At 55.0% G+C, this 56124-nt stretch carries 58 protein-coding genes (2 of these 58 running past the window's edge); 42 read left to right on the top strand and 16 right to left on the bottom strand.

Going from position 1 to position 56124, the window contains the following annotated elements; genetic code table 11:
* From PEH01S_RS05985 to PEH01S_RS05970, 4 genes are all read left to right on the top strand, one after another.
* Positions 1-93, top strand: partial view of an urease accessory protein UreD gene (locus tag PEH01S_RS05985; protein WP_246062802.1) — the final stretch only. The gene continues 780 nt to the left of window position 1, outside the view; the window shows 93 of its 873 coding nt (coding positions 781-873); its start codon lies beyond the left edge, outside the window; the stop codon is at positions 91-93.
* A 379-nt stretch (positions 94-472) separates the two neighbouring features.
* Complete coding sequence (gene cyoE / locus PEH01S_RS05980; RefSeq protein ID WP_127484249.1) at positions 473-1411, top strand: heme o synthase; 939 nt, start codon at positions 473-475, stop codon at positions 1409-1411.
* A 92-nt stretch (positions 1412-1503) separates the two neighbouring features.
* Entirely contained in the window at positions 1504-2112 is a 609-nt protein-coding gene (locus PEH01S_RS05975; protein WP_025850060.1) for an SCO family protein, read from the top strand.
* Between the two features lie 26 nt (positions 2113-2138).
* Complete coding sequence (locus PEH01S_RS05970; protein ID WP_127484248.1) at positions 2139-3065, top strand: AEC family transporter; 927 nt, start codon at positions 2139-2141, stop codon at positions 3063-3065.
* Here PEH01S_RS05970 and PEH01S_RS05965 read toward each other — a convergent pair.
* The 3 genes from PEH01S_RS05965 to PEH01S_RS05955 all read right to left on the bottom strand — a co-directional run bounded on the left by PEH01S_RS05965 (position 3062) and on the right by PEH01S_RS05955 (position 6835).
* Positions 3062-3421: a toprim domain-containing protein gene (locus PEH01S_RS05965; RefSeq protein WP_127484247.1), complete on the bottom strand. Its 360-nt coding sequence runs from the start codon at positions 3419-3421 to the stop codon at positions 3062-3064. The two genes, PEH01S_RS05970 and PEH01S_RS05965, sit on opposite strands and share 4 nt — an antisense overlap.
* A 211-nt stretch (positions 3422-3632) precedes the next feature.
* Positions 3633-5249 carry an S-layer homology domain-containing protein gene (locus PEH01S_RS05960; RefSeq protein WP_127484246.1) on the bottom strand — a complete coding sequence of 539 codons (1617 nt, stop codon included), beginning with the start codon at positions 5247-5249 and terminating at the stop codon, positions 3633-3635.
* Positions 5250-5671: 422 nt separating this feature from the next.
* Positions 5672-6835: an MFS transporter gene (locus PEH01S_RS05955; RefSeq protein ID WP_025850064.1), complete on the bottom strand. Its 1164-nt coding sequence runs from the start codon at positions 6833-6835 to the stop codon at positions 5672-5674.
* Between the two features lie 155 nt (positions 6836-6990).
* Between PEH01S_RS05955 and PEH01S_RS34470 the strand changes: the two genes are divergently transcribed.
* The 9 genes from PEH01S_RS34470 (at position 6991) to PEH01S_RS05915 (ending at position 15605) form a co-directional block, all read left to right on the top strand.
* Complete coding sequence (locus tag PEH01S_RS34470; RefSeq protein ID WP_164827691.1) at positions 6991-7146, top strand: hypothetical protein; 156 nt, start codon at positions 6991-6993, stop codon at positions 7144-7146.
* Between the two features lie 84 nt (positions 7147-7230).
* Positions 7231-7671, top strand: coding sequence for a hypothetical protein (locus tag PEH01S_RS05950; RefSeq protein ID WP_127484245.1), 441 nt, complete (start codon positions 7231-7233; stop codon positions 7669-7671).
* A 60-nt stretch (positions 7672-7731) separates the two neighbouring features.
* Positions 7732-8871, top strand: a complete 1140-nt coding sequence (locus PEH01S_RS05945) for a transglutaminase domain-containing protein (RefSeq protein ID WP_036714178.1) — start codon at positions 7732-7734, stop codon at positions 8869-8871.
* Positions 8872-8993: 122 nt separating this feature from the next.
* On the top strand, positions 8994-9716 hold the full coding sequence (locus PEH01S_RS05940) for an HAD-IA family hydrolase (protein WP_025850067.1): 723 nt from the start codon (positions 8994-8996) through the stop codon (positions 9714-9716).
* 41 nt (positions 9717-9757) lie between these two features.
* Positions 9758-11824: a peptidoglycan D,D-transpeptidase FtsI family protein gene (locus PEH01S_RS05935; protein WP_025850068.1), complete on the top strand. Its 2067-nt coding sequence runs from the start codon at positions 9758-9760 to the stop codon at positions 11822-11824.
* Positions 11825-12008: 184 nt separating this feature from the next.
* Positions 12009-12944: a metal ABC transporter solute-binding protein, Zn/Mn family gene (locus tag PEH01S_RS05930; RefSeq protein WP_025850069.1), complete on the top strand. Its 936-nt coding sequence runs from the start codon at positions 12009-12011 to the stop codon at positions 12942-12944.
* 53 nt (positions 12945-12997) lie between these two features.
* On the top strand, positions 12998-13765 hold the full coding sequence (locus tag PEH01S_RS05925) for a metal ABC transporter ATP-binding protein (RefSeq protein WP_025850070.1): 768 nt from the start codon (positions 12998-13000) through the stop codon (positions 13763-13765).
* Positions 13766-13770: 5 nt separating this feature from the next.
* Positions 13771-14733 carry a metal ABC transporter permease gene (locus tag PEH01S_RS05920; protein WP_127484243.1) on the top strand — a complete coding sequence of 321 codons (963 nt, stop codon included), beginning with the start codon at positions 13771-13773 and terminating at the stop codon, positions 14731-14733.
* Positions 14730-15605, top strand: a complete 876-nt coding sequence (locus PEH01S_RS05915) for a metal ABC transporter permease (RefSeq protein WP_025850072.1) — start codon at positions 14730-14732, stop codon at positions 15603-15605. The genes PEH01S_RS05920 and PEH01S_RS05915 overlap by 4 nt, the downstream gene beginning before the upstream one ends.
* A 16-nt stretch (positions 15606-15621) precedes the next feature.
* Here the strand turns inward: PEH01S_RS05915 and PEH01S_RS05910 are convergent, their stop codons facing one another.
* A complete protein-coding gene (locus PEH01S_RS05910; protein ID WP_025850073.1) occupies positions 15622-16470 on the bottom strand; it encodes a sugar phosphate isomerase/epimerase family protein in 849 nt (282 codons plus the stop codon).
* A 177-nt stretch (positions 16471-16647) separates the two neighbouring features.
* Between PEH01S_RS05910 and asnB the strand changes: the two genes are divergently transcribed.
* From asnB to PEH01S_RS05890, 4 genes are all read left to right on the top strand, one after another.
* Positions 16648-18519 carry an asparagine synthase (glutamine-hydrolyzing) gene (gene asnB, locus PEH01S_RS05905; protein WP_127484242.1) on the top strand — a complete coding sequence of 624 codons (1872 nt, stop codon included), beginning with the start codon at positions 16648-16650 and terminating at the stop codon, positions 18517-18519.
* An 86-nt stretch (positions 18520-18605) separates the two neighbouring features.
* Positions 18606-19349: a Cof-type HAD-IIB family hydrolase gene (locus PEH01S_RS05900; protein WP_127484241.1), complete on the top strand. Its 744-nt coding sequence runs from the start codon at positions 18606-18608 to the stop codon at positions 19347-19349.
* 56 nt (positions 19350-19405) lie between these two features.
* Positions 19406-19885 carry a DUF456 domain-containing protein gene (locus PEH01S_RS05895; protein WP_025850076.1) on the top strand — a complete coding sequence of 160 codons (480 nt, stop codon included), beginning with the start codon at positions 19406-19408 and terminating at the stop codon, positions 19883-19885.
* 25 nt (positions 19886-19910) lie between these two features.
* A complete protein-coding gene (locus PEH01S_RS05890) occupies positions 19911-21584 on the top strand; it encodes a putative polysaccharide biosynthesis protein (protein ID WP_127484240.1) in 1674 nt (557 codons plus the stop codon).
* Between the two features lie 166 nt (positions 21585-21750).
* On the opposite strand, the gene PEH01S_RS05885 is transcribed toward PEH01S_RS05890, so the two are convergent.
* Both PEH01S_RS05885 and pdxR read right to left on the bottom strand, forming a co-directional pair.
* On the bottom strand, positions 21751-22110 hold the full coding sequence (locus tag PEH01S_RS05885; protein WP_025850078.1) for a cupin domain-containing protein: 360 nt from the start codon (positions 22108-22110) through the stop codon (positions 21751-21753).
* A 107-nt stretch (positions 22111-22217) separates the two neighbouring features.
* The gene (pdxR, locus tag PEH01S_RS05880; RefSeq protein WP_127484239.1) at positions 22218-23654 is read right to left on the bottom strand and encodes a MocR-like pyridoxine biosynthesis transcription factor PdxR; all 1437 of its coding nucleotides are present in this window, start codon (positions 23652-23654) and stop codon (positions 22218-22220) included.
* 115 nt (positions 23655-23769) lie between these two features.
* Between pdxR and PEH01S_RS05875 the strand changes: the two genes are divergently transcribed.
* The gene (locus tag PEH01S_RS05875; protein ID WP_164827690.1) at positions 23770-24723 is read left to right on the top strand and encodes a DMT family transporter; all 954 of its coding nucleotides are present in this window, start codon (positions 23770-23772) and stop codon (positions 24721-24723) included.
* Between the two features lie 124 nt (positions 24724-24847).
* A complete protein-coding gene (locus PEH01S_RS05870; RefSeq protein WP_025850081.1) occupies positions 24848-26035 on the top strand; it encodes a hypothetical protein in 1188 nt (395 codons plus the stop codon).
* A 24-nt stretch (positions 26036-26059) separates the two neighbouring features.
* On the opposite strand, the gene PEH01S_RS05865 is transcribed toward PEH01S_RS05870, so the two are convergent.
* On the bottom strand, positions 26060-27349 hold the full coding sequence (locus tag PEH01S_RS05865) for a DUF2515 domain-containing protein (protein WP_127484237.1): 1290 nt from the start codon (positions 27347-27349) through the stop codon (positions 26060-26062).
* 143 nt (positions 27350-27492) lie between these two features.
* On the opposite strand from PEH01S_RS05865, the gene PEH01S_RS05860 reads away from it, so the two are divergent.
* A complete protein-coding gene (locus PEH01S_RS05860) occupies positions 27493-29070 on the top strand; it encodes a copper amine oxidase N-terminal domain-containing protein (RefSeq protein WP_127484236.1) in 1578 nt (525 codons plus the stop codon).
* Positions 29071-29204: 134 nt separating this feature from the next.
* Here the strand turns inward: PEH01S_RS05860 and PEH01S_RS05855 are convergent, their stop codons facing one another.
* Both PEH01S_RS05855 and PEH01S_RS05850 read right to left on the bottom strand, forming a co-directional pair.
* Entirely contained in the window at positions 29205-29417 is a 213-nt protein-coding gene (locus PEH01S_RS05855) for a hypothetical protein (protein WP_127484235.1), read from the bottom strand.
* A gap of 9 nt (positions 29418-29426) precedes the next feature.
* Positions 29427-30269: an SPFH domain-containing protein gene (locus PEH01S_RS05850; protein ID WP_025850085.1), complete on the bottom strand. Its 843-nt coding sequence runs from the start codon at positions 30267-30269 to the stop codon at positions 29427-29429.
* A gap of 216 nt (positions 30270-30485) precedes the next feature.
* Between PEH01S_RS05850 and PEH01S_RS05845 the strand changes: the two genes are divergently transcribed.
* The 5 genes from PEH01S_RS05845 (at position 30486) to PEH01S_RS05825 (ending at position 35617) form a co-directional block, all read left to right on the top strand.
* Entirely contained in the window at positions 30486-30830 is a 345-nt protein-coding gene (locus PEH01S_RS05845) for a thioredoxin family protein (protein WP_025850086.1), read from the top strand.
* A 222-nt stretch (positions 30831-31052) separates the two neighbouring features.
* Positions 31053-32006: a COX15/CtaA family protein gene (locus tag PEH01S_RS05840; protein WP_054977257.1), complete on the top strand. Its 954-nt coding sequence runs from the start codon at positions 31053-31055 to the stop codon at positions 32004-32006.
* Between the two features lie 89 nt (positions 32007-32095).
* Positions 32096-33856 carry a UbiD family decarboxylase gene (locus PEH01S_RS05835; protein WP_025850088.1) on the top strand — a complete coding sequence of 587 codons (1761 nt, stop codon included), beginning with the start codon at positions 32096-32098 and terminating at the stop codon, positions 33854-33856.
* Positions 33857-33997: 141 nt separating this feature from the next.
* Positions 33998-34696: a Cthe_2314 family HEPN domain-containing protein gene (locus PEH01S_RS05830; RefSeq protein ID WP_025850089.1), complete on the top strand. Its 699-nt coding sequence runs from the start codon at positions 33998-34000 to the stop codon at positions 34694-34696.
* 102 nt (positions 34697-34798) lie between these two features.
* A complete protein-coding gene (locus tag PEH01S_RS05825) occupies positions 34799-35617 on the top strand; it encodes an SDR family oxidoreductase (protein WP_025850090.1) in 819 nt (272 codons plus the stop codon).
* Between the two features lie 66 nt (positions 35618-35683).
* On the opposite strand, the gene PEH01S_RS05820 is transcribed toward PEH01S_RS05825, so the two are convergent.
* Positions 35684-35932 (bottom strand): NifU family protein, encoded by a 249-nt coding sequence (locus PEH01S_RS05820; protein ID WP_010493716.1) that lies wholly within the window; start codon positions 35930-35932, stop codon positions 35684-35686.
* Positions 35933-36010: 78 nt separating this feature from the next.
* Between PEH01S_RS05820 and PEH01S_RS05815 the strand changes: the two genes are divergently transcribed.
* A complete protein-coding gene (locus PEH01S_RS05815) occupies positions 36011-36268 on the top strand; it encodes a YuzB family protein (RefSeq protein ID WP_025850091.1) in 258 nt (85 codons plus the stop codon).
* A gap of 3 nt (positions 36269-36271) precedes the next feature.
* On the opposite strand, the gene PEH01S_RS05810 is transcribed toward PEH01S_RS05815, so the two are convergent.
* Together PEH01S_RS05810 and mqnE are read right to left on the bottom strand one after the other, a co-directional pair.
* Positions 36272-37336 carry an NAD(P)/FAD-dependent oxidoreductase gene (locus PEH01S_RS05810; protein ID WP_025850092.1) on the bottom strand — a complete coding sequence of 355 codons (1065 nt, stop codon included), beginning with the start codon at positions 37334-37336 and terminating at the stop codon, positions 36272-36274.
* A 32-nt stretch (positions 37337-37368) separates the two neighbouring features.
* On the bottom strand, positions 37369-38472 hold the full coding sequence (gene mqnE / locus PEH01S_RS05805) for an aminofutalosine synthase MqnE (RefSeq protein ID WP_025850093.1): 1104 nt from the start codon (positions 38470-38472) through the stop codon (positions 37369-37371).
* Between the two features lie 439 nt (positions 38473-38911).
* On the opposite strand from mqnE, the gene PEH01S_RS05800 reads away from it, so the two are divergent.
* On the top strand, positions 38912-39097 hold the full coding sequence (locus PEH01S_RS05800) for an aspartyl-phosphate phosphatase Spo0E family protein (RefSeq protein WP_025850094.1): 186 nt from the start codon (positions 38912-38914) through the stop codon (positions 39095-39097).
* 83 nt (positions 39098-39180) lie between these two features.
* The gene (locus PEH01S_RS05795) at positions 39181-39543 is read left to right on the top strand and encodes a HesB/IscA family protein (RefSeq protein ID WP_025850095.1); all 363 of its coding nucleotides are present in this window, start codon (positions 39181-39183) and stop codon (positions 39541-39543) included.
* Positions 39544-39732: 189 nt separating this feature from the next.
* Here the strand turns inward: PEH01S_RS05795 and PEH01S_RS05790 are convergent, their stop codons facing one another.
* Positions 39733-39981 carry a helix-turn-helix domain-containing protein gene (locus PEH01S_RS05790; protein ID WP_127484234.1) on the bottom strand — a complete coding sequence of 83 codons (249 nt, stop codon included), beginning with the start codon at positions 39979-39981 and terminating at the stop codon, positions 39733-39735.
* Positions 39982-40178: 197 nt separating this feature from the next.
* On the opposite strand from PEH01S_RS05790, the gene PEH01S_RS05785 reads away from it, so the two are divergent.
* Positions 40179-40487 carry a hypothetical protein gene (locus PEH01S_RS05785; RefSeq protein WP_025850097.1) on the top strand — a complete coding sequence of 103 codons (309 nt, stop codon included), beginning with the start codon at positions 40179-40181 and terminating at the stop codon, positions 40485-40487.
* Positions 40488-40790: 303 nt separating this feature from the next.
* Positions 40791-41249, top strand: a complete 459-nt coding sequence (locus PEH01S_RS05775; RefSeq protein WP_025850098.1) for an SRPBCC family protein — start codon at positions 40791-40793, stop codon at positions 41247-41249.
* 81 nt (positions 41250-41330) lie between these two features.
* Here PEH01S_RS05775 and PEH01S_RS05770 read toward each other — a convergent pair whose 3' ends face one another.
* The 3 genes from PEH01S_RS05770 to PEH01S_RS05760 form a co-directional block, all read right to left on the bottom strand.
* A complete protein-coding gene (locus PEH01S_RS05770) occupies positions 41331-41876 on the bottom strand; it encodes a hypothetical protein (protein WP_025850099.1) in 546 nt (181 codons plus the stop codon).
* Between the two features lie 104 nt (positions 41877-41980).
* Positions 41981-42298: a cyclic-phosphate processing receiver domain-containing protein gene (locus PEH01S_RS05765; RefSeq protein ID WP_036714130.1), complete on the bottom strand. Its 318-nt coding sequence runs from the start codon at positions 42296-42298 to the stop codon at positions 41981-41983.
* Between the two features lie 142 nt (positions 42299-42440).
* Positions 42441-42737 carry a DUF4870 domain-containing protein gene (locus PEH01S_RS05760; RefSeq protein WP_025850100.1) on the bottom strand — a complete coding sequence of 99 codons (297 nt, stop codon included), beginning with the start codon at positions 42735-42737 and terminating at the stop codon, positions 42441-42443.
* Between the two features lie 403 nt (positions 42738-43140).
* Here PEH01S_RS05760 and sda point away from each other — a divergent pair, with 403 nt between their 5' ends.
* The 12 genes from sda to PEH01S_RS05700 form a co-directional block, all read left to right on the top strand.
* The gene (gene sda, locus PEH01S_RS05755; protein WP_025850101.1) at positions 43141-43296 is read left to right on the top strand and encodes a sporulation histidine kinase inhibitor Sda; all 156 of its coding nucleotides are present in this window, start codon (positions 43141-43143) and stop codon (positions 43294-43296) included.
* Between the two features lie 73 nt (positions 43297-43369).
* Positions 43370-43633, top strand: a complete 264-nt coding sequence (locus tag PEH01S_RS05750) for an HPr family phosphocarrier protein (RefSeq protein WP_025850102.1) — start codon at positions 43370-43372, stop codon at positions 43631-43633.
* A 23-nt stretch (positions 43634-43656) separates the two neighbouring features.
* Positions 43657-45765, top strand: a complete 2109-nt coding sequence (locus tag PEH01S_RS05745) for a BglG family transcription antiterminator (RefSeq protein ID WP_127484233.1) — start codon at positions 43657-43659, stop codon at positions 45763-45765.
* On the top strand, positions 45749-46072 hold the full coding sequence (locus tag PEH01S_RS05740; RefSeq protein ID WP_025850104.1) for a PTS sugar transporter subunit IIB: 324 nt from the start codon (positions 45749-45751) through the stop codon (positions 46070-46072). The genes PEH01S_RS05745 and PEH01S_RS05740 overlap by 17 nt, the downstream gene beginning before the upstream one ends.
* Positions 46069-47346, top strand: coding sequence for a PTS ascorbate transporter subunit IIC (locus tag PEH01S_RS05735; RefSeq protein WP_127484232.1), 1278 nt, complete (start codon positions 46069-46071; stop codon positions 47344-47346). The genes PEH01S_RS05740 and PEH01S_RS05735 overlap by 4 nt, the downstream gene beginning before the upstream one ends.
* 162 nt (positions 47347-47508) lie before the next feature.
* The gene (locus tag PEH01S_RS05730; RefSeq protein ID WP_025850106.1) at positions 47509-48585 is read left to right on the top strand and encodes an ABC transporter substrate-binding protein; all 1077 of its coding nucleotides are present in this window, start codon (positions 47509-47511) and stop codon (positions 48583-48585) included.
* A 320-nt stretch (positions 48586-48905) separates the two neighbouring features.
* Positions 48906-50582, top strand: coding sequence for an ABC transporter permease (locus tag PEH01S_RS05725; protein ID WP_127484231.1), 1677 nt, complete (start codon positions 48906-48908; stop codon positions 50580-50582).
* Between the two features lie 12 nt (positions 50583-50594).
* Positions 50595-51671, top strand: coding sequence for an ABC transporter ATP-binding protein (locus PEH01S_RS05720; protein WP_025850108.1), 1077 nt, complete (start codon positions 50595-50597; stop codon positions 51669-51671).
* 27 nt (positions 51672-51698) lie between these two features.
* Positions 51699-52712 carry an ABC transporter substrate-binding protein gene (locus tag PEH01S_RS05715; protein ID WP_127484230.1) on the top strand — a complete coding sequence of 338 codons (1014 nt, stop codon included), beginning with the start codon at positions 51699-51701 and terminating at the stop codon, positions 52710-52712.
* A 191-nt stretch (positions 52713-52903) separates the two neighbouring features.
* Positions 52904-54073, top strand: coding sequence for a GntR family transcriptional regulator (locus tag PEH01S_RS05710; protein WP_164827688.1), 1170 nt, complete (start codon positions 52904-52906; stop codon positions 54071-54073).
* 323 nt (positions 54074-54396) lie between these two features.
* Positions 54397-55680, top strand: coding sequence for an ABC transporter substrate-binding protein (locus PEH01S_RS05705; protein WP_127484255.1), 1284 nt, complete (start codon positions 54397-54399; stop codon positions 55678-55680).
* Positions 55681-55750: 70 nt separating this feature from the next.
* A protein-coding gene (locus PEH01S_RS05700) for a carbohydrate ABC transporter permease (RefSeq protein ID WP_025850112.1) crosses the window boundary here: on the top strand, positions 55751-56124 show its 5' end (the start). Its footprint extends 520 nt past the window's final position; only the first 374 of its 894 coding nucleotides appear in the window; the start codon lies at positions 55751-55753; its stop codon lies off the right edge, out of view.

The raw sequence follows: 56124 nt of genomic DNA, 5'->3' as shown, positions 1-56124 counted from the left end.
CGTGTCGGCGATATTCAAGAACTGCTGGACGAAGCTTGGCGTTATATCCGCACGGAAGCGTTCGGCAAGGGAACGTTGAGGGTTCCTAAGTAATAACCGCCGATCCCATGGAGTTGAACGACCTGGCGGGAAATGCTTCTTGCGCCGCGCGGTCTCTTTTTGCGGTCTGATAGTTTGTGGTGGGTGCGATCTTATGGAGTTATCAGCCTGATGCCGTCGAAGCCGCCGGAAAAGCAGGGTTTCCCTCTCATTGTATTTTCCGATGGTTTTCAAAAAAATATACGGTGCAATGCCCAGCGTCTGGAAGCGCACAGCTGCTCTCGTCCCCTGATGGGGGATTCGACAATATTTTGAACAACGTCATCCGTTGTTGTCAAAAGGTCCGCAGGTTGTTATGATAAAGAGGATCTTTTTAAGAGTGAAGGATATCACAATCATTGTCGAATTCCTCACACAAGGGGGTTGCATAGAGGTGGAAAAACAGGCAAGCTTGGGGATGGGCGTGGAGACGACAAATGTTGGGGCTGATACCGCTGTCAACTCGTCGGCTACGTGGAGAGATTTTGTAAATCTGGCCAAACCCGGCATTTTATTTTCCAACGCGATTACGGCTTTTGGCGGCTTTTGGGTCGCTTCCGGCTGGCATATCCAGTGGGATACATTGATATATATGCTGCTCGGCACCGTTTTGGTGATGGCGTCCGGCTGCGTGCTGAATAACTATTTGGACCGGGACATGGACAAGAAGATGACCCGGACGCAAAAGCGTGCTACCGCAGTAGGCAGCGTTGCTCCGCAGACTGTATTATGGTACGGCATCGTGCTCGGCGTTGTCGGGCTGGCAGTGCTATGGTTCCTGACGAATCATCTTACCGCTTTGCTCGGTTTACTCGGTTTGTTTATTTACGTATGGATTTATACCGCATGGTTTAAGCGGTCATCCGTCTGGAGCACGTTCGTCGGCAGCTTTTCCGGCGCGATGCCTACGCTGCTTGGCTACTGTGCCGTGCAAGGACAGATCGATGCCGCGGGGCTTATTCTGTACGGTATTATGTTCCTGTGGCAGCCGCCGCACTTCTGGGCACTCGGCATTCGTCGGATGGAAGAATACCGCGAAGCTGGCTTCCCGCTCTTGCCAGTAGTCAAAGGAACCTATATTACCAAGATGGCGATGATCCGTTATATCGTGCTGCTCGTGCCCGTTTCGCTTTTGCTGTACTGGCTTGGTTACGTAGGAGAGCTTTACTTCTTCGCGGCTACGATCATGGGCTTGTACTGGGCGTTCTTGAGCCTTAAAGGGTTCAAAGCACAAGATGAAGTGCAATGGGCCAAAAAAATGTTTATTTACTCTATTAACTATTTGACCTTGCTGTATATCATCATGGTCATCAGCACCACTCCTTTACCGTAGGGTATTCATGGACGGTGCAAAACGGTGGATGACAATCCCTTGGCCCCGGCCTGGGGATTTATTTTTTGAATAATGGGAAGGTGAGCAATGATATGCAGAAAACCGGTTTTAAAATCGTCGTTATGGTACTGCTGGTTGGTTTGATCGCAACGTTGGCTTACATGCTGGTGAAGGGTCCCGAGAAAAAAATCGGGGTACTCAAGAAGGCGCCGGATTTCAAACTGGAAAACTTGGACGGCAAGACGGTCACGTTAGCCGATACGGCAGGAAAAGCAAAGCTGGTTTATTTCTATTTCTCGCATTGTCCTGACGTCTGCCCGCCGACGACCTACAACCTGTCCAAAATTCAGGACGTATTGGTGAAAAAGGGCGTGTTCGGTACAAAAACGGCGCTTCTTTCCATCACATTCGATCCGACGAGAGATACGCCTGAACGGCTTAAGGAGTTTTCCGGCCGCTTCCATCCGGATTATAAAGGCTGGTATTTCCTGCGCGGCGACGAGGCCTATACGATAGACCTTGCCAAGAAGTTCGACGTCCTCGTAGCCAAAGACCCGAAAACTGGAGATTTTACGCATACAAACTTATTTTTGCTGGTCGACGGCAAAGGCGACGTGCGTACCTACTATTCGGGCAACGATGAAAACATCGATATTGAAGGGATCGCAAATGATTTGATTCAGGTTAGCAAGGAATCCTAAGCAAACGTCAGGGGCACCTATTAGACATGACTTATTTTACGCACATTTTGCTCAATAATGTCATCCCGCTAACCATCATGATTGCGATAGGCGTCATTTTGTACCGGGCATTCAAGCTTGATATCAAGACGCTGTCGAAGTTGAATTTTTACTTATTTTCCCCGGCGCTCGTATTCAAAATGCTATACGAATCGTCGCTGTCGCTGGCTGTCCTCGGGCAAACGCTGCTGTTTTTCGTCCTGTTTTTTGCCGCCATGTTTCTTTTGATGGAAATCGTGATCCGCCTGCGGGGATATCAGGGCGGGATGATTCCGGCGATGCGCAACAGCGTTATTTTTTACAACAGCGCGAACTATGCGATTCCGCTTAATCAGCTCGTATTTGTCGGGGACGCGTTCACCTTGTCGATTCAGATTATCATCATGATGATGCAGAGCTTGCTGCCGAACACATATGGCATCTATGCCGTCAATGCCTCTAAGCGCAACGACATGAAGCAGACGCTCCGCACCATTCTGACATTGCCGGTCATCTATATCATTCCGATCGCGTTTTTGATGAAGGGGCTGCACGTTTCGATCCCGGGACCGGTGTATGCGCCAATCAACTACGTGTCGGACGCGTTTATTGCAACCGCTCTCTTAACGCTCGGTGTGCAGTTGGGGAGCATGAAATGGACGTTCAACCTGACGGATGTCTTGCTGTCGAATGTGCTGAGGCTCTGTGTGGGGCCGGTCGTTGGCTTTCTGATCGTTATGCTAATGGGGATTGAAGGGGTCATGGCGCAGGCGCTTGTGCTGTCCTGCGCGGTGCCGACATCGCTAAGCAGCGTACTCATCGCCGTCGAATATGACAATGAGCCGGAATTTTCGTCGCAAGCTGTATTTTCCTCAACGATTTTTAGCATTGTTACGGTGACGCTGGTTATTTATTTGATGAAATTTATAGGCTAGAACTTCTCAAAGGTCGGGATCATCGGGGGATAAATAATAAACTCCTCCAGCCCGGCCTTTTCCAATTGCTGAATAAGATACTCATCCGGTGTGCCTTCGACGCCGGCATAGCCACGCCGCGTATAAATTTGTTCGGCATCGGGAAACGTATCCCGGAGAATGGCGCGTATCTTTTTGCCGGAAGGGTCATTGTCCGTAAACAGGTACACGTCGCGGGTTCCGACCCTCTTCTTCAACTCTTCCAAGCGATCCGTATTCAGCGAGCCGAAGGTACAAACGATGATGATGTCTTCGGTCAGCAGGCGGCGGAGCCTGCTTTTGTCGTTTTTTCCTTCCACAATAATAGCGATAGACATCGACTGCCTCCGTTCCTGCAATGAATTTCCTTCTTGTAGTATATCCCCTTTTGCTGTCCGATCCAATCCCTCCATGGATGTATTTCCCAGGAAATGTCGGAAGCTCGCCGTAGTTCGGGAGAAGAAACGACAGAAGGGCCGTTGCCCTTGTCTGCGAGAGACAAAAGAAACGGCCCTGGTTCATGGAGAGTGGTTCATGATGCGTTAACAATTAGTTGTTGATAAAGCTTGCTTTAGAGAGCAGACGTTTCAGCATGGTTGCGGATTGTGCGCGAGTCGCCGTATCGCGGGCGCCCAACGTGTCGTCCGTCATGCCGTCGATGATGCCGGCATCAATCGCAGTAGCGATTTCGTTCTTCGCCCATACGATTTTGCTTGCGTCTTTGAATTTCGCCAACAGCTGGGTTTGTTTATCAGCCGAGACGTCCGGTTTCGCACCGGCATAGTTCAGAGCGCGTACAACCATAGCTGCCAGCTCTTCGCGGTTGATCGTAGCGTTCGGACGGAATGTACCGTCTTCGTAGCCGTCAACCAGCTTCGCGTTAGCCGCCGCTGCTACAACGCTTGCGTACCAATCGCCAGCTGCGACGTCTTTAAACGTGCTGCTGCCGCTGTTCGTATCCAGACCCAGTGCGCGTACAACCAGTGCTGCGAATTCCGCACGGGTGATATTGCGCTCCGGCTGGAATGTCGTGTCGGTTACCCCGTCAACGACAAGCTTGTTAGCCAGCAGCTTAATGTAGCTCTCGGCCCAGTGGCCGTTGATGTCGGAGAAGGTTTTATCCAGCTCGATGACGGCATAGATGCTGCTGCCGTTGCGTTTCAACGTCGCTTCGTTTTTACCATCCGTCGAAGTGAAGACAGCAGGAACAAAGCTCAATTTGCCCGTTGTCGGGTTGTACAGAACCCCTGTCGCTTTGGACGAATCGACAGCTTTACTCAGCGGAAGAATCCGGCTGATGTAGTTATTGCCGAGGTCCAGTGCAGCAGTTTGCTGATCTTTGCCAAGGCCGACAATATCGAAGTCAACCGTATTGCTGGCTACTGTGCCGCTAAGCGCTTTAGCAGCCTTCTCTACGCCGTCTTTCGTCGTATCGTTTGCTTTGGCGATCGTTACTTTCAGCTTCAGCTCATCCGTCGTTACCGACAGCTTGCTGGCCAAGTCTTGCAGCTTCAGCACGTTGAGCGGAATGATGTACGCGCCGTGGTCGTTAACGATGGACAGTACCTTCTTGGAATCCGTTACGTAATCGACAAGCGCTTTAGCCGGGATCAGGGCGATGTCGCCGCTCAGCTTCAGCGTTACTTTGTCGTGGTTCTTGAACGAATTTTTCAGTTGGTCGGCATCGACGGATCCGTCAGAGTTCACGTTGATTATTTCGGAGCCCCAGATTCCTCCGCCACCGCCGCCGCAGCAAGTGCTACCGCCGCCGGGAATACTTCCTTTGTTACGATAAACGGTTTGGTAAACGGAGTCGGTAATAGTTGTTTTTCCGTCAACCGACGTACCGAAAGGACCTTGCAGACGGACATAATCATAAGTGCCGCCCGTTACTGTAAAGTTGTAGTTATATACATTGCTTGTAACATCGTAGTCAACATAAGTGGCGTCGGATACTTGAATGCGATTTCCACTCGGATCAAACGCGTATACGGTAGCATTCACGCTGTATACATCGGAATATACCGTACCGGTTACCGTGCCGTTGCTATCAAAATTCAAATTTTTGAATCCCGAAGCGGCAAACGCCAACACGGGAACCAAAACCGAGATGATAAGCATCAGTACGGTCACTTGCGCTGTCTTTTTAAGCACAGCAGGCTTCATGCAGGGTTCACTCCTATCTTCCTTGACGAATAATGGATTATTGCTAATGCGTTGAACAGGTTTCCTGGACAAATGCATTTTCACCTCCTTCGGCCAGTTCATTGGGTATCATTTAGATGTTTTCGAATCGGACAGACCCATTTATGTCCGTCGCGCCAATGGCAGAGTGATCCATTACGGCAGCCCTTTGAACATTACCCAAATCTGCCCGCAGTAAAACATCTCGGCATCTTTAACGGCAGAGAGGGAAATAAAGTTGCGTTCCAAATGATTTATCGATACTTTTGGACTATTAAATTATGACTAAATTCCTATAAAATACCGAATTGGGAATATAGATACGTTTCTCATTCCATCTGGAAAAGCAAAAAAACAGCCCGACATCCGGGCGGCAAAATATCTCCTTATCCTCAAAGATCGTTTCAAACTCGTACGGGAGCGGCAAACGAACGGGACGGCAGCAGAGAGAGTGCGAGCATAAGGCAAAGAAAAGCGAGAAAATACGGCGATACCTGTGTCCGTGTATGCCCGGCGACAATCGGGCCGATAAAGGCGCCGATCGAGTACGAAACCGACAGAATAGAGAAGACGCGTCCGTAACGGTCCGCGCGCGTCAAGGCTGCAAGCAGCGAGGCGATGGCGGGAAAAATGACGCCCTTGGTCATTCCGATCAGAAACAGCGAAACATAAAGCGGCAGCGGCCAATGAACGGACATGCCGAAAAAAATGAACGCCAGCGCCAGACAGCCGAACATCACCCGGTAAAAAGGGAAGATCCGGTTCAAAAACAACAGGCTAAGCGTCACCAACGCCCCCATGGAAACGACGGAAAAGAATACGCCGGAGGTCATGATGGAGCTGCTCGCCTCCTTCATCAACGGAAGCTCGAAAAATAAAATGCCTTGGGAGCATGAAAGCGCAAGAGGAACGGCGTAGAAAAGCCAAGGAATGTTTTCCTGGGCGGATACCGCTAAATTAGCCTGGGTGTCAGGAGAAAGGGCGTGCTCTCCTGCGATCGTCATATTGGCGGGGGCCCCGCTCCGCTCCTCCCTGACCCCGATCCAAGCGAGCAGGCCGGTGAGGATGAGGCCCCAGCCGAGAAACGTAAACGATTTGGCAAAGCCAAGCTGCGAGACCAGGTAGGCGCCTGCAGCCGGACTGAGCACGGAAGCGATGGTATGCACCATGCCGTTGCCGGCCATCAGCTTGCTTTGTTGAATCTGGTTTTTGGCGATTTTGGCGAGCAGGGACAAGCACGCCGGCGATAGAAATGCCAGGACGAAGCCGCTGATCGAACGGATGACGAGCAGCCCCCACGGATCGCTGACGCGGGATTGAATTAAAAGCACGATTCCTGCTACAATCAGGCTGAACACTATGAAGCCCTTGCTACCATAGCGGTCGACGCCGTAGCCTGCGATCAGGTTTCCGGGCAAATGCGTGATCGAATAGACACCGAGAATAAGGCCGATGAATGAAGGCGTCGCACCGAGCGACACGGCAAACGGAGTAAGAATCGGGTACTGGGCATGCAGGTCGAAAATGGCGACGAACATGAACAGATAGAGCCATACGGCGGTTTTCATGAAATCACCTCTTTCCATAATGGGGTTCGTCCGTCTACCGCTACTCTATACGTTTACGTCTGCCGGCAGAGGGATAGTACAAGTATTTTGCAACGTGCCGGATCGTGTAGCGTATAAGAAACGTTGGGTCCGGCGGACAAAAGGAGGGAAGCCGGATGGACCTGTTTATCCGGGTCGTGCTGGTGGCCGTCTTGGTGCTGGCGCTGTGGAGGCTGTTCGGATCGTTTCGCCGAACGAGGCGGAGAGAAGACAAAGGGGCGGAAATCCAGCGCAAGCTCGCCGAGCTCCGCAAAAAAAGAGATGAAGACTAATACGGGGCTGGTGTATGATTAGGGCGTGGAGAACCGCTGTCAGGGATTTACATAAGCGATGGAAGACAGACTGTTAGGGGAGCGATGGAAGTGGATTTCGTAACGGCTTTTTTATCCGAACGGTGGTATGTGCTCGTTGGGGCGCTCATTGTGCTGTTTCTCGTCATCAAAGTGGTGAAAACCGTCATCAAGTGGGTTCTCGTGCTCGCGATACTGGCAGGTCTTGTCTGGTATGGCGCCAGCTACAAGGATCAGCTCTTGGAGCTGGGGACGACGGTGGGTGCGAAAGTCGCGGCCGAAGCTAAGAACCAAGCCGTCAAAGCGATTACCGACGAAGTGAAAGAAGCGAAATACAGCCAGAACGCCGACGGCTCGTATACCGTAAGCACCAAAAGCGTGAAGCTGGAAGGCAAACCGGGTTCAAGCGATGTGCAGGTTACCTTCATGAACCAAACGTTCACAATGAAGCTGGACGATGTTCTGAAAGGATTCATCGATCAAGCGAAGAATAACGCCGGCCAATAGAGCGGAACGCGCTAAAGATAAGAAGGGAGGGGGACGCTGGTGAACGAGCTGCAGAAGCTGATGCAAATCAATTTGATTACCGTGCTCATCGCCGTACTGTTTGTAGTATCGATTGTACAAGGCTTGCTTCGCGGGGCGTCCTCCTCTGCGAAGCATCTCGCGCTTATGGTGACGGAAGGGGCCGTGACGCTGCTCAGCCTGTTTCTGGCTTGGGAGCTGACTTCATGGCTGTCGCCCAAGCTGCAGCTATGGCTTGTAGGGTTGGAGCTGACGATACCGTCCGAGGAACTCGGTTTTTGGAAGCAGCTGTACTACACCGCGGTAACGGGACTGCGCGATTTTTCTTTGCTGCGGTTCAGCGTCCTGTTCGTATTGGGCTACGGTCTGATTAAGCAGTTGGTTTATCGCATGATCGACCCGCTGGTGGACGATTGGCTGACGGAACGGTCGAGCACGGACTCCGCGAGCGGTGGACGAACCGGCTCTCCCTCTCTGCTCAGCAGTCTGATCGGCGGCGTCATCGGCTCGGTAACCGGGTTTGGCCGGGGAATGATTATGATTGCCGTGCTGTTTATCGTCACGACGCTGTTCCCGCAGACGCCGGTGGCCGCCTATATTCAGGATTCGTCTCTTTTTCAAAAAGGGGCGACAGGGGTGATCCGGCCGATGACGGGCGATTTTTTCGCTAACCAGCTTCCGGTTTTCACGCGGGCCGTGGAACAGGAGTTCAGCAACATTTTGCAGCGGAAATACGAGGTCGTGGATGCACGCATCCCGGACGATGTCGCGGAAGCGGCCAAGCAGGTGACGGCCAAGGGCCAGACCGACGAAGAGAAAGCCAAGCTGCTGTACCGCTGGGTCGGCACGCGTATCAAATACGACTGGGACAAAGTGAAAGCGTACGAGGAGCAGCGCATTTGGAGAGAGCAAACGCCGGAGGACACGTTTAATACGAAGAAGGGCGTTTGCATCGACTTTTCCAGGTTGTACGCGGTGATGGCAAGGTCGGTGGGACTTGACGTCAAGGTGGTGACCGGGCTCGGCTACGACGGACGGGGCGGCTACGGCCCTCATGCCTGGAACGAAGTGTACCTGGGGGAGAAAAACGAGTGGGTGCCGCTGGATTCCACTTGGGTAGCCAGCGGTGGCAACTGGTTCAATCCGCCCCGCTTTCAGGAAACGCACATCAAGGATACGTAATCACCGAAGCCGGACGGCCGCCGCAAGCGACGAACCGGTTTTTTCCTTTTTCGTGCGTTTCTATAAATTCCTCGAATATGATACACTTGTTAAGATATAAGTTTGAAAAGGTGGGTTCATTATTGCTGCGCAAACCGTTAACACAATATAAAGCGATATTTTTCGATGTCGGCGATACGCTGATGACGATTCCGGCGGCTCGGGTCATCATGCAGCAGTTTTTGGCGAGCCGGTCTTTTCATCGGGGACAAGAGCAAATCGGGGAACTTTTTACCGAAGCTTTTCGTTTATTTTATTATGGGAAGCAGCTTGACCCGTTTGAAGCTTGTACGCCGGAATCGGACCGGGCCTTCTGGATGAAGCTGTACGATTATATTCTAAAAAAACTGGGCGTCGAAGAGGAAAAGTGGACGGAAGAGCAGATTCACGTCTGCTGCCACGAGCTCTACGACTTATTCACGGCCCCGCAGCAGTATGCGCTGTTCGAAGATGTGGAGGAAAGCCTTCCGGCTTTTAAGGAGAAGGGGCTGCGGCTCGGCATCATCTCCAACTTTGCGCCGACCCTGCGCTCGATTTTGGAATACAAGGGTATCCTGCATCATTTCGATCCGGTGATCGTCTCCACGGAGGTCGGTCTGGAGAAGCCGGACCCGGCGATTTTCCGTCTGGCGCTGGAGCGCGCCAAGCTGGCGCCGGAGGAAGTTCTGTACATCGGGGACCACGAGCGCAATGACATTTGGGCCCCTGCTCAAGTCGGCATCGATGCCGTCAAAATCAAACGATACGATTATCATACCGGGGACGGCATTCTTTCCCTGCGCGAGCTGCTGCGGGACGTGAAGTAGCATAGGGGAACCATTTTTGGAAGAAAGGAGCCGCAAGCAACATGAAGAAACCTATCGGCATGGACGACTCAAGCAAGCAGGACGGAAGCCAGCGCCGTCATTTTACGACCCGGATCAACTTGTTCTTTTTCTTTACGTTTTTCTTGTTTTCCGTGCTTATCGTGCGGCTGGCGATGCTGCAGTTTGTCGAAGGCAAAGAGTTGTCGGCGGAAAAAGACAAGATTAACAACGCCGATACGCCGATCCCGCCGATTCGCGGCAATATTTTCGACCGCAACGGCGCTCCGATCGCATACACGACGTCGACGCAGTCGCTTTACTTCCGCATCGAGCAGGACCAGCCCAAGGATCAAGTGGTCGCCTTGGCCAAACGCTTGGCGGACATTTTCACGCAATACGGCAACAAGGACGTGAAGCAGCCGACCGCGGAGGAAATCATCAAGGAAATGGATGTCGGCTTCGATCTGAATCTGCAAGACACGGCCAAAAAGCCGAGCTATTACTCGGTCCCGCGGCGGATCAAGACCGATTTGACGCAAGCGGAAATGGCGTTTATTTTGGAGCACCGCGACGAGCTGAAGTGGATCGAGATCATGGAGGAGAGCCTTCGTACGTACGACCGCGAGAATACGGTTGCGGTGCAGCTTGTCGGGTACATGCGGCCGTTCTCGACGGCGAGAGAAGCGAAGAACGGGCTCGAATTTTATAAGGACAAAACGAAAACGGAAGGGTACCTGGACCGGGAATATGTCGGTTATGACGGCATTGAACTGATGTATCAGGAAGAGCTGCGCGGCAAAAACGGCGTGAAATCGTATCCGGTCAATGCCTTGCAGAAAATTATCGGCAGCGCGGAAGCGCCCCCGGTCATCCCGCCGGAGAAGGGAAACAACCTGTTCCTGACCGTCGACAAGAACGTCCAGCTTGCCACTGAAAAGGCAATCATGGACCATCTGGTAACGCTGAAAAGTCCGGCTTACCGCTCCAACCCGTACGCGAACAAAGGAGTCAACGCCGTCGCCGGCTATGCCGTGGCGATGGAGGTCGAGACGGGCAAGGTCGTGGCGATGGCCAGTATGCCGGATTACGATCCGACCTTCTGGAGCAATCCGTTCTCGGATGCCGATTATAAGCAGGTGCAGACCAAAATCAACAACGGCACGATTACGACGGCGTATCCGGACTATCCGGAGGACGAACAAAAATATCATCCTACGTCCATCGTGTATATGGGCTCCGTCATCAAACCGCTATCGGTATTGATCGGGCTCAACGAGGGATTATTTACGACCAGTACGACCTATACCGATACCGGCGTATTTACGTATGGAAAAGACAACAGCTCCAGACTGACGAACTCCGGCAGAGTAGCCTTTGGGCCGATCAATGCCACAATGGCGATCAAACACTCGTCGAACACGTTCATGTCCGCTTTAATCGGCAACGCGTTGTACACGCGTAACCCTAACAAAGCTGTAGAAATTTGGGACCAGTATTTGGCCAAATTCGGCCTGGGCGTGCTTACCGGCAGCGGTCTGCCGCGGGAAAGCGCAGGAATCAGCGAGTACAAGACCAATACGAAAGAGACCGTTCAATCCCGGATGGTATTCGCCTCCTGGGGGCAGAACGAGAAGTACACGACGCTTCAACTGGCGCAGTATACGACAACGCTGGCGTCCCGGGGCAAACGGCTTCAGCCTTTGCTCGTGGACCGGATCGAGACGTACGACAAAGGCCAGATTGTCAAGAAGTTTGAACCCGTCGTGCTGGATCAGACCGATTTCCCGAAAGCTTATTGGGATGCCGTGATCAAGGGTATGCTGCAGGTCGGCATTCAAGGCTTTGACGATTTTCCGTACACGGTCGCCAGAAAAACAGGGACCTCCACGCAAAGGGTGGCCGGCGGCAAAGAAATCGACAACGCCGTGTTTATCGCCTTCGCGCCTGCGGAAAATCCGAAGCTTGCCGTCGCCGTCGTCGTCCCGGAGGGCGGATTCGGCTCCTACGGAGCGGCGCCCATTGCACGTAAAATATTCGACGCTTACGATCAATATTACGGGTTGGACGGAAAACCGAAAGGGCCTCCGACGACAACCAAAACGCCATAACGCAGCACCGGAAATCTCCTCGCGAAAGAGGGGATTTCTTTTTTTATAAAAAAAATGTTGCACTGAGTCAACATATTTGTATATTATAAACATATAGTCATTAGGGAAATAAAAATGGGCTAATACAACTTATTTATAAAGATGGGAGAGGGGTACTTTGAAAAACGTAAAAACAAAACCGAGGCTGTCGTCTTCGTTCAAGCGATTTATTATGACGATCATGTTCCTCGCACTTGCCTTATCGCTCGCGGCGTGCGGAGCTCCTAAAGAGAACGCGGCATCCGGCAAAGTGAAGGTAACGGCCACGATCGGAATGATCGCCGACATTGTCAAGCAGGTTGGGGGAGCGCACGTGGAGGTGACCGGCTTGATGAAGGCGGGCGTCGACCCGCACTTATACAAAGCCTCCCAAGGAGACCTGAAAAAGCTGGATCGGGCAGATATTATTTTCTATAACGGGCTTCATTTGGAAGGCAAAATGACCGACGTCTTCGAGAAAATGGAGAAAACGAAGCCGACCGTGGCGGTGACGAAAAATATTCCGGAGTCGAAGCTTCGCGGCATGGAGGACGGAACCGGAGCGCACGATCCTCACGTCTGGTTCGACGTCAAGCACTGGATCAGCGCTACCGAGACGGTGCGCGACGAGCTCAGCAAGCATGATGCGGCGAATGCTGCGGATTACAAGAAAAACGCGGAGGCGTACATCAAGCAATTGGAGGAGCTGCATCAGTACGCGAAGGAGCAGATCGCCTCTATTCCGGAAAAGCAGCGCGTACTCGTTACGGCGCATGACGCGTTCGGTTATTTCGGGGATGCTTACGGCATCAAAGTGATGGGACTTCAAGGCATCAGCACCGCTTCGGAGTACGGCTCCAAGGACGTCAGCGACCTGCGCGACTTCCTCGTAGCGAACAAGATTAAGGCGGTTTTCGTCGAATCGAGCGTCCCGAAAAAATCGATCGAGGCCGTCATCGAAGGGGCCAAGAAGCAAGGACACGAGATTCAAATCGGCGGCGAGCTCTTCTCCGACGCCATGGGGGAAGAAGGCACGCCGGAAGGAAACTATATCGGCATGGTGCGGCATAACATTAATACGATCGTTCAAGCGTTGAAGTAAGAGTCCCGGCGGAGAGGGCGGGAAACGGACGAACGAAAAGGGGAGTGGGACCAATGAAAGAACAACGGATACCGTTATCCATACTAGGCATGACCGTAGCTTACCAGAAGAAGCCGGTCCTCCGCGATATATCGCTTCAGGTGCCGGAAGGAAAATTGATCGGCATTGTCGGGCCGAACGGTGCCGGCAAATCGACGCTGATCAAAGCGGTGCTCGGACTCATTCCCAGCGTCACCGGGGAAGTTTCGATCTACGGCAAGCCTTACGCCGAGCAGCGGAAGCTCATCGGCTACGTGCCTCAGCGGGAATCGGTGGATTGGGATTTTCCGACAAGCGCTCTTGATGTGGTGATGATGGGACGGTATGGTCATTTAGGCTGGTTCAAGCGGCCAGGCGCCAAAGAACGGGAGATTGCGATGGATTGCCTATCCAAAGTAGGCATGGCCAACTTCGCCGACAGACAGATCAGCCAGCTGTCCGGCGGACAGCAGCAGCGCGTGTTTTTGGCCCGGGCGCTGGCGCAGGACGCGAAGCTGTATTTTATGGACGAACCGTTCGTCGGCGTCGATGCGGCGACGGAGAAAGCGATCGTCACGCTGCTCGGCGAGCTTCGGGAGCAGGGCAAGACTGTTCTGGTCGTGCACCATGATCTTGCGACCGTGAAGCAATATTTCGATTGGGTTATCCTGCTGAATGTGGAGCTTCAGGGCATCGGACCTGCGGAAGAAGTATTTACGCGGGACAATCTTCAACAAACCTACGGCGGGCGGCTGGCGTTTTTGGATCAGCACGAAGGCGCGCTCGTCGTGAACGCGAGGTGAGCGGCATGGCATGGCTGGAATTGTTCCGCGATCCGAACGCGCAGTGGATATTGATGGGGAGCATGCTGCTCGGACTGAGCAGCGGCGTGCTCGGAAGCTTCGCTTATTTGCGCAAGCAGAGCCTGATGGGCGACGCGCTTGCGCATGCGGCGCTGCCGGGCGTGTGCATCGCTTTTATGCTCACCGGCTCGAAATCGATCTTTTTCTTTCTGCTCGGCGCGATCGTCGCCGGACTGGCCGCTACCTTCGGGATCGGCTATGTCACGCGCAACTCCCGGATCAAGCAGGATACGGCGCTTGGCATCGTGCTGTCGGTATTTTTCGGACTCGGCATCGTGCTGCTGACCAAAATTCAGCATGGCGGGAGCGGCAACCAGAGCGGTCTCGACAAGTTTTTGTTCGGGCAGGCTGCGTCCATGGTGCTCTCGGATGTCATCACGATGGCGGTTGTGGCGCTGCTGCTGACAATGGTTTGCGCCTTGCTGTTCAAGGAGTTCAAGCTGCTCAGCTTCGACCCGGGCTTTGCCAAAGGGATCGGGCTGCCGGTCGCTTTTCTCGATCAATTCATGATGTTCCTGATCGTGGTGGCCGTGGTCGTCGGCATTCAGGCCGTAGGCGTCGTGCTGATGTCGGCGCTGCTCATTACGCCGGCCGTCTCGGCCCGGTATTGGACCGAGAAGCTGGGCGTCATGGTGGCGCTCTCGGGCGTCTTCGGAGCGCTGAGCGGCTTCTTCGGCACCCTGCTTAGCGGCATGGCGAACAATATGCCGACCGGGCCGCTTACGGTGCTGGCCGCGACCCTTTTCTTCGTCGTGTCGGTGCTGTTCGCGCCGCGCCGGGGGCTGCTGGCCAAATTGCTGGAACGGATAGCCGTCAAACGGAGCGTGCTAAACGAGCGGGAGCTTCGGCCCCAGTTGCACGGCATCGGTTCGGCAGGAGAACCGCTTCGGAAGGAGGGGCAGGCATGAACGACTTTTGGATCCTGCTGACGGCTGCGCTTGTGGCTTGCTCCTGCAGCCTGCTCGGCTGCTTCCTCGTTCTGCGGAAAATGGCGATGATCGGGGACGCGATCAGCCACTCGGTGCTGCCGGGCATTGTGCTGGCGTTTCTGTTCAGCGGCTCGCGGGATTCGCTGTGGATGATGCTGGGAGCGTCGGTGATCGGTCTCGTGACGGTGTTTCTGATCCAATGGTTTCATCAGAGCGGCGTACAATCCGACGCCTCCATCGGTGTCGTATTTACCGCCTTGTTCGCCGTAGGTGTCGTCTTGGTCAGTTTGTATACGCGGCAGGTGGACCTCGATTTGGATTGCGTGCTGTACGGGGAAATCATTCATGTGCCGTGGGAAACGGTGGAGTGGAACGGGATCGATATCGGTCCGAAGGCGGTCTGGGGCCTCGGCATCGTGCTGGCGCTCAGCGCTCTCATCATCGGACTGTTTTACAAGCAATTCAAAATATGCGCGTTCGACCCGGCCATGGCTGCTGCGGTAGGCATTCCGGTCGCGCTGTTCCACTACCTGCTGATGGGGCTGGTCTCCATGACGACGGTAGCCTCGTTCGAAAGCGTAGGCGCCATTCTGGTCGTTGGCATGCTGGTCGTGCCGGCCGCCACGGCGTACCTGCTTACGGAGAAGCTCAGCCGCATGATCCTTTACAGCATGGGAGTCGGCGTGCTGAGCGCCGTGCTCGGCTATCTCGCCGCCGTGCTGCTGGACGCTTCGATCGCCGGCTGCATGATCGTCGCCGCGGGCGTGCTGTTCATCCTGGCGCTGCTGTTCTCGCCGACTCACGGCGTCATCTGGCGGAAATTCAGACGGAAGCAGGCCGCTGTTGTGTAAAAGGGAAAAGCCGGGCTTACGCGAGCCCGGCTTTTTCGTATACGCGCTTAAACGCCTGCTGCGAACGTGCCGCCAACGCTTCGGCGGTTTCCGCCGGCGGCTGCGGCGTCAAAATCTCCTGCGCCACGACGCCGGTATAGCCGATACGCTGCAGCCCTTGCAGGAACGTCGTCAAGTCGATGACGCCCTCGCCCGGATACACCCGGTCGTTGTCCAGCACCTCGGCGACCGGAACGTCCTTGGCGTCGTTGATATGGACATGCACGATCTGATCGGCGCGCAGCTTGGCGATATCGGCCGCCGTGCCTCCCGTCGTGTACCAGTGATAGGCGTCGAACAGCAGGCCAACATTGCGTTTGCCGATCGTATCGATCCACTCCAGCGTGCTCTCCGCATCCCATAGAAAAGGGTGCTTCCATCGCGTGCGCAGATGATGCGGACCGACGAACTCCAGCCCGAGCCGGATGCCGTACGCCTCCAAAATGTCCGCGCAAAGGCGCAGCCGCCGGGTGGCGACGGCCATGAAGCGCGCGGGGTTCTCGTCCGTCGACGGCAGCACGTACGTGCAGCAGGCGGTGCCGCCGAGCTTGCTGGCCGCCGCCGCTTCCGCTGCGAGCCGGGGCAAGCCGTCCCGGAACGCTTCCTCGGTTTGCCGCCATTCCGCGGCAAGTCCGATCGCGCCGATGCGCACTTGCTTCTCCTCCAAAAAGGCTCTCGCCTGCTCCAAGCCTGCCGCCGCGATCCAATCCTCCAGCTCTTGGCCGTGCGCGTCGACCGCGCCGAACCCGAAGCGGGAAGCGAGCTCCGCGAACTCGCGGATCGTCCCGGCCTCGCCGATGCCTGCTCTAGTCAATCCTTTGATCATCCGTCGTCCTCTCCTTCAACAAGGTCTATCCGCCCACATCATAAACCGCCGCTCCGCAGGCTGTCTACTCGGAAAAAGCGACATGATTTTTTCAGGAAACCTCCATTTCCTGAAATCCGTACGAATATGGTATACTGTTGTATCGGACTATTTTTTAGCGCTTGAGGAGGAAAAACAATGTGCGGGATCACCGGCGTCATGTATTTTGAAGACCGCGAGCCTTCCCCGTCCATACTGAAGAGCATGACCGACTGTATCGTGCATCGGGGACCGGACGATTTTGGATTTTGGAGTGAGAACCGCATCGGACTCGGCTTCCGCCGCTTGTCCATCATCGATTTGCAGGAAGGCCATCAGCCGCTCGCCAACGAAGACGAAACGGTATGGATTGCGTTCAACGGCGAGATTTATAACTATAAATATTTGCGCAATACGCTTCAGGCGAAAGGACATCAGTTCAAAACCCATTCGGACACCGAAGTCATCGTGCACCTGTACGAGGAGTACGGGGAAGAATGCGTGAAGCAGCTTCGCGGGATGTTCGGGTTCGTCATCTGGGACCGCCGGAAAAAGCTGCTGTTCGGCGCGCGGGACCATTTCGGCATCAAGCCGTTTTACTATTACCACGACGACGGCCAATTTCTGTTCGGCTCGGAAATCAAAAGCATTCTGGCCGTCGGAGTCGCCCGGACGATTCATACGGAAAGTCTGCTGAACTACTTGACGTTCCAATACGTGCCGGAGCCGACAACGATGTTTCAAGGCATACATAAGCTGCCGCCGGGACATACCGTTACCGTAACGTATGATGGCGGACTGTCGGTCAAGCGATACTGGGACCCGATGCTGGAGCCGGAGGAGCGGCCGTTTGACGAATGTGTCGAGCGGATCCGCGAGGTGCTCAAGGATTCGGTCGTTCACCATATGCAGAGTGATGTAGAGCGGGGCTGCTTCTTATCCAGCGGCATCGACTCGACGGCGATTGCGGCGCATATGCGCCAGATCGAATCGATCCGCACGTTCTCCGTCGGCTTCGAGGGGGCCAACAACGAGACCGTCATCGCGCGTCAGACCGCGCAGGCGCTCGGCACCGAGCATTACGATAAAATCATCACGAAGGAAGATTACTTCGGCACCCTGGCGAAAGCCGCCTGGCATCAGGACGAGCCGGTGGCCGATCCTTCGGCGATTGCGCTATACCATGTGGCGCAGCTTGCGCGCGAGCATGTGACCGTTGTATTGTCCGGCGAAGGAGCGGACGAGCTGTTCGGCGGGTACCGGATCTACTGCGAGCCGCAGTCGCTCGCGCCGGTCGAGCGGCTGCCGCACGGCGTGAAGCGGCTGCTGCATGCGCTGGCCCGGCTGCTGCCGGACGGCGTTTACGGCCGCAATTACGTGCTGCGCGGTACGACGCCGCTGGAGCGGCGGTTCCTCGGCAACGCCAAAATTTTCACCGAAGATATGAAGGCCGAAATCGTGCGCGCCGACCGCGAGCTGCTGAGCCGGTACCGCAATCCGTTCGACATCGCCAAAACGTTTTACGATAAAAGCAAGCATCTGGACCCCGTGTCCCGGATGCAGTATATCGACATGAACCTGTGGATGCCCGGCGACATCTTGATGAAGGCGGACAAAATGACGATGGCGCATTCGCTGGAGCTGCGCGTGCCGTTCCTCGACGTGGAGGTGTACGAGGCGGCCCGGCGGATTCCGGCCAAATACCGGATTGCGGAGGGCACGACCAAATATGTGTTCCGCAAAGCGATGGAAGGCATTATCCCGGACTTTATTTTGAACCGGCCGAAGCTCGGCTTTCCGGTGCCGATGCGCGAATGGCTGAAGGGTCCGCAAGGAAACGTCGTGATGGAACAAATTGCGGCAAGCGGCATCGACAATTACATCCGGATGGATACGGTAAGGGCGATGCTCGGAAACCATCAGAGCGGCAAGGGCGATTATGCCCGGCGCATTTGGACGATTTATATGTTTGCGCTTTGGCATGCGGCCTACATGGAGATGCCGGCCCGAACGCTCGCGCACGCTCAATAAGCTAAGGTCCGCAGGGGAGCGCGTGCGGCCGCAGACCGCGGCAGGTGCGCGCTCCAAGGAACGGACGAAAAGGGAGAGAAGCGAACATGAGTCGATTCAAAATGGTAGCGTTGGACCTGGACGGCACATTGCTGACGGAAGAAAAGACGATTTCGGAGGAAAACCGCGCGGCCATTCTGGCGGCGCAGGACGCCGGGGTAACGGTCGTCTTTTCGACCGGGCGGGGCATTCAGAACTGTCAGGCTTACGCGGAGGAGCTCGGTCTGAAATCGCCGCTCGTCACGGTGAACGGCAGCGAAGTATGGAAAGCGCCGGGCGAGCTGCTTGAGCGCCATACGTTGGACACGGAGCTGATCCGCCGCATGCATGCGCTCGCGGTCCATTACGATACTTGGTTTTGGGCTTATTGCGTCAAGGAGATCTACAACAAAGAGCATTGGCTGCCCGAAGCGGAGATCGATGCGCAGCAGTGGCTGAAGTTCGGCTACTATATCGAAAACGCAGAAAGCCTCGCTGCCATCCGCCGGGAGCTGGAATCGTGGGGGAAGCTGGAAATCACCAATTCCCATCCGTTTAATATCGAGGTGAACCCGAAAGGAATCAGCAAAGCCAGCGGACTGAGACAAGTATGCGCTATGCTTGGAATCGAGATGTCGCAGGTGATCGCCATGGGCGACAGCTTGAACGATGTCGCCATGATCCGCGAAGCGGGACTCGGTGTGGCGATGGGGAATGCGCAGGAGGAAGTCAAGCGGCTGGCCGATACGGTGACCGGGACGAACGAAGAGCACGGCGTCGCCCAAATTATCAGGGAATATGCGCTGAAATAGCGGAACGTGCCATCCGGCAAAGCAGGCATGGCAGTTGAAAAGGGAGGCATCAATCTATGCTCATCGCCGCATGGATCATCATCGTTGTTCTGTTTCTCATCGGCATGGCCGGGGCGGTATACCCGGTGCTGCCGGGAGCGCTCGCCATTTATGCGGCGTTCTTCGTCTATGGCTTCATGATCGGCTTCGAGCCGTTCGGAGTTTGGTTCTGGCTCGTTCAAACGACAATTGTGGCCGTTCTAATGATAGCCGATTATGCCGTCAGTGCGCTTGGCGTCAAAAAGTTCGGCGGCAAGCGGGCATCCGTCATCGGCAGCACGATCGGGCTGTTGATCGGACCGTTCGTGATCCCGGTCGCCGGGCTGCTGATCGGTCCGTTTATCGGCGCCGTCGTGGGCGAGCTGATCGTCGGAACGGAATTCCGTCAAGCCGTGCGGGCGGGAATCGGGGCGTTGGTCGGCTTTTTCTCGGGGCTCGTCGTTAAATTCGTGCTGCAGCTTCTGATGATCGTGCTGTTTATCATCTGGGTCGTGTAAGGCATTAAGGGAAGAAGGGAACGTTTTGTCCAAAGATTCATTAGTCAAAGGAACGCTGATCTTAACCTTGGCGGCGTTCGTCGCCCGGGCGCTCGGCGTGGTGCAGCGCATCCCGCTCGTTTATTTGCTCGGCGATATCGGCATGGCGGCCTACGGCATCGCCTTCAACCTGTACTCCGTGCTGCTCGTCGTCGCCACCGCAGGCATTCCGAGCGCGCTCAGCAAGATGATCTCCGAGAAGACCGCGCTCGGCCGGCACGCGGAGGCGGATCGGATCTACAAGGCGGCGCTGTGGTTTGCCGTCTGCGCGGGTGTGCTGATGACCGTACTGCTGTACGCCGCAGCGCCGTATTTTGCCGACAGCATCCTCAACCCGCAGGCGACGCTGCCGATCCAAGCCATCGCCCCGGCGCTTCTGCTGTTCCCGCTGATCGCCATCATGCGCGGTTACTTCCAGGGACGCCGGATGATGATGCCGAACGGCATGTCGCAAATCATCGAACAGTTGTTCCGCGTCGTCACCTCGGTGGCGCTTGCCTATTTGCTGCTCAGCCACAGCTTGGACTATGCCGTCGCCGGCGCATCGTTCGGCGGCGTGGTAGGCAGCATCGCGGCAGCAGCCGTGATGCTGTACTATGCGATGCGGCTGAAGCAAAGCGACCGCCGCGAACGGTCCGCGGAGGGCGCTGACGCAGCTGCAGAGAGCGCGGGCGCCGCACCGCTGACGTTCAAAGCGATCTATGCGCAGCTGTTCAAGCTGTCCGTGCCGATCGTCATTTTCTCGATGACCGTCACGCTGATTTATACGATCGATTCGTCGATCGTCACTCTGCTGCTTAAAGATCGGCTCGGTGAGGAGGCTGCTCGGGAAATCCTCGGGATCTTGACCGGCCGGGCGCAATCGCTGGCAGGCATTCCGATCATCCTCGCCGTCGCGCTAAGCCAATCGGTCGTACCGATTATTTCGTCGGCGTATTCGCAAAGGGACATGAAGCAGGTATCCGATCAAACGGCCAAGGTACTGCAATTATCGATTCTTTCCGGCCTGCCGATGGTGCTGCTCATCAGTTTGGCGGCCCGTCCGATTAACGGATTTATTTTCGGAAATACGACCGGCTCGCCGATTGTCGATACGTATGCCGCTCCAATCATCACCTTGCTCACCGTCAGCGCGATGTTCCAGATCGTCATGCAGACCTCGGGCGCGGTGCTGATGGGAATGGGCCGCATGAGGCCGCTTGTGCTAAGCGTAATCCTTGGCATTGCGGTCAAGCTGGCGGGCAGCTACGTGCTGGCTCCGTACTGGGGCATCTACGGCATCATTGCCGCTACCGCCCTGTGCTTCATTGTGATGACGTGGCTCAACCTGGCGGTGCTGCGGACTGCCGTGCCGTTCCGGGTGTTCGGCCTGCGCCGCTGGCTGTCGCTCGCGGTGACGACGGCGCTGATCTGTCTGATCGGCTATGGATTGGAGCGGCTGTGTGTTGCTTACGTCCATCCGTCCGGCATCGAACGCTTGAACGAGATGGCGCAAGCCTTGATCATCTGTGCGATCACCGGCGCGGCTTACCCTGTCCTGCTTTTCCTGACGCGGGTCATGACGCTGCACGATTTGCAGCATTTGCCCGGACCGCTCCGGAAGCTGGCGAAGCCGCTGCTCGCCCGACTTGGCCGCACGACACAGCAAGAAAAGCGCTAAGCGACGCGGCCGCGCTGGCAGACGATTGTGAAAATAGCCCCGAACCTTCCAAGCAGATGCTGCTGCGGAGGTTCGGGGCTATTCGTTGTCAGGAAGCGGCCTCGATGAAAAAAAGTGCTGCATTTCAGCTTGGCAGCACCGCTCCCAGAGGACGTTTCGCCGCTCGCTACTGCTGATTTTTGTGCCGTACGGGGCCGGCATGACACCAGAGGGTGACGATCGGGTCTTCGATGCTGGAGTGAAGGTGATGATCTTCTCCCGGCTCCACGACGATAATATCGCCAACGGCTACCGGGTGGAACGTTTGGTCGATCTCCATCGTTCCGCGGCCCTGTACGATCAGGAACGCTTCACAGTCCGCATGGACATGATAATCCCGGCCGTCCGGCCCGTCGTTCGTGTGGCTGCGCTCGCCCGGCTTGCTGAACGCCAGTCCGCCCGAGGATACATAGTCGCCCGGCAGCACTTGATTCAAAATATGCCCTTCTCGGGCGTCCTGCAGCTCGCTTAAACGGTATCTTTTCATTAGCGGTCATCCCTCCGTTTTTTGGGAAAAAGGGTGAATTCCGTAATGATCATATCCGATTCGGGTTGCGATGGGTATTGAAGAATTTAAGAAAGACATGGAATCTTTTATGCTTTGTTCGATGGAGGCTCTATGGCAAACCAAGCTTGCTCCAAGATCCTCGCCGCAGCGTCGATGTCTTCCTCGGATAGCCCGGCGAAGCCGAGCAGGATGACCGGGTCCGATCCTTCGGGCACGGGCTCGAAGCAATAGCCGGAGATGCCGTACACCTTGACGCCCGCCTCCTTCGCGCGGGACACGAGTTCTTCCTCGCTCAAGCCGTTGCGTACCTTCAGGAGCAGGTGCAGGCCGGCGTTTTCTCCGATAATATCGATCGGCTGAGGGAACCTGCGTACCGCCGCCACAAGCCGGTCTCTTTTTCTTTTGTAAATGCGGCGCATCTTGTTCAAGTGCTTCTCGAAATACCCTTCCTTGATAAACCGGTACAGCACGTGCTGATCGATGCGCGAAACGGTCGAGGCATATGAAATGTAATGCGTGCGGTATATCTCCAAAAGCCGGCCGGGCAGCACCATATAGCTGATGCGCAGCGATGGGGACAACGGCTTCGACAGCGTGCCGATATAGATCACTTTGCCGCTCGAATCCATCCCGTGCAGCGAAGGGATCGGCTTGCCGCTGTAGCGGAATTCGCTGTCGTAATCGTCCTCGATGATATACCGGCCTTCCTGCTCGTTAACCCACTGGAGCAGCCGCATCCGGCGGTTGACCGGCATGACCATGCCCATCGGGAACTGATGGGAGGGCGTCGTATAGACGATGTTCGAGCGTCCGTCCGCAAGCTGCGCAACGTCGACGCCTTCTTCATCCAGCGGCAGCAGCTGAACGTCGATGTCATAGCTTCGGAGAATGCGGTACATCCGGTAATACCCCGGATTCTCGACGGCGAACGAATTGTCCCGGCCCAAAATTTGCAGCAGCAGCTGAAACAAGCTCTCCGTCCCGGCGCCGACGATAATTTGCTCCGGGGTGCAGGACACCCCGCGGGAGTAGTACAGGTATTGGGAAATCGTGCAGCGAAGCCTTTCGTCTCCTTGCGGATGTCCAAGCTGCAGCAGTGACTTGTGCTCGAACTGAATTGTTTCTTTAGCCAGCTTTTTCCATATGCTGAAAGGGAACACGTCCAAATCGATGCTGGTCGGCGAAAAATCGTACCGGGGAACAAAGGCTTCCGTGTCCGTTGACGGCGTTCGTACAGTGGATACCGGCGTTTCCGCGCCGATCCGCAGCACCTCGTCCGTCTTGCTGACGAAAAATCCGCGCTTCGGGACCGCTTCGACGTAGCCTTCCGCGACGAGCTGCTGATACGCGGCTTCGAGCGTATTTTGACTGATGCGCAAATACCCGGCCAGCTTCCGCTTGGACGGCAGCCTCGTCCCGTAGGAAAGATGCCCCGCCTCAATTTCCCGCTTAATGTGCATATAGAGCTGATCGTATAAAGGCTGCTTTCGCCCCGGATCCAAATGAACCGTGAACATGTCCATGAACGATGCCCCTTCCCTAAACTGACCTCATCATTTTGTATAAAACTGAAGCTTATGATCCGTTCAAATAATGATTATAATCGAAAAAACGAAGACACGAAAGGACATAAGCAGCATGTTGAAAAAGTCATATCGCGGAAGAAATCTCGGGCTGGCGCTCATTATCGTCGGTGCCGGCTGCTGGGGATTGTCGTCCCCCATGATGGAATGGCTCTTCTCCCATCAAAAAATGTCGGCCCCGGCGCTTCTGCAATTCCGGTTCATGCTATCGGGCGTCATCCTCCTATTGATCGCCATGGGAAGAAAGCAGAATATATGGAAGGTTTGGACCGATCTTCGCATGGTTCTGTCACTACTTATTTTTTCGGTCTGCGGGATCATGGTGCTGCAGTACGCGTTCATCAGCACCGTCGAAACGGGCAATGCCGTGACGGCTACCTTGTTTCAATTTTTGAGTCCGGCGGTTGTCATGATCGTGCTGGCGTTCAAGAAGCGGAAGCCGCCGACCTGGATCGAGACGGTGCTGGTTTCGCTCTGTATCATCGGGTTGTTTTTCATGGTCACGAACGGGTCTTTGGAAGGAATATCCTTATCGCCCAAAGCCGTCGGCTGGGGGCTCGCCACGGCGGTTGCGTTCGCCTTCTATACGTTGTTTCCGGTTCCGCTCATCCGCCGCTGGGGCGGCACGCTCGTGCTCGGCTGGGGGATGCTGATCGGCGGGATCGTGTTTAACGCGCTGCCTGTCTCGGGAGGCTTCTATTCCGCCGTGCAGGGCATGGACGTCATCTCCTGGATTCTCGTGCTGTTTATCGTCTTGTTCGGAACATGCTTGGCCTTTTTGTTTTATTTGGAGAGCCTTCATTACCTGGAGCCCGCCGAAACGAACACGCTGTCCGTCATGGAGCCGCTCGTGACGATCGTCGTTTCGATGCTCTGGCTGGCGGAGCCATTGAAGTTTTTTCAAATCATGGGCGGCCTGTTCATCGTCGCTTCGTCCGTCCTGCTGTCCGTGAAGCCCTGGGACAAAAGAGCGAGAGGCGGGGAAAGAACTGCGAGCGAAGGGTTGTAACTGCCGGATATCCGGGCGGCAAGCCTTAAAAAAATACAGCCTCTTCCAAAATGAATCCATCCTCCCTTGTCCCAACAAATAGTATGATAAAGAGATCAAGGGATGGAGGAAGGGGAGATCCGTCATGATTGCACGGGAAACGTGGATTGCGGAGGTTGAAGGCATCGAAACGCTGGATACGCATACCCATTTGGTCGGGGACAAGCTGTGTGCGCAGAGCTTCTGGGACATCGCCCATTATTTCTGGTTTAACCGGGAAATGCAGGCGGGCGGATATCCTGCCGACGCGGCGGAGCTGCCGGAGAAGGAACGCATCGAAGCGTTCATGAAGGCGTACCGCGCCACGCGGAATACGCTTATGAACTGGAGCGTCACGCATATCTTCAAGCAGCTGTACGGGATTGAGCTTCGCGACGAGCGCTCCGTCTACGAAGCCGATGAGGCGGTGCGGGCTTCGGCTCAAAGGGCGGGCTGGGCGCAGCAGGTGGCGGACAAGCTGAACGTCCGCGCGTTCGTGGTCAATCACCCCGACCATGCGAAGTTTGCCGGCATGAAGCGCGATGCGATTCTGCTTCCGCGGATCGACGGCAAGCTGCCGCAGTGGACCCGGGCCATCGCGGCGTCGGCGCAGCCGGAGGAAGCGTACGAAGAGGCGCGGCAAAGTATAGACAAGCTGTTCGCGTCGTACCGGGAGCAGGGGTGCCCGGGGGTGATGACGACGCTGCCCGCTTTCGAGGCCAGCGCCAACCGCTCGTATTCGCTGAAAGCTGGAGCGACGGAGGATCAGATCCTGATGATGCTTCTGCATGCGGTCTGTGAAGCGGCCGAGCGTCACGGGCTGATGATGCAAATCTTCGTGGGCGTGGAACGGTCCTGGTGCGGCACCGCGACCCCGGTCAACGATCCGCTAAAGATCGTCAAGCTGTCCGGCTTGTTTGAGCGGTATGCGGTTCCGTTCGAATTGGTGGTCGCCTCGGAGCTGAATAACCTGGACATCGTCCAAGCGGCGTGGAATTTCCCCAATGTGCACACGGGCGGGCAGTGGTGGTTCAATTTCCGCGCCAGCACATACCGCGATGCGATGCAATATCGGCTGGAGGCGCTGCCGGCGCTCAAAAGCTCGCTTATCGTCTCCGACGCGCGCTGCATCGAATGGAGCTACGGCAAAATCGCGCTTGTCAAACGGCTGATGGCCGAGTTCCTCTACGAGCAGACGGAACGGGGCTGGATCGACCGCGAAACGGCGCTGCAGGTCGCCAGAGGCTGGCTCTACGAGAGCGCGGCGCAGCGGTACGGCTTCCAGGAGCAGTAGACCGCGCCAGCCGGAGCCTGCCCGCTAAACGATCAGATCGCTGGCAAGCACGGCGAGCTCGATTTTTTTCAGTCCGAAGCCGCATTCCTGCGTCATTTCGAAGGAGAACGGCGCGCTGATTTCCTTAAAATAGTCGAGGACGGACAGGTCGCGGAACCAATCTCCGGGGTCGGGCGGTTCGACGTCCCGGTCCTTCCATGCATCCGTCAGCGCAGGACTATAAAGCGGGGCTGCGCCGGGCCGCAGCTTGCAGCCGTCGAGCCGCTCCAGCAGCTGTCCGCGGGGCCGGGGCGGTTCCTTGCGCACGGCTGCGAACAGGTGCGGCCAGTAATCCGCGCGGGAGCCGCTGTGACGGCGTCCACAGGCGAACGCCTGAGCGCCTTCGGCTACCGCGCGTATCCCGAAGAGAATGGCGTACAGCTTTTTCCCGACCTCGATGCGCTCGCGCACGCTGCTGAAGTTTTCCAGAATCAGACCTGCGAGCCGTATACGCTCGCCTTGGACATAAGGAAACACGACCTGGTTCAGCTGAAGCAGCGTCTGCGTCTGAAAAAACAACGTGTCGAGCACGTTGCTTCGAAAAGAAGGATGACGGACGACGCGTTCCTCAATATAATGCTGCTCGTTCACGATTAACGCGATGGTCAACAGCCCGGATTCCCGCTCGATCCAAAAGCGTTCCCAGACCGGGCGCATAAAGCGCGAGACGCCGAGCAGGGGGAGCAGATGAAACAGCGGACGCTTCATCTGCAGGCTGGCCCGGTACAGCAGCAGCTGCGGGTAAGCATCCCGGAAGATGAGCGCGTTGGCCCTTTCCAAAAAAGCGAAGACGTTCTCGCATTGCTCCTCATTCAGCAGAAACGGCAGCAGATCTCCCCGCAGGTCCGTCATGCTCCAGCCCCCGTTACGCGACACCATATGAGCCAGAAACGCCCAATGCAGCTCGGGATGTTCCCGGTATATATGCAAATAAGCCGCGGTACGCGTCACGTTGTTGCGGATGTGCACGTCCCGTTCACGTATGATCCGCTCCAACAGCTCCTCCTCCTCTTCCTTGGCATGAGGCTCGGCCGACGTGGTCTCATGGAGCGTCTGCGGCTTTCCTTCCTGCAGCGCAAGCTTCCATTGCAGCCGCTTGCGCAGCGCTTCGACCGACAGCGGATCGATCGGAATGCGGTGCGCCGCGGCCAGCAGCTTTTTTTCATGCGCGACCGTCTGCGCCTTTCCTTTGACCCACGCTACCGTTTCCTGTGGCAAATCCGCCAGCTTGTGGAGCAGATCGATGCCGTTCCAACGGTATTTTCCCCGGTTCATGGTCCGAAACCTCCTGCCGCAAAAAAGGATTTTCCTTACTGCCCGTCGTATAATTTCATATGCAAGTGTGCAACGTTCTGCCAATTATTTCGTATAAGACGGTAGGCCGCACGTATTTATATTACATATTTTAGGAGGTACCCATGAGAACAAAACGTTGGAACGCTATGCTCAGCCTCGTGCTGGTCGGCATACTGATCCTGCTTGCCGGCTGCCAGCCGGTCGGCAATGTCGACGTAGGCAAAGCGATGGCCGGAAGCTTGGCCGTCAAATCTTCGGAAGGCAAGCAAACGGTAACGCTGGAGCTGACGCCGGACCCGGCGGTCACGATGTCGCCAGAGGGCAAGCGGATTTTCGATCTGTTCAGCAAGGTGAAAATTGACATTACCGAGATGAAAATGCAAGATCAGCTGCATATGTCTTTGAAGGGCGCATTCGAGTATCAGAAGGGTCGCGTGCCGTTCGAGCTGGTCATGTCCGACATGGACTACACTCTCAAAATCGAGGGCGCGAAAAAGCCGATCGTGATCCGCAACAGCGCGACGGCGATGAGCGGCTCCGCTCCCGAGCTTCCTAAGGAAGTGCAGGAGCAGCTCCAGCAGCTTAGCAAGAAGGCGGTCGAAGCGATGCCTTCGCTCACGTCGTTCTTCACCCGCAACTTCCCGAACCCGAGCAAAATTACGGCTGCGGAAGTCAACGAAACCGTGAACGGCGAAGCGCTGACCCTGCAAAAGGTTCATGCCGAAATCTACGGCAACGAGCTGCTGGGCTTGGTGAAAGGCTTCCTGACGAACGTGCTCGCCGACGATCAAGGCCTGAAAGATTTCATCGGCGTGCTGTACGATCTGTACGTACCGCTTCTGAAGGAAGTAACCAAGGAAGCCGGCAAGGATGATGCCAATGCCATGAACGATACGCTCACGCCTTATTTGGAGAATAAAGCGCTGGCTGTTGAATTCATTCATACGTTCGTTAAAACCCACTTGGAGCAAATGCTCAAGGATTTCGACGCGTCGGTCGACTCGATGGGTCCGGAAGCCAAAGCTTGGTTGAGCGACAACCTGTCGCTTAAGACGGACCTGTATGTAGACAAAGATTACATTACCCGCAAATCGAACACGGAAATTGGAGTCACCCTTCCGGAAGGCAAGGGAGACGGTGTGAAAAGCGTCAAAATCACGTCGGTTTCCGAAGTATGGAACGTGAACAAGCCGGTACAGGCGGCCACGATTGACACCGCAGGCGGAGTTCTTGAGCTGAACGGTGCGGACGGCCGTTTGACGCCAAGCAAATTCGTCGCATCGCTTGATCCGAACTCCCAACTGTACAAACTGCTGAAAGACGATCTTGAAGTCACGAAGAAAAATATCAGCATGATCGTCGGCGAAAGCAAAGAGTTTTCGTACGGTACGCTCCCTTATAACGACAACGGCACGATCATGGTGCCGGCGCGCTTCGTCGTCGAGGAGCTGGACGCCGATGTGAAATGGGATGAGGCCACCAAGCAAGTCAAAGTGACCGATCCGCTCAGCGGCGCGGTGCTTGTATTAACGATCGGCAGCAGCGAAGCTACCGTTAACGGTCAGACCGTTAAGCTGGAGAAGCCGGCCGTTCTCGTGGAAGGCGTTACTTATGTTCCTGTGCGCGCCGTTTCCGAAGGCCTCGGCGCAAAAGTAGGCTGGGAGCAAGAAACGCAAACCGTTAAAATTACCCGCGATTAATTTGGCTTCATTCTTAATATGTGCTCGAACGGCCGGACTATTCCGGCCTTCACAGCAAAAAAAACAGCCTCCCATCCGACTCCGCCTCGGAAAGATGGGGGGCTGTTTCTTATTTTCATATACGAGGATCAGGCTTAATCCTGGGTTGAATCGGGAGTCGGGGCTTTCGTCTCCGTTCCCGGCCCCAAAGACCGGGGGGAGGGCAGCCGACCGGCTCGGGCGGCCGTCTCCCGCAGCAGGTATTCGATATGGCTGTTCACGCTGCGGAATTCGTCCGCCGCCCATTTTTCCAGCACTTCGTACAGCTTCGGATCAAGCCGCAGCGGGAAATTTTTTTTGCCGGCCATGGCGGACCGTCAGTACAAGCTTCCCGTATTGATGACCGGATTGGCGGAACGGTCCGACACGATGGCGACGAGCAGATTGTTGATCATGGCGGCTTTGCGTTCTTCGTCAAGCTCGATAACGCCTTCTTGCTGCAGTTGGGCGATAGCCAGCTGCACCATGCCGACGGCGCCTTCCACAATTTTAGCGCGCGCGGCGATGATGGCCGTTGCCTGCTGACGCTGCAGCATGGCGCTGGCAATCTCCGTGGAATAAGCCAGATGCGTCAAACGCGCTTCAAGGACTTCGACGCCGGCCACCGACAGCCGGTCCTGCAGCTCGCGGCTCAGCTCTTGGGCGACCTCTTCGGAGTTGCCGCGTAAGGAGTAGCCGTTCTCGTAAGAATCGTACGGATATTTGTTGGCTACGTGCCGCAGCGCGGTTTCGCTCTGGATTTCGACGAATTGCTCGTAGTTGTCGACATCGAAGCTGGCTTTGGCCGAATCGACGACGCGGAAGACGACGACGGCGGCGATTTCAATCGGATTGCCGTCGATGTCGTTCACCTTTAGCTTGGCGCTGTTGAAGTTACGGACGCGCAGCGATACCTTTTTACGTCCAGAGAAAGGAACCGTTACCCACATGCCGCTCTCGCGCAGCGTTCCGGCGTAGCTGCCGAAGAACGTCACGACCATCGCCTGATTCGGTTGAATGACCGTCAATGAAGATAACGGCAGCACCGACAGGACGATCAAGAAGATGCCCAGAGCGGGTGAAGCTTCGGTAATCAGCAGAAAAAGTCCTCCTCCGACCAGCGCAAGCACCAGCAGCAATCCGAGAAATCCATTCATCACCCATGCTTTTCTTTCCTTCATCGCAAGCACTCCTTTTGTTTAAGGGGGATCATATTGATTTGATATTTTTATGATATCACTTTTAGTAATAATTGTAAAGATGAAGAAGGTGGAAATTTAATTTACTAATGAAATTGGACGCGCATACGCAAGATTGACAGAAGCTGCTCCGAGTGCTATAAGTGGGGTAAGCGAAAAGAAATTGCGCAAAAACGATGACCGAAGGCGGTGCTTTCCGTGGAACAAGTGACAACCGAACAACGATTTAGAGAAGTAATCGCCGGCTCCAAGCCGACCGTTGCCGTTTTCAAAACGACTTGGTGCAAGGATTGCCATTTCATCGATCCGTTCATGCCTCAAGTGGAGGAAGCGTACCAAGATCGCCTGAACTTCATTCATATTGACCGCGATGATTTGCCGGACCTTTGCTCGGAATTGAATATTTTGGGCATCCCGAGCTTTATCGCTTTCCGCGACGGTCAAGAGCTTGTCCGTTTTGTCAGCAAGCTGCGCAAAACGCGCGACGAGATTGAGCAGTTTCTGGACCGTGCGCTGGAAGTATCGAACGCCCTGCAAAAGTAACAGCCATAGAGCTCCACAGCTCAAAAGCCCGCCGGAAACCGTTCCGGCCGGGCTTTTGTTCGTTCAGAGGGCGGTGCAGCCGTTTCGTCCGGTTTCAAGGCTTTGTAACATTTCCGCATGGATTTAGGTAGTTTTTATCGCTATAATAGGGGTTGGACGTTCGCTTTTGTCTAATGTTGTCGACAAATTTTGATAGACGTATTTTATAGAAGAAGCGGGTGAATGTTACGCATGAACATACAACGTTGGTTAAAACGCTTATCTTTTGCGAGCATGGCCGGCATGTTTTTGATCTTACTGATGGGCGCGTTGGTAACGAAAACGGAATCGGGCCGGGGCTGCGGCGACGATTGGCCGCTGTGCAACGGAAAGTTCGTTCCTGCTTATACGATCGAATCGATGATTGAGTACAGCCACCGCTTTGTGGTCGGCATTGTGGGGATGATTTTGCTCGCTACGACCATTCTTGTGCTGCTGTACAGCCATCGCAAGGATGCCAAATGGTACGTAGGCGGGGCGATGGCGTTCACGGTGCTGCAAGCGATCCTCGGCGCCATGGCCGTCGTATGGCCGCAATCCGGGCCGGTGCTTGCGCTGCATTTTGGCTTCTCGCTGCTGTCGTTTGCCTTTACGCTGCTGCTGTACCTGGTATACACGAAATTCGGAGAGGCGATGCACCGCGGCGACGGAACGAGATTGACCCGCGGGGTGCGTGCCGCCATTTGGGGCATTTTGATCTACTCTTATGTCGTCGTTTATTTGGGCGCCTTCGTCCGGCATACCGAATCGACCGGCGGCTGTATCGGCTGGCCCTTGTGCAACGGACAAGTCATTCCGGAGCTGACCGGGGCGACCGGCATCGTATTTATGCACCGCGCCGCGGCTGCGGTACTGGGGATCGCCATTCTGGTGCTGTTCCTGGTCGTGCGGATGCAGGCGCATACGGATAGCTCGATCTATCGGGCGGCCCGCTTATCGCTGGTGTTGATCATCCTGCAAATTTTAAGCGGCGGCTTTGTTACGCTCTCCATGGGATACGACATTTATCTGGTCGCCAGCATGCTGCATGCGCTGTTGATCTCCTGCTTGTTCGGCGTCCTATGTTACTTGGGGATAACGTCTCTGCATGCGGCAGAGGGGAAGGTACAGGCTTACGCGGCTCCTCGGCTGCCGTAAGCCTCTCTTTTTACTATAAGTCCTATCCGGGGACATTGGGCAATGATATAATTCAGTTCGTGGGATGAAAGAAGGGAGACGCTCGGCCAATGAGATTCGAAAATTTACGCAGCTTTCTGGAAGCGCTTCGTAAGGAAAATCAACTAAAAGTCATCTCCGCGCCGGTCGATCCGAATTTGGAGCTTGCCGAAATTCACCGCAGGGTTATCGACGAGCAAGGGCCTGCGCTGCTGTTTACCAATGTAAAAGGGGCTTCCTTCCCGGTTGTGACCAATCTGTTCGGAACAAGCCGGAGGGTAGACCTTGCGTTCGGGCCGCGTCCCGAGCAGCTGATGAAGGATATTATCGCGGCCAAGGATACGCTTCTGCCGCCTACGCCAAAGGCGGTCTGGGACCAGCGGCAGCTTCTTCTGGACCTGCTCAAGGTGGGGACCAAAAACGTGTCTTCCGACGCGGCTCCGGTGCTGCAGCAGTGCAAGACCGAGTCGCCGCTTGCCGGACTTCCTGTCTTGACGAGCTGGCAGGAAGACGGAGGGCCGTTCGTCACGCTGCCGCTGGTGTATACCGAGCATCCGGAGAACGGCCATCATAACCTGGGCATGTACCGGATGCAGGTTTACGACGACCGGACAACGGGCATGCACTGGCAAATCCATAAGGGCGGCGGCTTCCATTACCACGAAGCGGAGAAGCGCGGACAAGCGCTGCCGGTGACAGTGTTTCTCGGCGGCCCGCCGGCCTTGATCGCATCGGCCATTGCACCGGTGCCCGAGCATTTGCCGGAGCTGCTGCTGACCTCGCTGATTATGGGGCAAAAGCTGCCGCTCGTGGCCAATCCGCAGGGCGGACACCGTCTCGTTGCCGAGGCGGAATTTGCGATTTGCGGTTCGGTAGCGCCGCATGTACGCCGTCCCGAAGGTCCGTTCGGAGACCATTACGGCTATTATTCGCTGACGCACGATTTTCCGGTATTCAACGTGAGCCATATGTGGCACCGCAAGGATGCCATTTATCCGGCTACGATTGTCGGCAAACCGAGACAAGAGGACTACTATCTCGGAGAGTTTCTGCAAAAGCTGCTGTCGCCCGCCTTTCCGATGGCGATGCCAGGCGTCAAAGACTTGTGGACGTACGCCGAAACCGGCTTTCATGCGCTTGCCGCGGCGATTGTCCGCGAGAGCTACAGCCGCGAAGCGATCGTCTCGGCGTTCCGTATTCTTGGCGAGGGGCAGCTGTCGCTGACGAAGTTTTTGATGGTAACGGACCGGCCATTGGATTTGGAACGTTTCCCGACGCTGCTGGAGACGGTGCTCGAGCGGTTCGATCCGCTGCAGGACTTGTACGTATTCGGGAATACGTCGCACGACACGCTTGATTATACCGGCGACCGGCTTAACCACGGCAGCAAAGCGGTGCTGGTCGGCGTGGGCGAACCGAAGCGGGAGCTGCCGGCCGTCTACATGGGCGGGGAGCTGCCGGGCGTTTCGGCTGCCGCCGTTTATTGCCGCGGCTGTCTCGTCGTCTCCGGGGCCTCCTATACGGATGATCCCGGATTGGCTAACCGGTTGGCGGAGGAGGCGGGAGATCGTCTGGCCCAGTGGCCGCTGGTCATCGTGGCGGACGAGACGTCCATTGCCGGCGATCAAACGGCGTTCCTCTGGACGGTGTTCACCCGGTTTAACCCGGCCGCCGATATTTACGCGCGCACGCAGGTCAAGCGCCACCATATCGGCTACGAGCTGCCGCTCGTAATCGACGCCCGGATGAAGCCCGGTTACCCGGACGAGCTTTTCCCGAGGGAAGATATCGTGAAGCTGGTCGATTCCCGATGGAGCGAATATTTTGCTTAATGTCATGAACGCAACCGACGATAGCGGCGTGTCCTTCAACTAAGGCATGCGCCGCTGTCGTTTTTTTTTGCAGATACGATTGTTTTTGCAAAACGGGATCGGGTATACTGAATGGGACAACGGGATGGGATGGAGACACCTATGTTAAGAGCGATTTTTGGCGAGCCGTCCAGACAGGACACCGGGCTGCTGCTTGACGCCAACGAGGCGATCCGGGGATATTTGCGAATCGTCGCCCGGACGAAAAAGGGAACGGCTCCGACTCCGCAGGAGCGCCGTTATGCGGTCTGGTGCCATAGCTTTCTGCGGGCGCTGGACGAGTTGGAGCAGAGCCAGTACGCGGCCCTCCGCTACGGGGAGCGGGTGAAGACCAGGTTCATCGACCGGATGGAGCGCGAGGAGCTGGACGATTACCACCGCCATTTATATTATTATAACAACGCCCTGATTCGTCTGTTCGCCGTGCTGGACAAGCTGGGGCACTTTATGAACGAACGTCTGGCTCTGAAGACGGAAAAGATCAAATCGCGGTTTTCGTACTTCACCGTTCTCCGCAACATGCATCAGCATAAGCTGTTTACGGACTTGGAGGCGAAGCTTTACGAGCTTAAAACGGGCTACAAAGAGCCGCTCACGCGTCTGCGCAATCAGCGCAATATGGAAATCCATACGATTAACGCCGACCTGCTGGACGATCTGATGAAGGCGGAGGAAGCGAAATACGGCGAGCGGCTGCGTTCCGAGACGGAGGATGTCCGCGAAAATTTGGCCGATCTCGAGCGGGGCTGCGACATGGCGTTCCGTTCGGTGACGACCGTCTTTCGTTATTTGGTCCGGTGATCGGGGCGTCCTGGGTTACGCCAAGAGTGAAGTTGAATCGCTCTCCGGCTTGCACTATACTTTGAGTAGAGCGGGAACGAACGAGAAGCGGGAGGTGGGAGCATGGAGGGGCAGCGGAAAACAGCCCTCATTACGGGAAGCGCCAAAGGTCTTGGTAAAATGACCGCGCTCCTGCTTGCCGAACGGGGAACCGATATCGTGCTGAATTACGTGCACAGCGAGAAGGAAGCGTTCGAGCTGCGCGAGGCGATACGCCGCAAGGGCGTACGCTGCGAGGCGGTGCAGGGAAGCGTAGCCGTTCCCGAGGACAGGGAAAGGCTTGTACGGGAAGCGGTCCGCCATTTCGGTTCGATCGATATATTGATTAACAACGCCGGTCCGTTCATCCGCGAACGCCGGCTGTTCATGGAGTACGAGCTTGGGGAAATCAACGAGTTGATGCAGGGCAACCTGCTCGGCGTGATGCATTTGGATCATCTGGTTATTCCGATGATGCGCCGGAAGCAGTGGGGCCGGATTATTCATTTCGGGTTCGGCCATGCGGCGGAGGCGCGGGGGTGGCCCCACCGGGCGGCTTACGCGGCCGCCAAAGTTGGTCTGGTCTCCTTCACGAAAACGCTGGCTGTGGAAGAAGCGTCGGAAGGAATTACGGTCAACATGATTTGTCCGGGAGACATTCGCGGCGCGAACAAAGAGCGGACGATCGGCGAGGTGGAGCACCTGCAGGACGACGAATCCCCGCGCGGACGTCCCGGAACGGGAGAGGACATCGCCCGGGTCATCGCTTTTTTATGCGAAGAGCGCTCGGATTTCATTACCGGCAACATCATGGACGTATCCGGAGGGCTGGACCCGATCCGCGCCATGATCGGTAGCGGGTCCGTGCAAGCGGCCGCAAGCGGCACAAACAAACAGCCCTGAGCGGCGCATGGAGCATGCGGGCTCAGGGCTGTTCTTCGTAAAACGATGTTCCGGGCGGTCAGCGTATTAGAATACTTGCATAACCTCTTGAACGCCTTCCACTTCTTCAAGCAGCGCGCGCTCGATACCGGCTTTCAGCGTGATGGTCGAGCTTGGGCAGCTGCCGCAAGCGCCCATCAAACGCAGTTTAACGATGCCGTCCTCAACGTCGACCAGCTCTACGTCGCCACCGTCGCGTTGCAGGAACGGGCGCAGCTTATCTAGAACTTCAAGAACCTCGTCGTACATGGTGCTTTGCTGAGTGTTCTCGCTCATTTGCATCATCTCCCTTCTTATTTTATTATAGTACAATCGATCGAAAATTAAAATGGCTGTAAGGCAGGCGAATGTGCGATGAGACCGATCATTGAATTTTGTACGAACAATATGCATCACGGGACAGCCAAGCTGATGCAGCAGCTGGAGCAAAATCCCGAATACGACGTGATCGAGTACGGATGTCTCGGCAACTGCGGGGAATGCTATTTGGCTCCGTTCGCGCTGGTCAACGGCGAGATCGTAGCGGCACCCACCGCAGAGGAGCTGGAGGCGGGCATTCAGCTTAAAATAAAAGAGATCGAGGATATGCTCGATCTCTTCAAGGATGAATAAAGTTTACCCCAAATGTCGCTTCGACATCCAGAGCACGCCGCTCTTCAAGGCACGGGGCACCATGCCGAGCATGACCGTCCGTTTGCCCATCAGGCCGAAGCCGGCTTTTTTACCGAGCGACCCGAGAACTCCCTTGAGCTTGATTTTACCAAGCCGGGGAGTTTCGTTTTTCCATACGGCCTGCAATACTTCCGCCACTTGCTTGCCTTGCGCTTCTGCCGCTTGTCCGCTCGGGGAGAAGGGCAGGGCCGCACAGTCGCCGACGACATAAATTTCATTGTAATCGGGCAGCTGGTGGTATTCGTTAATCGTTAACCGTCCTTGATTGTCCTTGGGCAGATTCAAGTTCTGCACGATCGGGCTTGGCTGAATGCCGGCGGTCCAGATGGTAATATCGGTTTGAATAATTTCCTGTTGGTTATACAGCAGACCGCCTTCCAAACGGTTCAACGATACGTGCGAGCGGAGCTCGATGTCGTGCTCCAGCATCCACTCGCGCACATACCGCTGCAGCCTTTCCGGGAATGGAGACAGCACGCTGGCGCCGCGGTCCAGGATGCGGATGTTCAAGTCCGGCCGGCTCTCGCGCAGCTCCGCTGCCATTTCTACGCCGCTAAGTCCGCCTCCGACAATGGTGATCTGACCGTAAGGAGCCGTATCGTTGGCAGCCTGGTACGTTTTGCGGGTAGCCGACAACGACTGAATGCTGTTCGAGAATTCCTGCGCTCCGGGAATGTTGTGGTATTTGTCCACGCAGCCGAGCGCGATGACGAGCCAGTCGTACGACAGCGGTTCGTCGTTCGCGAAACGGATCACCTTCTGCTCCGGATCGACGGCCGTAACTTCGCCGTATTTCAGAATCAATCTCGGATCTACCGGAAAATGCACCCGGATGTCTTGTTCGGATACCGTTCCGGCCGCAAGCGCGTAATATTCCGTCTTCAGTCCTTGATATGGCATCCGGTCGACCATGATCATCACCGTATCGGCCGGGATCTCTCCTTCCAGCAATTCTTTCGCTACCGTCAGTCCGCCGTAGCCTCCGCCCAAAATGACAAGTTTTTTCATAACAACGGTTAACCCTTTCTCTTATGACTTAATTAGTAGACCTTGATCTCGTTATAGAAAGTATCGCGCTCGACGGCAATGCGGCCGGCGCCTTGAATGAGCCAGACCAGCTCGTCGCGTGTCATGCCTTCCGGCGAGGTTGCCCCAGCGGCATGGCTGATGCGTTCCTGGATAATCGTGCCGTGGGCGTCCGAAGCGCCGAAGGTCAGGGCAATTTGCGTAAGCTGCGTACCGAGATTGATGAAATAAGCTTTGATATGCTGAATGTTGTCCAGCATCAGACGGCTGATCGCAATCGTCTTCAGATTGTCGAACGCTGATACCCGGCGTTTGATGCTGGCGTTGACGCTGGCCGGCTGAACCGAGTTCGGTATAAAGACCATGAAGCCGCCGGTTTCATCCTGCAGCTCGCGCAGGTACATCATATGCCGGATCCGTTCTTCGAACGTCTCGATGGAGCCGAACAGCATGGTGGCGTGCGTTTTCATGCCGAGCTGATGCGCGGTGCGGTGCACTTCCAGCCAAGCTTCGGTGGATGCTTTATCGACCAGGTGCATTTTTTTGCGGTAACGCTCGGACAAAATTTCCGCGCCCCCGCCCGGCATCGTGCCGAGTCCCGCATCCATCAGCGTTTGCAGCACTTCTTTATAGCTTAACCCGCTGAGCCGGGAAAAAAACTCAATCTCCGCCGCGGTATGAGCCTTGATCGTCACATTCGGATAGCGCTGCTTCAGCCCCTTGATACAGTCGACATAATATTGGAAAGGCACGTTCGGATTGTGGCCGCCCGTAATGTGGAACTCCCGCATATTCGGGTGGTAGTGCTTGTCGATGTAATCGAACATTTGCTCGGCCGTCAGCGTGTATGCGCCGTCCTCGCCCTCGTCGCGGCGGAAATGGCAGAACGCGCAGTGCTCCTCGCATACATTGGTGAAGTAGAGGCTCATGTTGTCGACGAAGTACACTTTTTTGCCGTTCTTCTTCAGGTTCACTTGGTTTGCTAATTGTCCGATGGTTAATAAATCGTCCGTTTCGTACAGAAAAACGCCGTCTTCCAGGGTCAAACGCTCTCCGTGCTCCACTTTTTCGGCGATTTCGGCCATGCGCCTTTCCTGGCTGTTGATGATCATACTCATGGTTTAGCCACCTCCGTAAATGGGTCAGGCGCCCCTGGTTTCCGCTGACGGGACGCTCTGTCGATGAAGTTGTACAACGATATAGGGACCGCGTCTTTCACAGTTTGCTGCGGATGAACCGGCGGAAGCTGTGAAAGCTTGCACATGGTCAGCTGGCCAAGAACACACAGGCAGGCGAAGCTTGGACGTATTCCATGGAAATACGAAGCTTCGCTTGAGCGCTTGGTCAGACCGACATGCATTTCTTCCGATATGACAAATGTGTGAAAAACAATACTCCTTATTATAAACCTACTACAGGAGAGGGGCAATACATGAATCGTTAAAACTATATTCCTGTTGTAAAAATAAACAAGATAGGGTCTAGTTCCTATTTTCATGGGCAGGGGAGTCTAGTATACTGTTAGATTGAAATAACAATGGGTAGGACGGTGCCAAGTTGCTTACTCCAGCTCTCGATGAGCAGGCCTCCATTTCCGAAGAAATCGAAGACATGCGTGAACAGATGGTAAGTTTAGGCAATCAGCTCGGGCTCATGCATCCGGAAGTGCAGCACTGCAGCAGACAATTGGATCAATTGCTGCTTCGTTATTATGAAGCGGATAAAACCGACAGCCGCAAATGAGGCAGCCCTTGAGGACCGACGCCGGAAGGAGTATACTTCTATATAGAAGTACATTTTCGAGCAGGTAAGGGAGGCATGGCGATATGATTAAAATCAGCGAAACGGCTTGCGATAAAATTAAAGAAATGCTCGCGGCGGAGGAAGCTCCGAATCTGTTCTTGCGCGTAGGCGTCAAGGAAGGCGGCTGCAGCGGCTTTTCCTACGGGATGGGCTTTGACGACAACGAGCAGGAAGGCGACAAAGTCATGGACATCCACGGGCTGAAGGTCGTCGTGGATGAAGAGAGCGCCAAGTATTTGTACGGTGTGGAGATCGATTTCCAAGACACCGGCATCGGCGGCGGATTCAGCATTCATAACCCGAACGCCGTAGCCACATGCGGCTGCGGCTCCAGCTTCCGCACGAAGCCGGAGGACGAAGCGCTGGCTCAGCCTTGCGAGGATTGAGGCTCTCTCAAAGCGGTTTTTGAATAAACGGCAACAACCCGGGAATGGGATTGTGCTTTAAGTTACCTCTTGATGTTATTTTTCGGAATAATCGTTGAGAGGTATTTTTGTTTTGTAAAGCTTGAAAGTGGGAAGGGTATATGGAAAATAAATTAAGATGGCAGCTTGGCGGTGTAGAGGTTAACAACCTTATTCCGATCGGCTGCCGTCTTTTTGTATTACGCTAAAAAGTTCATTTGGAGTGATGTTAAAATAAGCGCACAATTTGGCTATAAGTTCCGCTGGGATTCGTTTATTTTCCATATCGACATTATTAATCAAGTCATTAATTGTTGATCGGCGATATTTAATTTCGGTTGAGAGTTTAAGCGCAGAGATATTTTTCTTCTTTATAATTTCACCAAGATGACAGTGTAATCTCACATCGTTAATATCCATATCAATAAGCTCCTATTCACAATCCACTTGAAATAAATATAGCAAAAAGATAATAAGTAATCTATTGACCGTTTAACGATCAATTGTTATAGTAGTGATATGAACGTTTAACGGTCATGTTATCGGCGTTCTTTTTAGAACTTCATCTTTGGTACTTCTTGCAAAATGAACATTCAAAACAAAAAGGAGTGGCGGACATGTTGAAGAGAGTAACGCTTGTTCTCGAAGCAGGCGAAAATGATTTTGAACTTACGGACGCTTATTTGACGCCGGACGAATCCCACGCATTTTTTATTTCAAACCATATTGTTCATTATACCATGGCTTCCCGGACTCAAAATCATCGAATTTACGTGGAGTGCGGTGCGAGATTAATTTTAGGCAAGACGCATAAAGGAGATATCGTTATTTTCGACCTCCACGAAAAGCTCCATGCCATGACGGCTTACGAACTTCTGAATTTCCACGTGCTCCATGATGCAGATAAGCTGAGTCTTATTCGTTGAGAAACGGATTTATTTGATCATGGTGTTAACATGTATCGACTACTGAATCGGGATTGGGGAACTACTACGGGTCATGGTCATTGATACCAAGCATTTGAAGATCGTGAACCAGCATTACTCTCCGCGTAATCCGAACGGCCCGTCGATCAACATTTTGCTGCTCCTGCGTCATCTTGTTATATCTTATTTAGCAAAATACGGCTCCGTTGCTCAAATAACCATTTTGTAGTAATATCAGAACAGGTGTTTGTTTCCGGGGAGCGTGGAAGATGCGCTTCGTTCGATCTGGAGAGGAGGACGAATATGCCGGTAATCAGATCCGAATTATACATAGAAGCGCCGATTGAAACCTGCTTCGATTTGGCGCGAAGCATCGACGTTCACGCCCAATCGACTTCGCAAACGAAAGAAAGAGCGGTCGGCGGAGTCATGAGCGGGTTGATTGAGCTGGGGCAGACGGTAACGTGGGAGGCCGTCCATTTTGGCATCAAGCAGCGGTTAACGGCAAAAATAACGGAGTTTGAGTCGCCTTTTTATTTTGTGGACGAGATGGTCCGCGGGGCGTTCAAGCGGTTTCGGCATACGCATGAGTTCTGTGCCGTCGATTCGGGAACGTTGATGATCGATGAGTTTGATTATACGTCGCCGTTAGGGCCGCTGGGCAGGATGGCGGACCGGATGTTTCTGGAATCGTACATGAGAAACTTTTTGCTGAAACGCAATCTTTACATTAAGCAGCTGGCGGAGAAGCAAGCCGGATGAATGGCCGGACCCATGCCAAAAGCGGACGATCCTGAACAAGGTGTCCGCTTTTTAGCCGTTTATAGTGTGCCGCAAGCCTGCTCACTGCTTGGCATAGACATGCAGATGCTCGATATATTCATGCACCAACGCTTGCAGAGCTTCCGCCTTTTGCTCGAGGCCGCCGTCTTCGCCGAAGGCTTGCCGAATCGCTTCGACGTAGGCTCGGCCTTGTTGCTTTCCCGGCGCATACGCGCGGCCGTAATCGTCCAGATAGCTCGGCAAAAAGTAACATTCCAATACATTCATCGCCAGCCGGTAGTCCTCTTGCGGATTCGAATCCGACCAAGCCTTCAGCTTGTCATACAAGGCGCTTAGCGTAATCAGGCCGAGCCGATATGTTCTTCGGGCGAATTCAAACGCCTGCGGGTCGATGTCCCCGCGCTCGAACTGCTTGAAGTTTTTTTCGTCCAGCAGATACAAAGCCCCGCCCCATTCGGAAGCAAATTTCAGCCAAAAGTCGGCGTCCTCCTTTCGGATTGCAATCGTTTGAAGCTCTTCGAATACGATATCCGGGTTGTCGGTGAGCTTGGCTTTGGCCTCCGCTTTCGGCGAGTCTCCTTCAAAATTCAGCACATTGGCATTCACGTGACTGCTCCTATCTAAGCCATGGATTATTCCGCGGGCTCCTGCCGTAGTCAGCAGCGAACATGCGAACGGATACTTCATTGTATCATATCCGCATCCGCCGGTTAAATCTTAAACGCCAACGGCTGCGGCCGAACCGACAGCTTGACATCGCCTGGCTTATGCTTGTGCAGCAGCGTCCACATGAGATGCCGCCCGAGCGGGTTCGCGCTGTGAATAATAATTTCTTTTGCATACAGACCCTTCTCGACCATGTATTTGACCAGATCGTAGCCGCTGGCCTTACCGAGGCCCAAGTCATGATCAAGCGACAAGATATTAACCGGCCCGGCCGTCATCAAATCGATGCATTGCTCGACCGACCTCGCCAGCGTAAATCCTTTCGGGCACGGACGCAAGTCGTCCAAGTACACGTTCCTCATATGCCATCGCCTCTCTTTAACTTCCAGCATACGCAGCGCATGGCTCGATTGCTTGGACTGGGGCACAGCACTCCGCGCCGTTATCCGGCGAACGCCAAAAACGCCACTTGGTCGAAGTGGCGTCCGCACGCAGCTTGGCTGTTTACCTTTCCAGCAGAACTTGAATGCCTTTGATCACATTCCAGATCATAACGACGAAGTACAGAATCAGGCTGAGCACACCCAGAACAATCGTGGAGGTGACCGAGATCGTCGCGATCCAGATGAAGAGGAAGAAGATCAGCGAGAGGAACGGCAAGATGTGCGAGAGAAGCGCCTTTTTGGCATGCTCGCGGACCCAGCCGTCGTTGGTGACGAAATACACGATAACCGGTACAAGAAATCCGGCGAAAAATATGCTGAAATAACAAAGCGAAGCGATCAGTTTACGTGCTTCCATGAAGGATGCTCCCCTTCCTTCTTCGTATATAAAATCGATCAATGTTATGACTACTTACGTCGGAGACGGCAGCGGGTTTCAGGTTCGTCGCACCATGAGGCATCGTTTCAACCAGCTTGGGGACGTTTAAACAATAAATAACATGCGCACGCCATAATTGCCCAATTTTAGTTGAATTGGTTCAAAATGGTCCAAGCCGATCATATTTTTTTATCGCGAAAACGGTACGCTGCTTGTGTATAACTTTGTCCACATTATACACCCCGCCAATGGCGTATATTCGACACTTATTAACAGAATACTCACAAGATATACACAATTTTTTGTGGATAACGGAACGCTTGTTCTAATTTTGGGCGCATGTTAATATAATTTTACATTACGGAATAAGGTGAGTTGTCCCATGAAACTGATCAGTAATGAGATTTTAGTGGACTCCTATTTCAAAGCCGTCGATTTGAAACTCGAGGAAGATTTTGTCGAATTGTTGTTAGACGAGATCAAGAGGAGACAAATCAACTTAGACTTCTACAAAGAAGGTGAAGCCCAGGTCAGCTGACCGGGCTTTTTTCTTTTATCAAGAAAATCTATGATATAATAGTTCCGATTATGACGGGTGTGGGAGAGAAACGATGGAGCGATTAACGATTGCTGTAAATGTGCCCCTTGGCTTTCACGCCAGACCGGTTTCGCGGTGGGTCAGCCTTGCGCAGACCTTTCAAAGTCACATTACCGTGACGTTCCGGGGCAATACGGTCGATGGCAAAAGCGCGCTCGGGCTCATGGCGCTGGCCGTTCCCAGCGGCGCGGAGCTTGAGGTGTGCGCCAGCGGACCGGACGAGCATGAGGCGCTTGCCGCTCTTGCGGGCTTGGCCTCGCGATCGTTTTCCACTTAAGTTACGGCTACGGAGGCAAAGACATGTTATCCGCAAGACAGCAGAGCATATTGACGGAACTATTGGAACAACGCGGATTTGTGCCTGTGGACCGCTTTCAATCGGAGTACGGCATTTCGGCGCGGACGGTCCGCCACGATCTGCTGCAGATCGAAGACTGGCTGGCCGGATATGGCATCGGGATCGAGCGCAACCGCAAGCACGGCATTGCGCTTATCGTGGACGAGGACGGGCGGGAGAAGCTTGAGCGCCTGCTGAGAGAACGGCCGGATCATCTCGATGCGGAGCGGCGGTCCCGCTGGCTTGCCAAGCGGCTGCTCGAATCGTCCAAGCTGCGGACGGACGAGCTGCAGGAAGAGCTGAAGATCAGCAAAAGCACGCTGCTGAGCGATTTGGCGGAAGTGACCAGGCTGCTGGGCGGCAAAGACCTGAAGCTCGCCAGAGAGGGCGGATGGATTCGGGTGCTGGGGGATGAACGGAAAAAAAGATCGGCCTATCTCGAGCTGCTGCGGCTGGAGATTACGGACGAGAATGTCCTTCGGGTCGTTCTTGGGGACCGGGAAGACCGGATGGGGGGAACGAATCTGTGGAATCCTTGGTTCTCGCCGAAGGACGCGCAGTTTTTATTCGACATCGTGCGGATGCTGGAGCGTAAGCTGAACGTCGAATTTACGGATGCGGGGTATTCCGCGCTTGTGCTTCACCTGCTTATGGCTGTCGAGCGGCTGAAAAACAACCACCGCATTCAAATGGACCCCGAGCTGTTCGGCGAAGTGAGCGGAGCAGAGGAGTTCCGGGTCGTCCGACAGCTTGCGCTGCCGGAAATGGAGCGCTATTTTCAGCTTGAGGTTCCCTTGGAGGAGGCGGGCTATATTACCCAGCACATTCTGGGCGCGCAAAAAGCGCAGGATGCCAAGGCCGAGCAGTCCGTTTACGTCCAGTTGGCCAAGCGGATCGTTATGGAGGTGGAGCAGGAGCTGAACCGGCCGCTTCAGCGTACCGAACAGGTGGTGCACGGGCTGTCCGTCCATTTGAAGCCGGCGATGTACCGCGCCAAATTCGGGCTGCAGAGCGCGAATCCGCTGCTGCCGCAGCTGGAGCAGGAATATGCTTCGCTGCTCGACGTGACGCAAGAGGTGGTCAACCGGGTGCTGCAGGAGCAGGGAGTTTGCTTTGACCGGGATGAAATCGGTTACATCTCTTTGCATTTAAGCAGCGGACTGGCGCATGCCGTAAGTGCGGTCCGGAAACGGGTGGCGATCGTGTGCAGCTCCGGTCTCGGCTCGTCGGCGATTCTTCAGCGGAGGCTGGAGTCGATGTTTCCCGTGTTGGAGATTGCCGGGAGATTCGCATACAAGGAGCTCAAGCAGCTGCCGTTCGGGCAGATCGACGCGGTTTTATCGACCATCGAGATTCAACTTCCGCTTCCGGTGCCGGTGATCAAAGTATCGCCGCTGCTGAGCCCCGAGGACGAGAGCAGCATCGGACGTCTGCTCGGCGTATCTGCGCTGGGGCGGCCGATGGAAGCCGATACGCTGCAGCGGGTCGGCGAGATCGTCCGCATCGTCGAGCGGCATGCCGACGTGCGCAACCGGAACCGGCTGCTGGAGGACCTCATCCATCTGCTGCAGGGCGGAGGCGTGTCCGGCCATAAAGCGCTGCAGCGGCTGACGGATCTGCTGCCCGCCGGCTCCATCCTGCCCGGGCAAACGGTCGAAGGCTGGGAAGAGGCGGTGCGGCTCGGCAGCAGGCTGCTGCGCGAGCGGGGGATCATCGGACTTCAGTACGAAGAAAAGCTGCTTCGCATGATTGGAGAGCAGAAGCATCATTTTGTCATCGGGGAAGGCATTGCCTTTCCGCACGCTTCGCCGCAGGACGGCGTATGGGGCACCGGATTCAGCTTGGTCACGCTGGCGGAGCCTGTGCCGCTCGGACCGTCGGGGCAGCCGGTGTGGCTGCTCGTTACGCTGGCTGCGGCGGACAAGACGTCGCATTTGACCGCGTTATCCACGCTGCTCGACGTGTTTGGCGATGCGTCGTTCATGGGATTTCTGAGACGGGCCGACGATGCGGCTGCCGTATGGGATCGGTTGAAGACAAAGGAGGGCGGGACGCTTGACGCTGAAAATTAACGTGGTCTGCACAAGCGGCCTCGGTACCAGTCTGATGATCCGGATCCATCTTGAAGCGCTGCTTCGGGAGCAGGGGCTCCGCGCCGATATCGAGCACATGGATGTCGCGTCGCTCGGCTTAAGTCCGGCCGCGGACTTGATCGTTGGCGCTCACCATATCGCGGATTCTCTGCCTCCGCGGCTGCTGGAGCAAGCCGAATGGATACCGCTGGAAAATATGACGGACCGGAATTATTTGCGGACCAAGCTGATGGAGAGCCCGCGTTTTCTGGCCTGGCGGGAACGGGAGAAGGGATTGCGGGAATGAACTGGTCGCAAATTATTAATAAAGGGCTGCTTGGCGAACCGGCTTTTTTGCTCGGAGTTGTTGCCTTGATCGGACTGCTGCTTCAGAAGGCTCCGCCGCAAAAGCTGCTCAGCGGCACCATTAAAACGATGCTCGGGTATATTTTGCTGCAGATCGGAGCTTCCGCCGCCGGATCGTCGTTATCCAATCTATCGATCATCGTGCAGCGCGGGCTGCAAATGATCGGCATTATGCCGCATAACGAGACGATTGCGGGACTCGCTCAGATCAACTACGGCCGTGAGATCGCGGTCATCATGCTGATCGGTATGGCGCTTCATCTGGCCATTGCCCGCTGGACGCCATTCAAGTACGTTTTCCTTACCGGCCATCACATGCTCTTCATGGCGTCGATGCTGGCGGCTTTGCTCGATTCGGCCCATCTTCCGGCGTGGCAGCTTTACGGATGGGGCGGGCTGTTCCTGGCGCTGGCCATGTCGTTCGGACCGGCGGTGAGTCAGCGGTACGTCCGTCAAGCGACCGGCGGCAGCGAGTTTGCCATCGGGCATTTCAACAGCGCGGGCTATGTGCTCTCGGGCTTGATCGCGCAGGCGGTCGGGACGAAGGAAAAGAAGCCGATGCCGGAAGGCTTGAAACGGATTTATCCGTTTTTCCAGGACCATATGGTCGTTATCGCCGTCTTTACGCTGCTGCTGTTCGGCTTGTCCAGCTTGTTCGTGCCGGCCGAGGCGCTGTCCGAGATGTTTTCCGGGCGTCATCCCGTGGTCGTCGCGGCTATACAAGCGATTTGGTTTACGGCCGGCGTGTTCGTTATATTGTCGGGCGTGCGAATGATGCTGGCCGAGATTATCCCGGCCTTTAACGGCATTGCCGAAAAAATCGTGCCGGGAGCGATTCCGGCGCTGGATTGCCCGGTTTTGTTCACGTACGCGCCGATTGCCGCGGCGCTCGGCTTCCTGCTCAGCTTTATCGGAGGGCTTGCCGCGATGGGCACGCTCATGGCCTTCCAGTACACGGTCATCATCCCCGGCGTCATCCCGCATTTTTTCTCGGGGGGCGCTTCCGGCGTCATTGCGTATCAGGTCGGCGGCCGGAGAGGGCTGATCGTCGCGGCGCTGTGCCACGGCTTCGTCATTACGCTGCTGCCGGTCTTTTTGCTGCCGCTGCTCTCCAGCCTCGGCTTCGTCCGGGCGACGTTCGCGGATACGGACTTTGCTGTCGTGGGGCTGATTTTGAACGGCTTGCTTCGCTTGTTCGGCCTGGATGCCGCTTAAAACGGGACGCTTCCTGCTTGAGCCTCCGGTTCATGATCTTGTGGTCATGGGCCGGGGGTTTTATTTTTTGCCGTTTGATGTGGCAAAGACTTAAACTTCCCGGTTGGAAACGCTTCACTTATGATAAAGCTATCCAAACAACCGAAGGGAGTCGTTACAAAGATGAAAAAAGCACTATCCGCTACGCTCGCCGTAATCTTGACCGCATCCGTAGCTGCCGGCTGCGGCAGCGCCGACAAGCCTGCTTCCGGCGGGGCTGCACCTGCTCCGGCAGCAGGCGATGCGGCTAAAACGGACAAGTCGAAGGGCAAGCTGACCGTATACGTCGGATTCCAGGAAGACCACGCTGTCGAGGCGATGAAGCAGTTCACGAAAGACACCGGGATTCAAGCCGACATGGTCCGTATGTCCGGGGGCGAGATTCTCGCCAAAATCCGCGCGGAGAAAGACAACCCGCAGGCGGATATCTGGTACGGCGGTCCGGCGGACACGTTCGTCGCCGCGATGAACGAAGGGCTGCTCGCGCCTTACAAATCGCCGGCCGCCGAGAAGGTGGATGCCAAGTATAAAGACCCGAACGGTCATTGGACCGGAATTTATGTCGGTTTCCTCGGCTTTGCGTCGAACAAGAAGTTTCTGAAGGATCATAACCTGCAGGCGCCGCAAACGTGGGAAGATCTGCTCAATCCCGCGTATAAGGGGCAAATCGTCATGGCAAACCCGGCTTCGTCCGGCACGGCCTACAGCGCTCTCTACACGGTATTGAAAGTGAAAGGCTCGGAAGACAAAGGGTTCGATTACCTGAAAAAGCTGCACCCGCAAATTCAGCAGTATACGACCAGCGGTTCCGCTCCGGGGCGTATGGTCGGGATGGGCGAAGCGGCGGTAGGCGTACTGTTCGCGCACGACATCATCAAGTACCAAGAGGAAGGCTTCGATACGCTGGAGCTGACCATCCCTAAGGATGGGACGGGCTATGAAACCGGCGCCGTCGCGGTCATCAAAAATACGAAAAACCAAGAGCTGGCGCAAAAATTCATCGACTGGTCGCTCGGCGCAAGCGCGCAGGAAGTCGGGCAGCGCACGGGCAGCTACCAGAACTTGACGAACCCGGACGCGAAAGAGCCGGAGAAGGCGATCAAGCTGTCCGATATCAAGCCGATCCAATACGATCCTTCGGAAGCGGGCAAAGAGCGCAAGCGTCTGCTCGACAAGTGGAACAGCGAAGTGAAGAAATAATGTCCCGGGACTGTCCTTGAATTTGGGGCGGGGAAATGCAAGATTCTTTTCGGCGATGCCGTGGAGTATGTCCCTCCGGCCGCTCCTCCTCCCCAGAAAGTGAAGGAAACCTTTGAAGCAGATTCGATTACTTTCCGGGGACCCCATGTATCCGCGAAATTTCGATTAGACTTTCATGGTATTTTCACGGATTTCAAAGGCGGACGTAAACTCCTACGGGATATACTCCACTTTTTCGCAGAGAAATCTAAACATATCTTCCCGTGCCCGGGTAAATCCAAGGACCGTCCCGGCCCACCTAAGAAAGGAGCCTGTGGCCCATGTCATGGAACCGTACCGCAAGCGAGCTCCGCAGACTGACGCGGGAACCGCTGCTTTTGCTCTGCATCCTGCTCGTCATGGCGTGTCTGGCGGTATTTATTGTCTATCCGCTGTATCAAATCTTAAAAAGCAGCTTTATCAACCCGGACGGAGCGGTTTCGCTCAGCGCGTACGTGGGCGTTCTGTCAGGCGGACAGCTTTTCGAGGCATTGAAAAACTCCTTGCTGCTCGCTGTCATCGTATCCGTTCTGTCAACGGCTATCGCCTATATGTTCGCTTATACGTTCGCGTACGTGAAGGTTCCGTTCAAAAAGCTGTTTAACGCCGTCGCAATTCTGCCCGTCATCTCTCCGCCGTTCGTCATTTCGCTCTCCGCGATTTTGCTGTTCGGCAAACAGGGCTTCGTCTCCAAGCATTTGCTTGGTTTGGAGAACGCCAATATTTACGGCCTCAAAGGCCTGGTGCTCGTCCAAACGCTGACGTACTTCCCGGTTGCTTTCCTCGTGCTGGCCGGCTTGCTCCGCTCGATCAGCCCGTCGCTGGAGGAAGCGAGCATGAACATGGGCGCCGGGCGGCTGCGTACATTCTTGAACGTCACGCTGCCGCTGACGATGCCGGGGATTGCGAATGCGTTTCTGCTGGTGTTCGTTCAATCGCTGGCCGACTTCGGCAATCCGATGACGCTCGGCGGCAATTACACGACCGTCGCCCGTGAAATTTACCTGCAGGCGGTTGGCAGCTACGACATTCAAGCCGGCGCGGCGCTGGCGATGGTGCTGATGAGCATCACGTTTCTGATTTACGCGCTGCAAAAATTTTGGATCGGCAAAAAAAGCTACGTTACCGTTACAGGCAAACCTGCCCACGGCCGCCGTCTGATCGAGAAGGGAATAACCCGCCAGGCGCTGTTCGCGCTGTGCATGCTGCTGTCGGTGATCGTCATCGCGTTCTACCTGCTCGTGCCGATCGGCTCGTTCATCAAGCTGTGGGGCATTAACAACAGCTTCACGTGGGATCATTACAAGTACGTGTTCTCGCTGGGTCAAAAATCGATGAAGGACACGCTGCTGCTGTCGATCATCGCGACGCCGATTGCCGGCCTGCTCGGCATGATCATCGCCTTCCTGGTCGTCCGCAAGCAGTTCATCGGGAAAAAAGCGCTCGAATCCGTCAGCATGCTGTCCATCGCCATTCCGGGGACGGTCATCGGAATTTCGTACATTCTGGCATTCAACCAGGCTCCGCTTGCGCTTACGGGCACGGCGCTGATCATTATCGTCGCCTTCGTCGTGCGGGCCATTCCGGTCGGCATCCGGTCCGGGATCGCGTCCTTGCAGCAGATCGACCCGTCGATCGAAGAGGCGGCGACGAACTTGGGGGCCGGGCAGGCGCGCAACTTTTTCACCGTCGTTCTGCCGCTCATCAAGCCGGCCTTTTATAGCGGCCTTGTGTACGGCTTTGTCAAAAGCATGACCGCGATGAGCGCCGTCATTTTCCTCATCTCGGCCAAATACAACCTGATCACGGCGTCCATCCTCACGCAGGTGGAATCCGGACGGATTGGCGTCGCCAGCGCGTACTGCACGATTCTGATCGCGATCATGATCGCAGCCTTGCTGCTGCTTAACCTGCTGCTTCGCTTCGTCGGCGGCAGCAAAGAAAAAACGTTAATGTAGGGGGAGAACGACTTGGCAGCCAAATCGGTCACGCTCAAACAGGTTACGAAAGCTTATGCGGGCTTGGGCACCAAGCAGCCGTCCAATGCGGTATCCGATGTCAATCTGGTCATCGAAGAGGGGCAATTCGCCACGCTGCTCGGTCCGTCCGGCTGCGGCAAAACGACGACGCTGCGCATGATTGCGGGCTTCGAAGAGATTACTTCCGGTGAAATTTTGTTCGGGGACCAGCCGGTCAACGATATTCCGCCGAATAAGCGGGATTGTACGATGGTGTTTCAGTCCTACGCTTTGTTCCCGCATTTGAACGTTTGGGACAATGTCGCCTACGGGCTTAAAATCAAAAAATTCGATCAAGCCGTCATTCGGGAAAAAGTGTCGCGCGTCCTCGAAATTATGAACCTGAACGAGTATAAGGACCGCATGCCTTCCCAAATGTCCGGCGGCCAGCAGCAGCGCGTTGCGCTGGCCCGGGCGCTCGTAATGGAGCCGAGCGTGCTGCTGTTCGACGAGCCGCTGTCCAATCTCGACGCCAAGCTGCGCATCGTCATGCGCGACGAAATCCGCCGCATTCAGCGGACGCTTGGCATTACCGCGGTCTATGTCACGCACGACCAGAGCGAGGCGATGTACATGAGCGATGTCGTCATCGTTATGAACAAAGGGCGGATCGAGCAGATCGGTACGCCGCAGGAAATTTACCAACGGCCGAAGACGAAATTCGTCGCCGACTTTATCGGCTCGGCCAACTTCGTCGAAGGCAAGGTGGCACGGGTTGCCGGGGGCCGCTTGGAGATCGATACGCCAATGGGTATAATGGTAGCAGCGAACCATGCGGAAGTTACTGCGGGACAGCAGGTAGCGCTGGTCGTCCGGCCGGAATCCGTCGTCGTCTCGAAGACGGCAAACAACAACGCGGTCATTACGAAAAGCGTCTTTATGGGACAAACGCAGGAATACGAGATCGATTTCGGCGGCAAAACGTTTCAGGTCACCCAGCATAATCCGGTTGCAGGCTCGGTCTTCCCGACCGGGGAGCACGTGACGCTCGAATTTCCCGAGCATTCGATTCAAGTCGTTCCGGCCTAATCTACAGACAGCAAGGAGGCAGCAGGCATGAACAAGAGATGGCAGGGAGCATTAATCCTTATCCTTTGCGCTGCTGTGCTGGCCTCCTGCGCTTCCGAGCGCAAAGGAACGTTAACCATTTATGCAGGATTGTACGAAGACCACGCGATTAAAGTTGTGGAAGCGTTCCAGAAGGAGACGGGCATCAAAACCTCCTACGTCCGCATGTCGGGCGGAGAAATCCTGGCGCGCATACGCGCGGAGCGAAACGCCCCGAAAGCGAGCGTCTGGTACGGCGGTCCCGCCGATACGTTCGTTCAGGCCAAAGCGGAGGGGCTGCTGGCTCCCTATTTGTCGCCGAATGCCAAATGGATCGACGAGAAATACAAGGACCCGGACAATTACTGGATCGGCGTGTACGTCGGCGCTCTGGCGCTGGTCTCCAACCGCAAATGGCTGCAGGACGTAGGTCTATCCGTACCGCAAACCTGGGAGGATCTGCTCAATCCGAAGTATAAAGGCATGATCGTCATGGCCGATCCGAGATCCTCGGGTACGGCTTATACAATATTGGCCACGCTCGTACAGCTGTGGGGCGAAGAGAAAGCGTTCGACTATTTGAAGAAGCTGCAAGGGCAGGTCCGAAGCTATACGACAAGCGGGAGCACGCCCGGGCGCAGCGTCGGGATGGGCGAAGCGGGAACGGCCGTCATGTTCGCGCACGACGCCGTCAAATTTTACAAGGAAGGCTTTCGCGATCTGCTGATCCATTATCCGGGCGAAGGCACCGGATACGAAATCGGCGCGATGGGGATGATCCGTGGCGGTCCGAATGAGAAGGAAGCGCAGACTTTTATCGATTGGGCGCTCACGAAGCAGGCGCAGGAGCTCGGCAAGCAGGTCGGCAACTACCAGTGGCTGACGAACCGGGAGGCGGTATCTCCCGAGGAAGCGGTCGCTTTGGACGCGCTGAGCGTCGTGCCGTACGATCAGACATGGGCGGGGGCCAACCGCAGCCGGCTGATCGAGCGGTGGGTAAAGGAAGTGCAGGGCGGGCGATAATTCTGACAGCATGCAGCGGATTGGTGCCTTTCATTTTTTCAGACGGTTAACGCATCGGTTGACTCCATAGACCCGGCCCTCGGCCGGTTTTTTCTATTTCCTGTGGATGGGAATTTCCTATTTGCCTGCAACAATGCGCTATGTTAAACTTTAATTGGTATGTTAACATAACAAGTAAGAGGGATGAAGTAATGGGGACTCCGATCTACGAGAAAATAATCCGGCATTTGTTGAAAAAAATCGAACTCGGGCAGCTTAAGCCGAAAGAAAGAGTCCCGTCGGAAAAAGAATTGGCGGATCAATTCGGGGTCAGCCGGATCACGTCCAAAAAAGCGCTGGAGAAACTCGCACAGTACGGCGTCGTCACCAGAATCCGCGGCAAGGGGTCCTATGTTTCGGAGCATTTTGACGGCGCGCGCATCCCTGAATTCGGTCATTCTGCGGACACGGAAGACTCCTTCCGTCCGGGCAGTCCGCCCGGCGGCGCAACGGAGAAAGTAACGATCGGCATCATTGCTTCGTATTTTTCCGCTTCCTTCGGGCTCAACATCCTCCGTACGGTGGAAAAGACGCTTTCGGCGCGGAATTATCATTTAATCGTAAAATGCACGTACGGCAAGAAGGAGCTGGAGGAGCAATTCATCCGTTCGCTGCTCGACTACGGCGTAGACGGTCTGATCGTATCTCCTGTCAACGGAGAGCATTACAACGAGGAACTGTTGAAGCTGGTATATCGAAAATTTCCCCTCGTATTAATCGATAAATATCTCCCCGGGATTCCGGCTTGCTCCGTATATACCGATCACAAAGAAGCGGCCGGAGCGCTGACGGACTATTTGCTCGACCAAGGGCATGAGCAGGTTGTTTTCGTCTCGGCTCCGGCCGACAACACGTCATCGATCGAGGAGCGGATTCAGGGCTTTACCGGCGCATTTTTGAAGCGGAGGAAGGCGATCGGGGTAAACGCCATCTTCACGGACATGCCTGTCCTGAATACATCGGTCCACGAAGCGGGCGATCCACTGGAGTGGGATACCGGACCGCTGCAAGCTTTTTTGGAGCAAAACCGTTCGATTACCGCCATATTCGCTTGTGAGTACGACAATGCAATTCTCCTCTCCCATGCGCTTCGTCAGCTCGACAGCTATCGGGATTGCGAAATCGTATGCTTCGATATGATTTACTCCCGCCCCGGGGATTATCCTTTTACGCATATTCTTCAAGACGAACGGGAGATCGGACGAAAGGCGGCGGAGCTGCTGTTGGCGCAGTTGGAGCGCCGGGAGGTCCCGCTGCTGAACCCCGTCGGTTTTAAGCTAAAAATCAGACCATCCGATGTCCGGGAGGAAAAAGAATATTGATTCTCTGATATGGTATATTGGTATACCATATTTTTTTGTGAAAAAAAATCAAAAGCAATATCGGGATGGATCGATATTTTGCAACAAAAATCGCCAAAACAAGCAAATTAATATGCCTTTTGTAATAAAATCACTGAATTGACACAAATATAAGATGGTGTTAATATAATTAGCATGTTGATATATAATAGTTGGTATACCAATATGCTTTTATTTTTAGGCAAAAGGGGGAGAGCGAAGCAGGAAGCAGGCATCGTTCATTATGAAAGCCTTTACAGGTTGTGCAGCCGATTACAAAATGGGGAGGCAATCCGGTGAAACCTATGAACAAATACTTAATGGTATCGTTTGCATCGTTGATAGCGCTTTCGGCTGTTTTAATCGGATGTTCGTCGGGCAGCGGGGATTCCGGAAACGGAACCGGCGCGCGAAAAACAAAGGTGACCTTTTGGCACGGCAATACGGATACGGAGAAAGAGGCGCTTGAGAAAATCGTCAAAGCGTTCCACGAGCAGAATCCCGATATCCAAGTCGACATGACTTATATCGCCCGGCAAGGCGAAGGTCAGAACGAGAAGCTTCTGGCTGCCATCGCGGGCGGAAATCCTCCCGATGCGGCTTATTTCGACCGGTTCGAAATCGGTTCTTGGGCAGCGCGCGGGTCCTTGACCGATCTGACCGATAAAGCGAAGACCGACCAGATCAACGCCTCCGACTACTATGAATTTGCCATGGCCGAAGCGACGTACAAAGGAAAGCTGTACGGACTTCCGAACGATACGGACGCTCGGCTTTTATATTATAACAAGGATCAATTCAAGGAGGTCGGGCTGGACCCGGAACATCCTCCGAAGACGATTGCCGAGCTTGAAGCCGCGGCGGAGAAGCTGACCAAGAAGACAGGCAAGCGGTTCGAGCGGATTGGATTTATCCCTTGGTACGATCAGGGCTGGATTTATACGTGGGGCTGGGCCTTCGGCGGCGACTTCTATGACAAAACGGCCGACAAGGTAACGGCGGATCACCCGAATGTGGTCAAAGCGCTCGAATGGATGCGCGATTACGCCAAAAAATACAACATTGAGGATGTCGCCGCTTTTACCGATTCGGCGGGCTCGGGAGCAGATAATCCCTTCCTGACCGGCCAGCTTAGCATGACCGTGAGCGGCCCGTGGCGCATTGCCGGAATCAAAAAATACAAGCCGGATTTCAATTACGGCGTAACGCCGATTCCTACGCCGACTGGCGACAATTTTACGAGCTGGTCGGGCGGGTTCAGCTACATCATCCCCAAGGGCGCGAAAAATGTGGATGCCGCCTGGAAATTCATTAAATTCGCGGCCGGGAAGGACGGGCAAAAAATATTCAGCGAGACGACCGGCAATCTGGCGACCATCCAATCGGTCAACGAAGGGATTAAAGATCCGGCCACGAAGAAATTCGCGGAGATTCTTCCGCAATCCCATAACCGGCCTGTCATTTCCGCAGGTTCCTTATTGTGGAACGAATTATCCCGAGCCAGAGACAGCGCGATTCATGATAAAGGGACGCCGAAAGACATTTTGCAGGAAGTCTCTCAAAAAGTGAACTCCGAATTACATAAATAGTTTTGGAGAGGGCACGATAGAGGAGCCGCCTTCCGGCTTCTCTCCCGCTGCCGCCACAGGAGGTTCGGCGATGAAAAGACAAAGTGTGGAAGCCGGCGAAAGGCTGTACGGTTGGTTGTTTGCTTCGCCCTGGCTGATCGGCCTGTTGATCTTTTTCCTTCTCCCGCTGGCTGCTTCCATCTACTTCAGCTTTACCACCTACAGCATTTTGGAGCCGGGGGAGTTCATCGGTTTTAACAATTACCGCGAGCTGATGGAGGACAAGGTATTTTGGGCGGCAGTCTTTAATACCGTATACTTCGCCGTGTTCTTTGTTCCGCTCAGCATTGTGTCCGGCGTTCTGCTCGCCTTGTTTTTGAACATGAAGGTGAAGGGGATGGCGATTTACCGGACGATTTATTTTTTGCCGACGCTGGTTCCCCAAGTCGCTCTGGCCGTCTTGTG

It is taken from the genome of Paenibacillus ehimensis NBRC 15659, assembly GCF_004000785.1.
GTDB lineage: Bacteria > Bacillota > Bacilli > Paenibacillales > NBRC-103111 > Paenibacillus_G > Paenibacillus_G ehimensis.
This window is presented reverse-complemented; position numbering and strand designations above follow the sequence as displayed.

Bases quoted from the DNA above. Each gene is read 5' to 3' on its own strand.
- PEH01S_RS05830 (WP_025850089.1), top strand. From the start codon at position 33,998: ATGTTAAGAGCGATTTTTGGCGAGCCGTCCAGACAGGACACCGGGCTG.
- PEH01S_RS05775 (WP_025850098.1), top strand. From the start codon at position 40,791: ATGCCGGTAATCAGATCCGAATTATACATAGAAGCGCCGATTGAAACC.
- PEH01S_RS05715 (WP_127484230.1), top strand. From the start codon at position 51,699: ATGAACAAGAGATGGCAGGGAGCATTAATCCTTATCCTTTGCGCTGCT.
- PEH01S_RS05915 (WP_025850072.1), top strand. From the start codon at position 14,730: ATGAACGACTTTTGGATCCTGCTGACGGCTGCGCTTGTGGCTTGCTCC.
- sda (WP_025850101.1), top strand. From the start codon at position 43,141: ATGAAACTGATCAGTAATGAGATTTTAGTGGACTCCTATTTCAAAGCC.
- PEH01S_RS05825 (WP_025850090.1), top strand. From the start codon at position 34,799: ATGGAGGGGCAGCGGAAAACAGCCCTCATTACGGGAAGCGCCAAAGGT.
- PEH01S_RS05745 (WP_127484233.1), top strand. From the start codon at position 43,657: ATGTTATCCGCAAGACAGCAGAGCATATTGACGGAACTATTGGAACAA.
- PEH01S_RS05875 (WP_164827690.1), top strand. From the start codon at position 23,770: ATGTTGAAAAAGTCATATCGCGGAAGAAATCTCGGGCTGGCGCTCATT.
- PEH01S_RS05795 (WP_025850095.1), top strand. From the start codon at position 39,181: ATGATTAAAATCAGCGAAACGGCTTGCGATAAAATTAAAGAAATGCTC.
- PEH01S_RS05925 (WP_025850070.1), top strand. From the start codon at position 12,998: ATGAAAGAACAACGGATACCGTTATCCATACTAGGCATGACCGTAGCT.
- PEH01S_RS05760 (WP_025850100.1), bottom strand. From the start codon at position 42,737: ATGGAAGCACGTAAACTGATCGCTTCGCTTTGTTATTTCAGCATATTT.
- PEH01S_RS05735 (WP_127484232.1), top strand. From the start codon at position 46,069: ATGAACTGGTCGCAAATTATTAATAAAGGGCTGCTTGGCGAACCGGCT.
- PEH01S_RS05820 (WP_010493716.1), bottom strand. From the start codon at position 35,932: ATGAGCGAGAACACTCAGCAAAGCACCATGTACGACGAGGTTCTTGAA.
- PEH01S_RS05815 (WP_025850091.1), top strand. From the start codon at position 36,011: ATGAGACCGATCATTGAATTTTGTACGAACAATATGCATCACGGGACA.
- PEH01S_RS05865 (WP_127484237.1), bottom strand. From the start codon at position 27,349: ATGAACCGGGGAAAATACCGTTGGAACGGCATCGATCTGCTCCACAAG.
- PEH01S_RS05885 (WP_025850078.1), bottom strand. From the start codon at position 22,110: ATGAAAAGATACCGTTTAAGCGAGCTGCAGGACGCCCGAGAAGGGCAT.
- PEH01S_RS05895 (WP_025850076.1), top strand. From the start codon at position 19,406: ATGCTCATCGCCGCATGGATCATCATCGTTGTTCTGTTTCTCATCGGC.
- PEH01S_RS05810 (WP_025850092.1), bottom strand. From the start codon at position 37,336: ATGAAAAAACTTGTCATTTTGGGCGGAGGCTACGGCGGACTGACGGTA.
- PEH01S_RS05750 (WP_025850102.1), top strand. From the start codon at position 43,370: ATGGAGCGATTAACGATTGCTGTAAATGTGCCCCTTGGCTTTCACGCC.
- PEH01S_RS05710 (WP_164827688.1), top strand. From the start codon at position 52,904: ATGGGGACTCCGATCTACGAGAAAATAATCCGGCATTTGTTGAAAAAA.
- PEH01S_RS05835 (WP_025850088.1), top strand. From the start codon at position 32,096: ATGAGATTCGAAAATTTACGCAGCTTTCTGGAAGCGCTTCGTAAGGAA.
- PEH01S_RS05975 (WP_025850060.1), top strand. From the start codon at position 1,504: ATGCAGAAAACCGGTTTTAAAATCGTCGTTATGGTACTGCTGGTTGGT.
- PEH01S_RS05935 (WP_025850068.1), top strand. From the start codon at position 9,758: ATGAAGAAACCTATCGGCATGGACGACTCAAGCAAGCAGGACGGAAGC.
- PEH01S_RS05955 (WP_025850064.1), bottom strand. From the start codon at position 6,835: ATGAAAACCGCCGTATGGCTCTATCTGTTCATGTTCGTCGCCATTTTC.
- PEH01S_RS05790 (WP_127484234.1), bottom strand. From the start codon at position 39,981: ATGGATATTAACGATGTGAGATTACACTGTCATCTTGGTGAAATTATA.
- PEH01S_RS05920 (WP_127484243.1), top strand. From the start codon at position 13,771: ATGGCATGGCTGGAATTGTTCCGCGATCCGAACGCGCAGTGGATATTG.
- PEH01S_RS05730 (WP_025850106.1), top strand. From the start codon at position 47,509: ATGAAAAAAGCACTATCCGCTACGCTCGCCGTAATCTTGACCGCATCC.
- pdxR (WP_127484239.1), bottom strand. From the start codon at position 23,654: ATGGACATGTTCACGGTTCATTTGGATCCGGGGCGAAAGCAGCCTTTA.
- PEH01S_RS05950 (WP_127484245.1), top strand. From the start codon at position 7,231: ATGGAAGTGGATTTCGTAACGGCTTTTTTATCCGAACGGTGGTATGTG.
- PEH01S_RS05960 (WP_127484246.1), bottom strand. From the start codon at position 5,249: ATGAAGCCTGCTGTGCTTAAAAAGACAGCGCAAGTGACCGTACTGATG.
- PEH01S_RS05945 (WP_036714178.1), top strand. From the start codon at position 7,732: ATGCAAATCAATTTGATTACCGTGCTCATCGCCGTACTGTTTGTAGTA.
- PEH01S_RS05965 (WP_127484247.1), bottom strand. From the start codon at position 3,421: ATGTCTATCGCTATTATTGTGGAAGGAAAAAACGACAAAAGCAGGCTC.
- PEH01S_RS05860 (WP_127484236.1), top strand. From the start codon at position 27,493: ATGAGAACAAAACGTTGGAACGCTATGCTCAGCCTCGTGCTGGTCGGC.
- PEH01S_RS05725 (WP_127484231.1), top strand. From the start codon at position 48,906: ATGTCATGGAACCGTACCGCAAGCGAGCTCCGCAGACTGACGCGGGAA.
- PEH01S_RS05855 (WP_127484235.1), bottom strand. From the start codon at position 29,417: ATGGCCGGCAAAAAAAATTTCCCGCTGCGGCTTGATCCGAAGCTGTAC.
- PEH01S_RS34470 (WP_164827691.1), top strand. From the start codon at position 6,991: ATGGACCTGTTTATCCGGGTCGTGCTGGTGGCCGTCTTGGTGCTGGCG.
- PEH01S_RS05840 (WP_054977257.1), top strand. From the start codon at position 31,053: ATGTTACGCATGAACATACAACGTTGGTTAAAACGCTTATCTTTTGCG.
- PEH01S_RS05970 (WP_127484248.1), top strand. From the start codon at position 2,139: ATGACTTATTTTACGCACATTTTGCTCAATAATGTCATCCCGCTAACC.
- PEH01S_RS05765 (WP_036714130.1), bottom strand. From the start codon at position 42,298: ATGAGGAACGTGTACTTGGACGACTTGCGTCCGTGCCCGAAAGGATTT.
- PEH01S_RS05850 (WP_025850085.1), bottom strand. From the start codon at position 30,269: ATGAAGGAAAGAAAAGCATGGGTGATGAATGGATTTCTCGGATTGCTG.
- PEH01S_RS05785 (WP_025850097.1), top strand. From the start codon at position 40,179: ATGTTGAAGAGAGTAACGCTTGTTCTCGAAGCAGGCGAAAATGATTTT.
- PEH01S_RS05910 (WP_025850073.1), bottom strand. From the start codon at position 16,470: ATGATCAAAGGATTGACTAGAGCAGGCATCGGCGAGGCCGGGACGATC.
- asnB (WP_127484242.1), top strand. From the start codon at position 16,648: ATGTGCGGGATCACCGGCGTCATGTATTTTGAAGACCGCGAGCCTTCC.
- PEH01S_RS05705 (WP_127484255.1), top strand. From the start codon at position 54,397: ATGAACAAATACTTAATGGTATCGTTTGCATCGTTGATAGCGCTTTCG.
- PEH01S_RS05900 (WP_127484241.1), top strand. From the start codon at position 18,606: ATGAGTCGATTCAAAATGGTAGCGTTGGACCTGGACGGCACATTGCTG.
- PEH01S_RS05870 (WP_025850081.1), top strand. From the start codon at position 24,848: ATGATTGCACGGGAAACGTGGATTGCGGAGGTTGAAGGCATCGAAACG.
- mqnE (WP_025850093.1), bottom strand. From the start codon at position 38,472: ATGAGTATGATCATCAACAGCCAGGAAAGGCGCATGGCCGAAATCGCC.